Below are 56,644 nucleotides of genomic sequence, written 5' to 3' on the forward strand. Positions count from 1 at the left end.
CGCGTGATCGGCGATTGGATCGGCTTTTACAACCACCAGCGTCCTCACCAGGCGCTGGGCATGAAGACGCCCGCTGAGGCTTATGCTTTAGCGGCCTGACCTGTGCAGGTTCTGCTGGGTCAATACAGCGGCCTGTACGACCCAGACACCGGCCTGACCCGCTTTGGGGCAAGAGACTACGACGCAGAAACTGGGCGATGGACGGCCAAGGATCCCATCTTGTTTGATGGTGGGAATTCCAACCTCTATGGGTATGTTTTGCAGGATCCGGTGAACCTCAAAGATCCCAATGGCCTCATCGCACCCGCCATTGCGATAGGGATTAGAGTTGTCGGGGGCGCTGCTTTTTCCAGTGCAATCCGAAGCATGGCCCGCCAAGCACTAGGCCCGGTGGTCGGCGGCGTAGCCGCGTGTGTGCTTGCGGGCGTATGTACTTTTAATGAAGAAATTGACGTTAGTAATAATGAAATTCCAGAGCGAGGCCTCCCTCCTGAGGGTCTTTATCCACCTATTCCAGAAGGCGAACAATGCCAGCCGGGTGATGCTAGTCGAGAGTCTGAAAAAAATAAGGGCGGCAAGAGCCTTTGGGATAAAAATGGAGGAGAATGGCGATGGTTCCCTGGTGATAAATGGCATAACCCTCATTGGGACTACAATCCTCACGACAGACCAAGCTCTCCTTGGCAAAACGTTCCACACGGCGGATTGCCGCCGAGAAAATAATGATTTTTGCAGCAGTTTTTGAAAAATGGGAAAAATCCCTATTAATAGCAGCCGACAATGCTGGCCTCGATAGCTTAATTGAATTATTAAAAAAAAACAATGAAGCGGAGATTCATTCCTTGAAGGCATTTCTTCCAATGGGCAGCATCAATCTTAAAATAAAAACAAAACAACGAAAAAATATCATCCATATTTCAAGCACCGACTCCCATATATCCTTCTCCCGCAAATCCAGTGAAGATTTCATAAAACATTTGCTACTCGTCCGATATCATAGGGGTGCCTGCCATCATTTTTTTGACGTCAACTGGGACTACTCATTTGCAAGTATGCCAATACTAATTTCCAAGGATGAATATCTTTAGAATTTATTTCTATATGACCCTTCCCCGCCGAATACCAATACCAGCACGACGCCCTGGGCAACCTGCGCCAAGTGCAGCTGCCTGGCGGCCAGCGTATTGATTACGAGATCGATCCTTTGGGCCGCCGTATCGGCAAGCGCAAGGACGGGCAGGTGCAATACCGCCTGCTGTTTCTCGACAAGCTGCACCCGCTGGCCGAGTTCGACCAGCAGGGCAACATTCGCAGCCTGTTCGTGTACGCAGACCGCAGCAATGCCCCTACCCTGATGCTGCGGGGCGGCAAAACCTGGCGTTTGATCGCCGATCATCTGGGCAGCATCCGCCTGGTCATCGACGCCGAGACCGGCCAGATCGGCCAACGCATCGACTACGACGCCTGGGGCCGCGTCACCCACGACAGCCAGCCGGGCTTCCAGCCCTTTGGATTTGCGGGTGACCTGTACGGCCCAGACACCGGCCTGACCCGCTTTTGGGCAAGAGACTACGACGCAGAAACGGGCAGATGGACGGCCAAGGATCCCATTCTGTTCGATGGTGGGGATTCCAACCTCTATGGCTATGTCTTGCAGGATCCGGTGAATGGAGTGGATCCGTTAGGAACAGGTCCATGGGACAAGCTTTACGGTTTGCCAAAAGAATTTTGGCATTGGTTTCATAAATTGGATGGAGGTAAAGAGATGAAAGCGCTAAAGGATCCAAAAACAAAAATGGTTCCAGAAGAAGATGCTCGGGCATACTTTGAAGAATGGAAGCCCATAAATAACAAGCAAAATGGTTTTATTGATATGGATTTTCTTCAAGAGATGATTGAGATGTTTTTGATACCTTGGTTTCTTCAGCCTCGCTCGCTCGCTCGCGTGCTCGACAATGGACTGTCATTTCGACTGGGATCCCTGTACTAATACCTGGGTAGAAAAGAAAGGTGAGTGATATGGATTTAGAAATTTCTCTATCTTGTTTTGGCGAAAATATTGGAAAAACTATTCTTCCGAAGAGTCATGACATTTTTGTAGAAAAAAGCGATCGGCATCTCTCAATGGTTTACAAAAAGAGTCAGGATGTTGACTTGGATGAAATGATGACCGATTTCCTTGATGTGGTGTCAGGCATTGATTTTTCTGCGTTCGATAGTAAATTGTTTAGGGTTGCTTTTTTTGTCTATCCGTCCGATGGTGTTGCATTTTTTTCGACGGAAATTGGTGGACGTGTGATTTCCGTAATTGAGAAGATGGGCGCGGATTTGGAAGTGAGTTTTTATCCTTGTTCCGAATAGTTTGCGTGTGAAAGCAAGGACGGGCAGGTGCAGTACCGCCTGCTGTTTCTCGACAAGCTGCACCCGCTGGCCGAGTTCGACCAGCAGGGCAACATTCGCAGCCTGTTCGTGTACGCAGACCGCAGCAATGCCCCCACCCTGATGCTGCGGGGCGGCAAAACCTGGCGTCTGATCGCCGACCACCTGGGCAGCATCCGCCTGGTCATCGACGCCGAGACCGGCCAGATCGGCCAACGCATCGACTACGACGCCTGGGGCCGCGTCACCCACGACAGCCAGCCGGGCTTCCAGCCCTTTGGGTTTGCGGGCGGCCTGTACGACCCAGACACCGGCCTGACCCGCTTTGGGGCAAGAGACTACGACGCAGAAACGGGCAGATGGACGACCAAGGATCCCATCTTGTTCAACGGCGGCGATACCAACCTCTATGGCTATGTGTTGCAGGATCCGGTGAATTTTGTGGATCCAGAAGGAAAAGAGGTATATGTTTGCGGTCGCCCTGCCGATCTGCCTTTTATATTAGGCATTTTTGATCACGAGTGGATATTAACGGACTCCATTGAGCGAGGAATGGGAACAATCCAAGGAGTAATACCAGCACAAAATGGAGATAGCTCGCTTCCAGGAGTTCAGGTATTTGTAGTTGATCATAAAGAAGAGGCAATCCAGAAAAACTCCAGATGCATTATGCAGCCCAATGTTGACGAAGACTGCGTAAACTCTGCAATGTGGCTTGGGAAGCCCTTGGGAAGGTGGGGCCCAACAAATAATTGCCAGTCATTTGTTAATGAAATAATAAACGGATGCAGAATAAGATGATATATGTTATGTTGATAATAGCGACTGCGGCGATTTTATTTTTTGGGTTTACCGCAATTTTGTATCTAAACAGTTTTCTTGCGCATCTTTGGCTCTATAGTGGCCCACCAGGAGGTGATAAGCAATATTTTTTGAATGTAGCCTTCTTTCATCTTGGGATATTTTTTATTTGTCTTTTTGTAATTTTTATCATTATTTTAAAATCAAGGATAGTCATGAAATCAATAAAACGAAAGGAGTAAATTTGCATGGGGTAGATTGGGTTTTATGACATGAATGCGGTTCAAGAAAGAAAAGCCAACCAGAACCTCCCCGCAAGGGCAAACCCGTTAACAATACGATGCCCAGGGCAACCTGCGCCAAGTGCAGCTGCCTGGCGGCCAGCGTATTGATTACGAGATCGATCCTTTGGGCCGCCGTATCGGCAAGCGCAAGGACGGGCAGGCGCAATACCGCCTGCTGTTTCTCGACAAGCTGCACCCGCTGGCCGAGTTCGACCAGCAGGGCAACATTCGCAGCCTGTTCGTGTACGCAGACCGCAGCAATGCCCCTACCCTGATGCTGCAGGGCGGCAAAACCTGGCGTCTGATCGCCGACCACCTGGGCAGCATCCGCCTGGTCATCGACGCCGAGACCGGCCAGATCGGCCAACGCATCGACTACGACGCCTGGGGCCGCGTCACCCACGACAGCCAGCCGGGCTTCCAGCCCTTTGGATTTGCGGGTGACCTGTACGGCCCAGACACCGGCCTGACCCGCTTTTGGGCAAGAGACTACGACGCAGAAACTGGGCGATGGACGGCCAAGGATCCCATCTTGTTTGATGGTGGGGATTCCAACCTCTATGGCTATGTTTTGCAGGATCCGGTGAATTTTGTGGATCCGGAGGGGCTTTTGACCATTTATGCAGATGGGCAAATCCGTGTATCCGCCTACCCAGGGGAGCCTGCAGGGGGAAGTGAACACGCCAGGAGAGGCGAAGGGAAAAATCATCATATTCATATCTATGATAATCTAAATATGAGTATCTTTGATACTTTTAAATAAAAATCATGAAATCAAAAAATATCGAACAATCATCAATAAAACCAGACCAAAACTATTACAGTGCATCCATTTTTTTCCGTTCCTCCATCAATGGCGACTCCGATAACTCCAACATTTGGGAGGAGCAAATCGTATTGCTGCAAGCTGCCTCTGAGGAGCAGGCACTCAAGCTGGCTGAGCGCTATGCTGTGGAGCAAGAATCTTCATATAAAAATGTTGAAGGCCATACCGTTGCGTGGGCGTTTTTCACCATTGAAAGACTGATTCGCATAGATGATTTCAACTTTTCCGGGGTGACAGAGGTTTTCTCCAGATTTCTCAAGTACGGTGAAGTGCAAAGCCTGCTTCAGCCTTTTGATGACTGATGAAGACTGATACCCATCCACCTCAGCAGATTTACCCCAACCTGTCTTGGCATTTGCAGAATGCCAACCGAATGACTGGCGCAATATGCATCGAAGCATTCTCAAAATCCGCCAGTCACCAGCCTGCATGGACAGCGTGTTGCACGCCCTAGAATGCGCAGGCGTCAAACATCCCAAAACCACTTGATGGAGACATGCCTCATGAACTTCCCCGCCTTCCAACCTGCCGGCCTGAGCCAGGCGCTGAATCTGCGCGCGCACTGGATGCCTTTCAGCGCCAACCGCGCGTTCCAGAAAGACCCGCGCATCATCGTGCGCGCCGAGGGCAATTGGTTGTACGACCAAGAGGGCCGCAAGATTTACGACAGCCTCTCGAGCCTGTGGACTTGCGGCGCGGGGCATTGCCGGGCGGAAATCCAGCAGGCCGTGGCGGCGCAGTTGAGCACGCTGGATTACTCGCCCGCGTTCCAATATGCGCATCCGCTGTCCTTCCAACTGGCCGAAAAGATGACGGCCCTGCTGCCGGGCACGCTTGGCCATGTGTTCTTCACCGATTCGGGTTCGGAGTCGGCCGATACGGCGCTCAAGATGGCGCGCGCCTACTGGCGTCTCAAGGGCCAGCCCGCCAAGACCAAGCTGATTGGCCGCGCGCGCGGCTACCACGGCGTGAACGTGGGCGGCACCAGCTTGGGCGGCATCGGCGCCAACCGCAAGATGTTCGGGCAGTTGATGGATGTCGATCACCTGCCGCACACGCTGCAAGCCGATTGCGCCTTCTCGCGCGGCATGCCCGCCACGGGCGGCGTGGCGCTGGCCAATGAGCTGCTCAAGCTCATCGAGCTGCACGACGCCTCCAACATCGCCGCCGTGATCGTCGAGCCGATGGCTGGCTCTGCGGGCGTGATCGTGCCGCCCGAGGGCTATTTGCAGCGCCTGCGCGAGATTTGCGATCAGCACGGCATCTTGTTGATCTTCGATGAAGTCATCACCGGCTTTGGCCGCATGGGCAAGTACAGCGGCGCGGAGTTTTTCGGCGTGACGCCCGACATCATGACGGTGGCCAAGCAAGTGACCAACGGCGCCGTGCCGCTGGGGGCGGTGGTGGCCACCAGCGAGATTTACGACACTTTCATGAACCAGCAAGCGCCCCTGCACGCGGTGGAGTTCGGCCACGGCTATACCTACTCGGCCCACCCGGTGGCCTGCGCGGCGGGCCTGGCGGCGCTGGATGTGCTCGAGCGCGAGCAGTTGGTGCCGCGCGTGGCCGAGCTGGCGCCGCACTTCGAGCAGGCCCTGCACGCGCTGCGCGGCAGCAGCGCCCATGTGCTGGACATCCGCAATTGCGGCTTGGCGGGCGCCATCCAGCTCGCTCCGCGCGAGGGCGACGCCATCGTGCGCCCTTACGAGGCGGGCCTGGCGCTGTGGAAAAAGGGCTTTTACGTGCGCTTTGGCGGCGACACGCTGCAATTTGGCCCGCCGTTTACCACCACGCCCGCCGAGCTGGACAGCCTGTTCGACGCCGTGGGACAAACCCTGCGCGAGCTGGCCTGATCGCCAATTGCAAATCAAGAGAAAATACAAAAATGCCTTATGGCTTGATGGACGTGCCATAAGGCCTTTTGAAAATAAAGTTTGATATGGAAAACCGGCATCCTTTCAAAGGATGCCGGTTTTTTTTACGGGCTTTTCACGCAACTGCCGCCGTGCAGCGGCTTTGCACAGACTCCTACAGCCCGGCCAGCACGCGAATGTGCGACTCCACGCAACGCGCCAGCACTTCGGGGATGTAGCCGCCCTCCAGGCTGGAGACGATGCGGCCTTTGCTGTGGCGTTCGGCCACTTCCACCACTTTTTGCGTGATCCAGGCGTAATCGTTTTCGTTGAGCATCATCTGGCCCATGTCGTCGTCGCGGTGGGCGTCAAAGCCTGCGCTGATGAAGATCATTTCAGGAGCGAAGGCCTCCAGGCGCGGCATCCAGATCATGTCGATCATCTCGCGCACGTCCACGCCCTTGGTGTACGCGGGCACGGGGATGTTGAGCATGTTTTCGCCTTTGGCCGTCTCGCCGCTGTAGGGGAAGAAGGGGTGCTGGAAGAAGCTGACCATCAGCGCCTTGGGCTCTTTGTGCAGGATGTCTTCCGTGCCGTTGCCGTGGTGCACGTCGAAGTCCACCACCGCCACGCGCTGGAGCTGGTGGCGGTGCAGCGCGTACATGGCCCCCACGGCCACGTTGTTGAAAAAGCAAAACGCCATGGCTTTATCGCGCTCGGCGTGGTGGCCGGGCGGGCGCACGGCGCAAAAGGCGTTTTGCAAATCGCCCGCGATGACGCGGTCGGTCGCATCAATCACCGCCCCGGCGGCGCGCAGCGCGGCGTTCCAGGTGTGGGGGCTGAGCATGGTGTCGGGATCGATCTGGGAGTAGCCGTCGCCGCCCGCGCGCAGCTCTTCCTGCATCAGCACATCCAGGCCCAGCAGCGAGGCGATGTGAATGCGGCTGTGCGCCAGCTCCAGGTCGTACACCGAGGCTTTGGGCGCATCAAAGCGCTGGAGCATGTCCATCACGCCGCTGATGAGTAGCCGATCCTCGATGGCGTCCAGCCGCTGCGGGCATTCGGGGTGGATCGGGCCCATTTCGTGCAGCCAGCAATCTCTGTGGGTGAAATATCCTGTAGCCATGTTGTTTGCCTCTTATGGTTTACCATCAGCTCGGCTGATACGAGCGCTTACTTTTTCATACGCTGTCATACACGCAGCAGCCTCCAAGCTCTGGCCCCCCAAGGTTAAACGCAATGCGCCGCCTCGTTTGGCAACCGCCCCCCGGGGGAACCCCTACTTCCAGGCCATTTTTATTCCATGTCGCTACACACCCAGATTGATGCGGTTTTGCATCAGCTCAACCAGCTCATCGTCGGCAAATCCCCTCAAATTCTCGATTGCGTCACCTGCCTGCTCGCAGGCGGGCACTTGCTGATTGAAGACGTGCCCGGCGTGGGCAAAACCACCCTGGCGCACGGCCTGGCCCACACCTTTGGCTTGCAATTTGCGCGCGTGCAGTTCACGGCGGATTTGATGCCCAGTGATTTGACGGGCGTATCCGTGTACGACCGGGGGCAGGAGGGGTTTGTGTTCCACCCCGGGCCGGTGTTTTCGCAAATTTTGCTGGCCGACGAAATCAACCGCGCCAGCCCAAAATCGCAAAGCGCGCTGCTGGAGGCGATGGAGGAGCAGCAAGTCTCCGCCGAAGGCGTTACGCGCGCGCTGCCGCAACCGTTTTTCGTCATCGCCACGCAAAATCCGCGCGAGCAATTGGGCACTTATCCGCTGCCAGAGTCGCAGTTGGACCGTTTTTTGATGCGCGTCTCCCTGGGCTACCCCGATCGCGCGGCCGAGCGCCAATTGCTGGCCTCCAACGGCCACCGCCAGCAGGTGCCGCATTTGGCTGCGCAAATGAACGCCGACGATGTGCTGCGCGCCCAGCAGGCCGTGCTGGCCGTGCACGCCGCCCCGGCCCTGCTGGACTATGTGCTGGACTTGATCGAGGCCAGCCGCTCAGGCCAGTGGTTTGTGCAGGGCCTTAGCCCGCGCGCGGCCATTGCGCTGGTGCGCGTGGCCAAGGCGCGAGCCTTGATCCTGGGACGCGACCACATCGCTCCCGAAGACGTGCAGGACACCATTGTGCAAACCATTGCCCACCGCCTGGTGCCATTGGCGCAATCGGGCCGCAGCGCCAGCGAGCAAGTGCGCAGCATGGTGCAAGCCGTGCCGCTGCGGTGAGCGGCCCCGCCATGACAGCCCCCAACCCTGCCCTGGCCCACGCCGCCGCGCCTGCCACGGCCGGCCCCAGCGCCAATTTGCGCACCCGCCTGCACCGCTGGATCACCCAGCGCCTGCCCCGCACCAACCATTGGGTGCTGACGCAGCGCAACCTGTATGTGCTGCCCAGCGGCGCGGGCTGGATGCTCGGCGCCACCAGCGCCTTGCTGCTCATCGCCGCCATCAATTACCAGATCAACCTGGGCTTTTTGTTCGCCTTCATGCTCGCAGGCGTGACTTTTGTCAGCGTGCTCATGGCCCACGGCAACCTGCGCGGCTTGCAATGGCGCGCGCAAGAGCCTGCGCCCGTGTTCGCACACCAGGCTGCCAGCCTGCCCGTGTTCGTGCAGCACACAGGGGGAAAAAAACGCTTTGCCATCGGCTTGCGGTTTCTGGACGGGCACAGCGCCCACACTGCCCCCAGCCTGCTGCTGGACGTGCCGCCGGGCGAAGCCTCGGGCCACGCCCTCACCCTGCCCGCATTGCCACGTGGCCTGCACGCCAGCCCGCCTATTGCCATCGAAACGCGCTTCCCCATGGGCGCATTTCGCGTCTGGTCGATCTGGCGGCCTGCTGTCTCGCTGCTGGTCTATCCCGCGCCCGAAAGCAACGCGCCTGCGCTGCCGCAAAGCCAGGCCGCAGGCGCGGCGGGCCTGGCGGCCACGCGCTCGCCCTCGTTCGAGATGGAGGGCTTTCGCAGCTACCAGCGGGGCGACCCGATCAAATCCATCCTCTGGAAAAAAACCGCCACCGCCCTGGCCACCGGCTCGGGCGACTGGGTGCGGCGCGACCACACCCAACTGGGCGCTACCGAGCTGTGGCTGGACCACGCCAGTACCGGCCTGCACCACCCCGAAGCCGTGCTCTCGCGCCTGTGCGCCTGGGTCATCCAGGCCGATGCGCTGGGCCTGAGCTATGGCCTGCGCCTACCCCAAACACAGATCGAGCCGGGCCAGGGCGCTGCCCACAAACACCAATGTTTGCGGGCGCTGGCCTTGAGCTGACCCGCCACCCGAGCGCACGCCATGACTTTTTTTTCCGCCTGGGCCGCACGCCTGCCGCGCGAAACGCGCGACAGCCTGTTTCTGCTGCTCATCCTCAGCGCCCTGGCCCTGCAAATGGCGCGCGCCTTGCCGCTATGGGCGGGCGGCTTCGCGCTGGCCTTGCTGGCCTGGCGTACCACGTTGGCCTGGCGCGCCAAGCCTTTGCCCAAACGCTGGTTGCGCATCAGCTTGCTGGCCCTGTCGCTGGGCGGCGTGCTGTTTGAGCTCATCAGCCAGGCCTCCGTCTCCGGCGCGGCGCTGACATTTCTGCTCACGCTGCTAGCGCTCAAAACGCTGGAAATGCACACCCAACGCGACTCGATGGTGCTGTTTTTTCTGGCGTTTTTCTGCATCGTCACCAACTTCCTGTTCAACCAGAGCCTGCCGGTCGCCCTGCTGATGGTGCTGCTGTTCTGGGGGCTGCTGACGGCGCTGGTCAACGCCCACAAACCCGTGGGCAAGCCCCCGTTGAAAGAATCGGCCTTCACAGCCGTGAAGCTGCTGCTCATCGGCCTGCCGCTGATTGCCACGCTGTATGCCCTGTTCCCGCGCTTTCCTCCGCTGTGGGGCATCCCCAACGCGCCCGGCCAGGGCCAGACCGGCCTGTCCGATTCGATGGAAGTCGGCGCCATCAGCCAACTGGCGCAAAACCGCGACGTGGCCCTGCGGGTGGAATTCGCCCCCGGCAGCCCCATCCCCGCCCAATCGCAAATGTATTTCCGTGGCCCCGTGCTCGGCCACCTGCAAGGGCGCCACTGGCGCGCCTTCGACCCGCTGCCCGTCCAATCCGACGCCCCTGCGGGCAGCGCCTACAACCCGCAAGAGCGCCAAGGCCCCGCCGTGCGCTATACCACCGTGCTGGAGCCACACCGCCTGCGCTGGCTGCTGCCGCTGGAGCTGGGTGCAGGCGAGGGGCAAAACGACGGCATCGACCAGCCCCGCAGCATGCTCTCGCAAGAGTTGGTCTGGAGCAGCTATCGCCCGCTGCAATCGGCCACGCGCTACCAGGGCATCAGCTACCCGCAAAGCCGCCAGGGCCGCCACATGCGGGCGCAAGAGCTGGCCCGCTACCTGCGCCTGCCCGGTGGCGACAACCCCCGAACCCGCGCCTGGGCGCAAGAGCTGCGCACGCAATTTGCCCACCTGCCCAAGCCCGAGGCCGACCGTGCCCTCATCGGGTACACCCTGAAATGGCTGCGCGAGCAGGAGTTTCACTACACCTTGCGGCCGCCCCTGTACGGCGAACACACCGCCGACGAATTCTGGTTCACCCACCGGCGCGGCTTTTGCGAGCACATCGCCTCCGCCTACGCCATCCTCATGCGCGCGGCGGACATCCCCGCGCGCATCGTCACCGGCTACCAGGGCGGCGAAGCCAACCCCGTCAATGGCGTGTGGACGGTGCGCCAATCCGATGCCCACGCCTGGGTCGAACTCTGGCTGCCCGGGCACGGCTGGCAGCGCATCGACCCCACCGGCGCCATCGCCCCCGAGCGCATCGAACTCGCCCAAAGCCAAGTACCCGAAGGCAACGACGTGCGCGCCGCCGCCTTTGGCGCAGGCTGGAGCTGGATGATGCGCCTGAGCGCCCTGCAAGACGCCATCGACTACCGCTGGACGCAATGGGTCATCAACTACGACCAAAAAAGCCAACAATCGCTACTGGAAAGCCTGGGCCTGCGCCGCCTGAACTGGCAGCAAATCGCCCTCACCGCCGTCGGCCTGACCCTGGCCACCGGCCTGACCTACCTCATCTGGCCCCTGCTGCGCCAGCGTCGGCGCGACCCCTGGCTCCATCTGCTGGCGCAAACGCGCAGCAAACTCGCCGCCGCCGGGCTGGAGCTGCCCGAGCACACCCCGCCCGCCCGCATGGCCCAGGCCTGCGAACAATTTTTCGGCCCCGGCGCCACCGATCTAGCACAATGGCTGCAAGACATGCACACACTGCGCTACGCGCGCCAAGCGCCCCTGACCCTGCCCGAACTGGCCCGCCGTTGGCGCCGCCTGAGCTGGCCTCAACACCCACATTCATGACGCTCCATCTGCGGCCTGGCGCCGCCCTTCCCCCAGCCCTGCGCCCCTTGCCCCAACGCTGGCACAAACTGGCTTGCACGCGCGCCGCCGCGCTGCTCTGCGGCCTATGCGCCATCCTCACCAACCCCACGCAGGCCCAAACAACGGCCCAGGCAACACCCCCGGTAGCGGCCTCCGACCTGCCCCCCGCGCCCATCCGCAGCCAACCAGCCGCGCAACAAGACTGGAGCGCCCAAATCAACACCTTTGCCAGCGCGCTCGCCGCCGACATCCCCGCCGAATGGGCTGGCCACGTGCTCGGCCAAGCCCGCCACAACGCACGCGTGAAACGGCTGATGACCCCGGCCCAAAAGCGCAACAGCCCCACCGTGCGCGATTGGCGCGCCTACCGCCAACGCCTCATCACCGCCGCGCGCATCGAAGCTGGATTGCAATTTTGGCAACGGCACGAGCGCGCCCTGCGCGACGTACAAGCGCGCACCGGCGTGCCCGCACACGTCATCGTCGGCATCATCGGCATCGAAACCACCTACGGCCAGAACACGGGCAGCATCCGCGTGCTCGACGCCCTGGCTACCCTCGCCTTTGACTACCCCCAGCAACACCCCCGCGCGCTGGAGCGAGCGCAGTTCTTCCGCAAAGAACTGGAGCAATTCCTGCGCCTGTGCCTGGCCAACGGGCTCGATCCGCTCAACGCCACCGGCAGCTTTGCCGGCGCCCTTGGCATCCCCCAATTCATGCCATCGAGCTGGCTGCTCTACGGCGCAGACGGTGACGGCGACCAGCGCGTCAACCTCATCGACAGCCCTGAAGACGCCATCGCCTCCGTGGCCAACTACCTGTTGGCCCACGGCTGGAAAAGCCAGCAACCGGCCTACTTCGAAATCGCCCTCAACGCCAGCGCCGAGCAAATGGCCCAGCTCCTGGCGCCCGACATCCTGCCCACCTTCGACGCCGCCGCCCTGCGCGCCCTGGGCGTGCAACTGCTCCCCGAAGGCCAGCAATACTTCGGGCAAATGGCCTTGATCGAACTGCAAAACGGCAACCGCCCCGCGCACTACGTTGCGGGCACGGAAAACTTCTACGCCGTTACCCGCTACAACCAATCGAGCTACTACGCCCTGGCCGTGCTGCAACTGGGCGAAGCCGTGCTGCAACAACGCACGCAACGGCAGGGTGACGACTCAATGGTGCCCTGAGAGCCTGCTTCAAGGCTTACCTTGCAGTACACCAAAACTTCAAATCAAAAGAAAAGAAAAATGCCTATTTCGACAATGAAATAGGCATCTCAAGTTTTTATTGAATTGGAATTCAAAAAATCATAAGCCAGCCCGGCAAGCTCTGCCCGCCCAGCCAGCCTTGGGCATCACTTCTTCACATTCGCAATGCCGTCGGCAATCTCTTTGTGCGCCTCTTCAATGCCGACCCAGCCCAGCACCTTGACCCACTTGCCCTTTTCCAAATCCTTGTAATGCTCAAAGAAGTGGGAAATGGCGTTGAGCGTGCCTTCGTTCACGTCGGCAATGGTTTTCATGTGGGCGTAAGCGGGCAGGATTTTTTCCGTCGGCACGGCCAGCACCTTGGCATCCACGCCGCTTTCATCCTCCATGCGCAGCATGCCCAGCGCGCGGCAAGGCACGACCACGCCAGGCTGCAAGGCATAAGGCGTGAGCACCAGCACATCCACCGGGTCGCCATCGCCCGAAAGCGTTTGCGGCACATAGCCGTAATTGGCCGGGTAAAACATCGCCGTGTTGATGAAACGGTCCACAAAAATCGCGCCCGTTTCCTTGTCCACCTCGTACTTGATGGGATCGGCGTTTTGAGGGATCTCGATGATGACGTTAAACACCTCTGGCGCTTTGCTGCCAGGAGAAACATTGCTCAGGGACATACGGATTCAATCGCTTGATGAACAGGAGAAAACACAAAGGCCCGCCGGGGCTTCTGCAGCTTACATTAATTTCCAAAACAAAAGAAAGCATGACATTTGAATATCATGCCGAAACAAGGCTGTTTTCATTCCTTTTGATCTAAAAATCAAACCATGCAAGGCACACCCATGCACCGGCGCGCCGGGGCTGCATTCTAGAGCGTGTTATGTCCGTCACTTGGCCTCTGCCAGGCCTGACCCCTTTTTGCCTTTGGGCGCATGCTCTGCAAATCGTGTCTTCCAGCCGCTTCCCGCCCAATCGCACACAACGCGCAAAAAAGCCATATGCCATATAAAAAAAAGCAGCGCATTCAAAGCGCTGCTTTTTCATCTAAAACCTGTAGCGACGCTATTTGAAAATTCAAATCCAACAGCCACCACAAGCCGATTTTTTAAAAATCGTCAAAGCTCACTGAGCTTGGCAAGAGGTTTCCACCATATTGCCATAAGGGTCTGCAAAGTTCAGCATGCCCATTTTGCCTTTTTGATGCCATTCAGCGCCGCGACCAAATAAACCCGTCTTGCCCACATAGCGCTCACCCGAACCGGAAACAGCAGCGGTCAGCATCGCTTTCTTGTCGTCGAGCTTCAGCTCCACTTGATCGGGATTGAGGTAACGAATCTGTACTGTCAAACCATTCTGGCAAGAAAAGCGCATTTCCTGTGCCATTTGGGCAGGCGCCGGAGCAACATGTTGTTGGCTGGTTGCAGCAGGGGCTACCGTTGCGGAGCGCGCCTGGCTGGGGGGCGTGGGGTTGCTCATGCATGCGCTCAAACCAACGGCCAAAGCAACGGGCAGCATCAATTTGGAAAATGTCATTTTTAACTCCTTTTCAAAAAGCCACCCAATAAGTCCGGGTGTTGGACTGCATTCTAGACGCAGCAATCGGCTTTTTACTTTGGTTTTTTAATTCCCATATGCGCATAGCCCATAACCAATGATTGCAAAAGAGCCAATTTGTAACTTTGCATTTTTTCAAAAATCCCCAATCCCGTATTAACGCATGCCGCATAGCGCAGGTTTTAGAGCCTGCTTAGAGCGTGGTTTCAGCGCGGCCTTGCACGTCGAAGCGGAACAGGCGGCAATCAATGGGGCCGTTGTGCATGGGTACGCGGCGCGTTTCCTTCAGGCGCAGCTTGCCGGGCAGTTTCATGTCGGGGGTGAGCAGCCAGGCCACCCAGCCCGCGTAGTGGCTTTTCCAGTGCGCGGCCAGTTGCTGGAAGAAGGCCGCGCCGTCGTCGCCATCGGCAAACTCGCGGGCGCTGCGGGCGGAAAAGCCTGCGCTGTGGCGCTGCTGCCAGTTGCGCCCGGCTTGCCCGGCCGCGCCAATGCGCGTGCCGTAGGGCGGGTTGAGCAGCATCACGCCCGGGCGGGGGCAAGGGGGCATGCGCTGCAAGGCGTCGCCGCCGCGCAGTTGCAGGGCGTGGGCCACGCCTGCGCGCGCGGCGTTGCGCTGGGCAAAATCGACCATGCGGTGGGCAATATCGCTGCCGAAAACGGGGGCGCTGGGCGGGTGCTCTTGCGCTTTTGCCTGCTCTTTCAGGCGCTGCCAGGCGGCGGGCTGGAAGGGCTGGAGTTTTTCAAACGCAAAGCGCCGCTGTCCGCCAGGGGCGATGCCGCAGGCGATTTGGGCGGCTTCGATGACGATGGTGCCGCTGCCGCAGCAGGGGTCGTACAGCGGCACGCCCTCGGCGGGATTCCAACCACAGGCGGCGAGCATGGTGGCGGCCAGCGTTTCCTTGAGCGGGGCGTCGCCTTTGTCTTCACGCCAGCCGCGTTTGAACAGCGCCTGGCCGCTGGTGTCCAGCGCCAGGCTGGCGTGGGTGGCGTCCAGATGCAGGTGCAGGCGCACGTCGGGGCGCTGGGTGTCCACGCTGGGGCGCTGGCCGCATTGGGCGCGGAAGCGATCGGCTACGGCGTCTTTCACGCGCAAGGCAGCGAAGTTCAGGCTTTTCAGCGGGCTTTTGTGCGCGGTGGCTTCGACTTTGATGGTCTGCGCGGGGGAGAACCATTGCTCCCACGGCACGGCTTGCGCCAGCGCATAGAGATCGTCCTCATGGCGGTAAGGGGCGCTGGCCAGGGTCAGCAGCACGCGCTGGGCCAGGCGGCTGTGCAGGTTCAGGCGCATCACGCCGTCCATCCAGACGCCGAGGTCGGCGCCCTGCCCCGGCCATTGCACCCGCACGCCGCCGCGCTGGGCCTCGATGACGGGCTGGGCGGCGGCATCCACGCCCAGCGTGGCGGCCCAGATGCGCTGCACTTCGTCAGCCAACCACGGCTCGGCTTGCGCAGCGCAGGGCAAAAAGAGGGAGAGGGGCTGGGCAGCGGGCATGGCGCAAAGATTTTTTACAAATCAAGAGAAAGAAAACACGCCTGTTTCGGCATGGTATGCATTACATTCAATTAACTATTGATTGAAAACATGAAGAAGGGCAGGCAGCGCTCAAAACGGCATTTTGGGAAAGCCACCGCCGCCGCCCAACAGCGATTTGGCGCCTGCGAGCTTGCGCATCATCTTCATCATGCCGCTGCCTTTCATCTTTTTCATCACGCCTTGCATTTGGTCGAATTCCTTGAGCAGGCGGTTGACTTCCTGCACTTGCACGCCCGCGCCTGCGGCGATGCGTTTTTTGCGCTGGGCTTTGATGAGCTCGGGGCGGCGGCGCTCCTGGGGCGTCATGCTGCAAATGATGCCTTCCTTGCGGCGCACGTCGCGCTCGACGCGATCCATATCGACTTGGCCGGCTTTTTCCGCCAGCTCGCCGGGCAGCTTTTCCATCAGGGACGAGAGGCCGCCCATTTGCTTCATCTGGCGCAGTTGCATCAGAAAGTCGTTGAGGTCAAAGCTCTCGCCGCTTTTGACTTTTTCCGCCAGCTTTTGCGCCGCCTGCATGTCCACGCCAGCGGAGACTTGCTCCACCAGCGCCACGATGTCGCCCATGCCGAGGATGCGCCCGGCGTGGCGCTCGGCGTCGAAGACTTCGATGCCGTCGATCTTCTCACTCACGCCCGCGAACTTGATGGGCGCGCCGGTGATGTGCTTGACCGACAGCGCCGCACCACCGCGCGAGTCGCCATCGAGCTTGGTCAGCACGATGCCCGTCAGCGGCAGCGCTTCGCTAAAGGCTTTGGCGGTGTTGATGGCGTCCTGGCCCTGCATGGCGTCCACCACGAACAGGGTTTCGGCCGGGTCGAGCGCGGCGTGCAGGCTTTTGATTTCTTCCATTAGCACTTCGTCGATGGCCAGACGCCCGGCGGTATCGACGATGAGCACATCGAAGTAATGCTTTTTCGCGTAATCGAGCGCGGCGCGGGCAATCTCCAGCGGCTTTTGCTCGGGCGTGCTGGGAAACCACTCCGCCCCGGCCTGGGCGGTGACGGTTTTGAGCTGCTCAATGGCCGCCGGGCGATAGACGTCGCCCGAGACGGTGAGCACCTTTTTCTTGAACTTCTCGCGCAGCAGGCGGGCAATCTTGGCGGTGGTGGTGGTTTTGCCCGCGCCCTGCAAGCCCGCCATGAGGATGATGGCCGGCGGCTGCACATTCAGGCGCAGCTGCGCCTGCCCTTCGCCCATGGTGGCGGCCAGCTCTTTGTTGACGATGCCCACCAGCGCCTGGCCGGGCTTGAGCGAGCCGACAACTTCCTGCCCCAGGGCTTTTTCCTTGACGCGGGCGATGAAGTCGCGCACCACGGGCAAGGCCACGTCCGCTTCGAGCAAGGCCATGCGCACCTCGCGCAGCATGTCCTGCACATTGGCCTCGGTAATGCGGGCCTGGCCGCGCATTTCCTTGACCAGCCGCGAAAGTTTGTCGCTCAGTGTGGATGCCATGATGGGATAACGGTAAGTGGGGGGTGGTTGAAAAAAGCGCCGCGCCAACGGGCGCGGCAGGCAAGGGCAGTTTCCGGGCGTTGGCGCAGGCAGGCTCAGGCTTTGCAGACTCTGAACAGGCTCTCAGCGCGCCCACAGGCGTTGAAGCTCGGCCAATTCAACGTCGAATTGTTCATCGATGCGTTTTTCCTCTCCCCTCTTGCCGGCGATGAAGCGCTCTTGCTCCTCGATGTTTTGCTGGTTGGCCTGTATGTTGCGCCGCAGCATGGGCGGCGCTTTACTGATGTCGTTCTGGTAAAACTCCAGCTCGTTTGCCAGGCGGACTTTGTCTTCTTGCAATTGCTCCAACTGCAATTGCGCGCCAGCAATCACCGCGCGCACGTTTTCCTTGGCCTTTTCGCGGGCCACACCGTGCGCCTTCTCGTCGGGATAACGCATCAGCAAAATGCGCTCGCGCTGCTGAGCGTCGCGCAGGCGCTTCAGCTCAGCTTGGCGCTGCTGCTCTTTTTGCGCCATCTCGCGCCGTTCCTCCGCCGTATAGCTGGGCGCACGCGTGCCACTTTGGTGGCCGGTGACGCCATCCAGAATGCGCTGCTCGCGGTCGTTGCAGGCGGGGATGGGGCGATCGGAGGTCAGCGTGCGGCCATGCGCATCCACGCAGGTGTAAATGCGGGCGCGCTGGTCAGAGGCCTGGGCCGTCTGCACCACTGTTTGAGCTGCCGTCAAAGCCAGGCAGCAAGCCCAGGCCGCCATAGGCAGGGCGCCAGCGCCACAGCGGCGCGCGCGTTCGGGAGACTTTGTCATTGGCAACCTTTCGAATACACACCGTAGCGCTGGCGATACGCCTGCACCTTGCCGTAATACGCCTGCAAATCCTGGGCCGCAGGCATGGCCGCCGCAGCGTCGCTGCCCAAAAACGCCAGGATATCCTCCAACGTGGCCACGGCGCATACCTGCAAGCCCAACTGATTTTGCACGTGTTGCACGGCGCTGTAGGGCACATCCTGGCCGTTTTCGGTGGCCATCTCCTGGCGATCCAGCGCAATGGCCAGCGCGTGCACCTTGGCGCCCGTGCCTTCGATGATGCGCATGGCCTCGCGCACGGCAGTGCCGGCGGAGATCACATCGTCAACGATCAGCACGCGGCCTTGCAGCGGCGCGCCCACCAGCGTGCCGCCTTCGCCGTGGTCTTTGGCCTCTTTGCGGTTGTAGGCGTAGGGCACGTTGCGGCCCAGGCGCGCCAGCTCCATCGCCACGGCGGCGGCGAGCACGATGCCCTTGTAGGCCGGGCCAAACACCATGTCGAACTCGATGCCGCTGCGCACAATGGCGTTTGCATAAAATTGCGCCAGCCGCAACAGCCGCCGCCCATCGTTGAACAACCCCGCGTTGAAAAAATAAGGGCTTGACCGCCCCGCCTTGGTGGTGAACTCGCCAAAGCGCAGCACCCCGCTCTCGATGGCAAAACGCACAAAGTCCTGCGCTTGTGCGCCCGTTTCGCCGCCCTGCTGCGCGGCCGCGCTGGCTGTTTGCAAATTGCCCATTCCCACACTTTCCTTCATGACCCAAAAACGCTTTCAGCTTGTGAGTTTCAACGCCAACGGCATTCGTTCCGCCGTCAACAAGGGGCTGCTGCCCTGGCTGGAAAAAACCCAGCCCGATTGTATGTGCGTGCAGGAGCTCAAGGCCCAGCAAGCCGAGCTGGACAAGGCCGAGCTGACCCAACTGGCCGGGTTGCAAGGCTATTTTCATTTGGCGCAAAAAAAGGGCTACTCCGGCGTGGCCGTCTATACCCGCCACACGCCCAGCGATGTGGTGTACGGCTGGGATGGCGGCGAGTTCGATGCCGAAGGCCGTTGCGTGGAGCTGCGCTTTGACACGCCCGCGCGGCGGCTGTCCATCATCAGCGCGTACTTTCCCAGCGGCTCCTCGGGCGAGGATCGCCAGGCGGCCAAATACCGCTTTCTGGACGGCATTTACCCCTATCTCAACGCCTTGCAGCAGCAGCGTGAATTCATCCTTTGCGGCGATATCAACATCGCCCACCAGGCCATCGACCTGAAAAACTGGCGCAGCAACCAGAAAAACAGCGGCTTTTTGCCCGAAGAGCGCGCCTGGATGACCAAGCTGCTCAGCGACGCCAGCGAAGGCCGCCGCCCGCTGGTGGACGTGTACCGCCGCTTGCGCCCCGACGCCACCGACGCCTGCTACACCTGGTGGAGCAACCGCGGCCAGGCCCGCGCCAACAACGTGGGCTGGCGGCTCGATTACCACCTGGCCACGCCCGCCCTGGCCGAGCTGGCGCGCACCGAGCACATCTACACGGCCGAGCGCTTCTCCGACCACGCACCCTTGACCATTGGCTACGACTTGGCGCTGGCCTGAACGCCTGATGTGCGCCTGCTGCGCGCCTGATGAGCGCCCGAGCAACGCCAAACAAGCCTCTGCGCCAGCGACATCGCGCATGCACCACACTTTATTTCCAATTCAAAGAAATAAAAATAACCCCATTTCGGCAGCATGCCATTCAAATCATTTTTTCAATGATATGAAAAAAGGCGCAAACCGCCACATCCCCGCAAGCGGCCCCTGCGCCGCACGTTCTACGCTCTAGAATCGCCCGCCTTCGAGTTCTTTTTTTGCCGCTTTTTCGCGCACACCCTCCATGTCCAACACCATCTTGCAATCCATTCCTGCCGGCCAAAAGGTCGGCATTGCTTTTTCCGGCGGCCTCGACACCAGCGCCGCGCTACTGTGGATGAAGCAAAAAGGCGCCTTCCCCTACGCCTACACCGCCAACCTGGGCCAGCCCGATGAATCCGACTACGAGGCCATCCCCAAAAAGGCCATGCAGTACGGCGCCGAAAAAGCGCGCCTGATCGACTGCCGCAAGCAGCTCGTGCACGAGGGCATCGCCGCCATCCAGACCGGGGCCTTCCACATCAGCACCGGCGGCATCACCTACTTCAACACCACGCCACTGGGCCGCGCCGTCACCGGCACCATGCTGGTGGCCGCGATGCAGGAGGACGACGTCAACATCTGGGGCGATGGCTCGACCTTCAAAGGCAACGACATCGAGCGCTTTTACCGCTACGGCCTGCTGACCAACCCGCGCCTGAAGATCTACAAGCCCTGGCTGGATCAGCGCTTCATCGACGAGCTGGGCGGGCGCAAGGAGATGAGCGAATTCCTCATCGCCAATGGCTTCGACTACAAGATGTCCACCGAGAAGGCCTACAGCACCGACTCCAACCTGCTGGGCGCCACGCACGAGGCCAAGGATCTGGAGTTCCTCAACACCGGCATCCGCATCGTGCAGCCCATCATGGGCGTGGCCTTCTGGCGCCCGGAGGTGGAGGTCAAGGCCGAAGAAGTCAGCATCCGCTTCGAGGAAGGCGTGCCCGTGGCGCTGAACGGCAAGACCTTCGAGAACAGCGTGGAGCTGATGCTCGAAGCCAACCGCATCGGCGGTCGCCACGGCCTGGGCATGAGCGACCAGATCGAAAACCGCATCATCGAAGCCAAGAGCCGCGGCATCTACGAAGCCCCCGGCATGGCGCTGCTGCACATCGCCTATGAGCGTCTGGTCACCGGCATCCACAACGAGGACACCATCGAGCAATACCGCATCAACGGCCTGCGCCTGGGCCGCCTGCTCTACCAGGGCCGCTGGTTCGATCCGCAAGCCATCATGCTGCGCGAAACCGCCGAGCGCTGGGTAGCGCGCGCCGTCACCGGCGAGGTCACGCTGGAGCTGCGCCGTGGCAACGACTACTCCATCCTCAACACCGAAAGCCCCAACCTGACCTACGCGCCCGAGCGCCTGTCGATGGAAAAGGTCGAGGACGCGCCCTTCAGCCCCGCCGATCGCATCGGCCAGCTCACCATGCGCAATCTGGACATCGTGGACACCCGCGCCAAACTGGGCATTTACTCCAAAACCGGCCTGCTCTCGCACAGCCAGGACGCCGTGCCGCTGCTGGAACGCAGCGCCAAGGCTGACAAGTAAGCCCCAAGCAAGCCCCAAACCAGCCACGCCACGGCGGCGCAACCCGCGCCGCCGTGGCGTGGCAAGAAATAATCAATCAAAGGCAAATAAACTTGCATGTTTCGGCATGATGAGCAATAAACTCAATTTCCTTTGATTTGCAAACCATGCAGCATTGCGCGACACCATGCCGCGCCCCTGCCCCATGTTTGAAATCGTCCTCGTCCACCCGGAAATCCCGCCCAACACCGGCAACATCATCCGGCTCACCGCCAACACCGGTTGCCGCCTGCACCTGATCGAGCCGCTGGGCTTTTCCATGGACGACCGCCACATGCGCCGCGCCGGGCTGGACTACCACGAATACGCCCCCGTACAGCGCCACGCCAGTTGGGAAGCCTTCCTGCACAGCCAACGCCCCGACACCGCACGCATGTTCGCCCTCACCACCCGCGGCAGCCGCAACCTGTTCGAGCTGCGCTTTCAGCCCGGCGACTGGCTCGTCTTCGGCAGCGAAACCAGCGGCCTGCCCGCCGCGCTGCGCGAAACCTTCCCCCCCGCCCAGCGCCTGCGCCTGCCCATGCGCGCCGGCCAGCGCAGCCTCAACCTCTCCAACGCCGTGGCCGTCACCGTCTTCGAAGGCTGGCGGCAAAACGGTTTTGCGGGCACGTCGTAAACCCATGTCCGCCACAGGAAATGCCGCTGCCAGCCACACCGCCACTGATACTGGCGCACGACCGCTGCTCATCCTGCTGCATGGCACACGCCTGAACGGCGCACAGTGGCATGCCTACGGCCCGCTCTTGCACGACATCGCCGAGGTGCTGGCGCCCGACCTGCCCGGCCACGGCCTGCGCGCAGCCGACACCTTCTCTCTGGCACTCGCCACACAACAAATAGACGAGCTGATCACTCAGGCCGGCCCGCGCCCTGTGCTGCTGGGTGGCCATTCGCTGGGCGGCTATGTCGCCATGAGCTACGCCCAGCAACACCCGCAACGTCTGGCCGGCCTGGCACTAATGGGCTGTGCGGCCGAGCCACGCGGCGCAGGCGCCTGGATGTACCGGCAGCTGGCGCGCCTGTGGGAAGCTGCCGGCCCCACTGGCATGGCGCGCCTGGATGCGCTGTGGCTGGGCCGCGTGGCCCACGCGCCCACCTGGGCTGCAGTGCGCGCCCGCGGCGGCAGCTTCGAGCAAATCCGCACAGCCTGGGGCGAAGTCATGCGCCACTGCGGCGCACACCAACTGCGGCAAGTGGCCTGCCCTATCCTGCTGCTGGGCGGCAGCTGGGATCAGTTGCACATTCACGCCAGGCGCTTTGCCACCGCCGCGCCACAAGCTCACATCGTGACCAAACCGCATCGCAACCATTTATGGCCGCTGACGCACCCACAGGAGGTTGCCGCCGAGCTGCGCCACTGGTTGCAGTACGCCCTGACCTGAGGCCATACACCAACGAGGCACGGCTGAGCTTGCTCATGAGTCACTTGCAGCCAGCGCAAGCCCTGCTCTTGCGCGTATAATCCGCCGTTTCGCCTTGGCTTAGCTGGGGCGGAAAACACAAGCGCATGCAGGCCCAACGATCGAAAGGGCCGATGTTTTGCCTCTAGGCAAAGCCCGGCACGCCTGGCAAGCGCAATCTCAAACAGTCACAGGACATCAACCATGCCCAAAATGAAGACCAAGAGCAGCGCGAAAAAGCGTTTTCGCGTTCGCCCAGGTGGCACCGTCAAACGCGGCCAAGCGTTCAAGCGCCACATCCTCACCAAAAAGAGCACCAAGAACAAACGCCAACTGCGCGGCGTCGCCAACGTGCATGAAACCAACCTCGGCCACATGGCGCAAATGCTGCCATTTGCGGGTCTGTAATCAGAAGGAGTCACGCACATGCCTCGCGTCAAACGTGGTGTCACGGCACATGCTCGTCACAAGAAAATCCTGAAACTGGCCAAAGGCTTCCGCGGCCGCCGCGGCAACGTCTTCCGCGTTGCCAAGCAAGCGGTGATGAAGGCAGGCCAATACGCCTACCGCGATCGCCGCACCAAAAAGCGCGTATTCCGCCAACTGTGGATTGCGCGTATCAACGCCGCTTCGCGCGAATTGGGCCTGACCTACAGCCAGTTCACCAACGGCTTGAAAAAGGCCCAGATCGAAATCGATCGCAAGATGCTTGCCGATCTGGCCGTGCATGACAAAGCCGCTTTTGGCAGCCTGGTTGCCCAGGCGAAAGCAAAGCTGGCGTAATTCGGAAAACGGGCGGCGCGCATGCCGCCCCTGAACTTGCACCGCAAGGCTGGGCTTCGCGAATCTGCATGCAGATTCCTGGGCGCCAGCCTTTTTTCATGGCGCACGCCATGCGTGTCCGTATCTGAAACGCAACACCCAAAGCGGCATATCCGCATGATGAGGATGAACCCATGAGCACTGCAATGAGCGCCGACTTGCAAGCCCTGGTCGAGCAGGCCCAGGCTCAGTTTGCGCAGAGCGACACCCCCGCTGCCCTGGAAGACGCCAAAGCGCGTTTCCTGGGCAAAAGCGGCCAGATCACCGCGCTGATGAAAGGCCTGAGCCAGCTCAGCGTGGAGGAGAAAAAAACCCAGGGCGCAGCCATCAACCAGGCCAAGCAGGCCATCGAAGCGGCGCTGAACGCGCGCCGCCAGGCCCTGGCCGATGCCGAGTTGCAGCGCCAGTTGCAGGCCGAGCGCCTGGATGTGAGCCTGCCCGGCCGCCGCCGCGAAGCAGGCGGCCTGCACCCCGTGACCCTGGCCTGGGAGCGCATCGAGCAAATCTTCGGCTCCATGGGCTTTGACGTGGCCGATGGCCCGGAAATCGAAAACGACTGGTTCAACTTCACCGCGCTGGGCAACCCGCCCAACCACCCGGCGCGCTCCATGCAGGACACCTTCTACGTGGACATGCAGGGCGAGGACGGCCAGCCCTACTGCCTGCGCACCCACACCAGCCCGATGCAAATCCGCTACGCCACGGCCCATGCGCGCAAGCATGCGGCCGCCCTGGCGCGCGGCGAGGTGCAGGAAGTGCGCGTCATCGCCCCCGGGCGTACCTACCGCGTGGACAACGACGCCACGCACTCGCCCATGTTCCACCAGGTCGAGGGCCTGTGGCTGGGCGAGAACGTCAGCTTCAAGGACTTGAAGGCTACCTACCTGAACTTCTGCCGCGCCTTCTTCGAGGCCGATGACCTGGTGCTGCGCTTTCGCCCCAGCTACTTCCCCTTCACCGAGCCCAGCGCCGAGATCGACATCCAGTTCCAAAGCGGCCCGTTGGCGGGCAAGTGGCTGGAAGTCTCCGGCTCCGGCCAGGTGCACCCGCAAGTGGTGCGCAACATGGGGCTGGATCCGGAGCGCTTCATCGGCTTTGCCTTCGGCTCGGGCATCGACCGCCTGGCCATGTTGCGCTACGGTGTGAACGACTTGCGGCTGTTCTTTGACGGCGATGTGCGCTTTTTGCAGCAGTTCCGCTGACCCCATCTGCCGGATCGACCGCATGAAACGCCCTGCCCTGTTCACTGCCACCCTGGCTTTGACAATGGCGCTTGCAGGTGCAACAGCCAGCGCCGCCGCGCCCGGCTACGACACCGTGCGCCTGAGCGACATCGATTTCAGCTACAACGCGCCCGCCGAAGGCAAAGCCTGCTGCGGCACGCTGACTGTGCTGGGCAAGGCCACCAACACCAGTGATCAAGCGCTGGAAGATCCCACGTTCGAGGTGCAATTCTTCGATGCCCAGGGCAAGCTCATTGATGCTTTCAGCGAGTCCACCTACGGACTCAACCTGCCGCCCGGCCAAGACATGATGGTGCGCCTGAGCGACCGCGCCCGTCACGAAGCCGGGCGCTACGCCAGCGCCCAAATCCGCCTGATTTCGGGTGCATTCACCGAAGCCGGCAGCGGCCCGCAAGCTCCGGCGTTTGCGCAAACCATCTGGATGCGGCTGCTGCTCAATTGGGGCCCCATGCTGCTGCTCATCGGCGTCTGGCTGTGGCTGATGCGGCGCTCCAACAGCTTGTGCTATTCCAGAGATCTGCTGGCCTCGGTGCAAGAACAAAACCAATTGCTGGCGCGCCAAGTGGCCGCCCTCGAACGCCTTGCCGACCATGCGCCCGCGCGCGATGCGCGCAGCGCCCAAACCTAAAGCACACACCATGCAATTCCCAGAATCCTGGCTGCGCGCCTTCTGCAACCCGCCTTTGAACACCGAGCAACTGGCCGAGACCCTGACCATGGGCGGCTTCGAGGTGGAGGAGATCCGCCCGGCCGCGCCGCCGTTTGGCGGCATCGTCATCGGCGAGATCAAGGAGGCCGTGCAACACCCCGATGCCGATCGCCTGCGCGTCTGCCAGGTAGACGTGGGCGCGGCGGGCGATGGCGCGCTGCTGAACATCGTCTGCGGCGCGCCCAATGCGCGCGTGGGCATCAAGGTGCCCTGCGCCATGGTCGGCGCCGAGCTGCCGCCGGGCGAGGATGGCAAGCCCTTCAAGATCAAGGTCGGCAAGCTGCGCGGCGTGCAAAGCTTTGGCATGCTGTGCTCGGCGCGCGAGCTGGGCATTTCCGACGAGCACGGCGGCCTGCTGGAGCTGCCCGCCGATGCCCCCGTGGGCCAGAACGTGCGCGAGTACCTGCGCCTGGACGATGCGCTGCTGACCATCAAGCTCACGCCCAATCTGGCGCACGGCCTGAGCGTGTACGGCATCGCGCGCGAGCTGGCCGCGTTGACCGGCGCGCCGCTGCACACACCAGCCATCCCCGCCGTGCCCGCCACCATGAGCGAAACCCTGCCCGTGCAGGTGCAGGCTGCCGATCTGTGCGGGCGCTTCTCCGGCCGCATCGTCAAGGGCGTCAACCCCCAGGCCACCACCCCGGCGTGGATGGTCGAGCAACTCGCGCGCTGCGGCCAGCGCAGCGTCTCGCCGCTGGTGGACATTTCCAACTACGTCATGTTCGAGTACGGCCAGCCCAGCCACATCTTCGATCTGGACAAGATCGAGGGCGGCCTGCACGTGCGCTGGGCCCGCGCGGGCGAAAGCCTGGAGCTGCTCAACGGCAACACCGTCGCGCTGGATGAGCAGGTGGGCGTCATCGCCGATGAGCGCCAGGTCGAATCGCTGGCGGGCATCATGGGCGGCAACGCCACCGCCGTGGGCGATGCCACGCGCAACATCTACATCGAAGCGGCCTTCTGGCATCCCGAGGCCATCCAGGGCCGCTCGCGGCGCTTGAACTTCGCCACCGATGCCGGCCACCGCTTCGAGCGCGGCGTGGACCCCAGCCGCACGGTAGAAATCATCGAGCGCATCACCGCCCTGGTACTGGAGATCTGCGGCACGCCGCACACCCAGGTAGGCCCCATCGACGACCAGCGCCTGCGCCTGCCCGAGGCGCGCCCCATCGAGCTGCGCGTGGCGCGCGCCGCCAAGGTCATCGGCATGGCCATCAGCGCCCAGCAGTGCGAGGAGGTCTTTGCCCGCCTGGGCCTGCCCTGCGAGCGCGTGGCCCATGCCGAAGGCGAAGTGCTGCGCGTCACCGCCCCGCCCTACCGCTTTGACCTGGCCATCGAGGCCGATCTGATCGAGGAAGTCGCCCGCATCATCGGCTTCAACCAATTGCCCGATACCGCGCCGCTGGCGCCCATCGTCGCGCAAGCCCCCAGCGAAACCCAGCGCGGCCAATTCGCCGTGCGCCGCCTGCTGGCGGGCCTGGGTTATCAGGAAACCATCAACTTCAGCTTCGTGCAAGAGAGCTGGGAGCGCGACCTGGCTGGCAACGCCAACCCCATCCGCCTGCTCAACCCCATCGCCGCGCCCATGAGCGTGATGCGCTCCAGCCTGCTGGGCTCGCTGCTGAGCGTGCTCAAGTTCAACCTGGACCGCAAAGCCAGCCGCGTGCGCCTGTTTGAAGTCGGCCGCGTCTTTGCGCGCGATGCCAGCGTGACCACCAGCGAGGCCAGCGTACAAGGCGTGCACCAGCCCCTGCGCGTGGCCGGCATCGCCTATGGCGACGCCGCTGGCCGCCAATGGGGCCAGACCGAGCGCCGCGTGGATTTCTACGACCTCAAGGGCGACGTGCAAGCCCTGCTGGCACCTGCTCAGGCCGAATTCATCCCCTGCGAACACCCTGCGCTGCACCCCGGCCGCAGCGCCCAGGTGCTGCTGGACGGCCAGCCCATTGGCGTGCTGGGCGAACTGCATCCCCAATGGCGTCAGCAATGGGAGCTGCCGCACGCGCCCATGCTGTTCGAGCTGGATTGGCAGGCCGTGCTGGCGCGCCAGTTGCCCAAGGCCCGGCCCGTGCCCAAGCACCAGCCCATTGAGCGCGACATCGCCATCGTCGTGGCCGAGGGCATCGGCTTCGCGCAGGTACAAGAAGCCATTGGCGGCGCGAGCGCCCAAGCGACTGCCCAAACGGCTGCCCAGCTCTCTGACGTGCTGCTGTTCGACGTCTATCGCCCCGCCCCCGGCCAAGCCAGCGCCGCTGGCACAGGCGGCGTAGCCCAGGGCGAGAAAAGCCTGGCGATACGCCTGCGCTTTGACAGCCACGGCGCTGCGCTGACCGATACCGATATCGATGCCGCCATCGACGCCATCGTGCAAAAGCTGCAAGCCAGCACCGGCGCGCGCCTGCGCGGCTAACTGCACGACGAACGCCTGGCAAGCGTGGCTGCCACACGCACCACACGCGGCAAGCGTGTCGCCCGGCAGGCTGTGGCGCTTATCATTCGCCCGCCTGCCATCCCACCCTTTTCGGCCCTTTCCGGCCTTTAGCCCCTCAGCCGAGCGCCCCATGACCGAACTCGCCATCGACATCGATCGCTTCGAGCCAGCCTCGTTGACCAAAGCCCAGCTTGCCGACCTGCTCTACGAGCGCATTGGCCTTTCCAAGCGGGAATCCAAAGACATCGTGGATGCGTTTTTCGATCTGATCGCCCGTCGCCTGATTGAAGGTGAAAGCGTGCGCATCTCCGGCTTTGGCAACTTCCAGGTCCGCTCCAAAGCCCCCCGCCCCGGGCGCAACCCCCGCACCGGCGAAGCCATCCCCATCGAAGCACGCCGCGTCGTCACCTTTCACGCCAGCAACAAGCTCAAGGACAAGGTGCAACAGGTTTGAGGGCCTGCAAGGCGTAAAGCGCACCAAATAATTACCAATCAAAAGAACAAAAATACCATGCTTTCGGCATGGTGGCAAACAAGTCGATTTTCTTTTGATTTGAAAACCTTGTTGAGCGCAAAACCTCCCGCGCCCCTCTGGCCCACATGCATGCTGCTGCGCCCAAGCGCCTGCGCATCGCCCCAGCCAACCCCGCCCAGCGCCGCGCCAAGTCGCCATTCTTGCCAATCAAGGCCCCTGGCATCCTTGGCTTGAAAAACAAATGCCCATCGGGCCAAAGAGCAGCCGAAACTTCAGGCACCGCCGGAGAGCGCCCGCGACGCGCATATGCGTTCCGCTGCCCGGCTGATGCCTAGGAGACTCCACACCATGTTCAGCAAAATCCTGATCGCCAACCGCGGCGAAATCGCCTGCCGCGTCGCCGCCACCGCCCATCGTCTGGGCGTCAAAACCGTGGCCGTGTATTCCGACGCCGACGCCAAGGCCAAGCACGTGCAAGTGTGCGACGAGGCCGTACATCTGGGCGGCAACACACCCAAAGAGAGCTACCTGCAATGGCAGCGCATCATCGATGCCGCCAAGGCCACGGGCGCACAAGCCATCCACCCCGGCTACGGCTTTTTGAGCGAGAACGAGGAATTCGCCCAGGCTTGCGCCGATAACAGCCTGGTCTTTATCGGCCCGCCCGCCAGCGCCATCTCCGCCATGGGCCTGAAAGCCGAATCCAAACGCCTGATGGAAAAAGCGGGCGTGCCCTTGGTGCCCGGCTACCACGGCGCCGACCAGGATGAAGCCCTGCTCCAGCACGAGGCCGATCGCATCGGCTACCCCGTGCTCATCAAGGCCAGCGCCGGCGGCGGCGGCAAGGGTATGCGCATCGTGGAAAAAGCCGAGGACTTCGCCGCCGCGCTGCAATCGTGCAAGCGCGAGGCCATCAATAGCTTTGGCGATGACAACGTGCTGGTCGAAAAATACGTGCAGCGCCCGCGCCACATTGAAATCCAGGTCTTTGCCGACACGCAAGGCAACGTGGTGTACCTGTTCGAGCGCGACTGCTCCGTGCAGCGCCGCCACCAGAAGGTGCTGGAAGAAGCGCCCGCCCCCGGCATGACCGACACCCTGCGCCAGCAAATGGGGCTGGCCGCCGTCAACGCCGCGCGCGCCGTGGGCTACGTGGGCGCGGGCACGGTGGAATTCATCGTCGAGCAGCCCGGCGGCTACGACAAGCCCGAGGACATGAAGTTCTACTTCATGGAGATGAACACCCGCCTGCAAGTCGAGCACCCCGTCACCGAGGCCATCACCGGCCTGGATCTGGTCGAATGGCAACTGCGCGTGGCCGCAGGCGAAGCGCTGCCGAAAAAGCAGCAGGAGCTGCACCTCAACGGCCACGCCATTGAGGCGCGCATCAACGCCGAAAACCCCGACAACGACTTCCTGCCCGCCACCGGCACGCTGCACTTCTACCGCAAGCCCGCCTCCAGCAGCTTTGCCGTCAGCGAAGTGCGCGTGGACGACGGCGTGCGCGAGGGCGACGCCATCAGCCCGTTCTACGACTCCATGATCGCCAAGCTCATCGTGCACGGCGAAACGCGCGAGCAAGCCCTGGCGCGGCTCGATGAAGCCCTCTCGCAGCTGCACATCGTCGGCTTGCCCAACAACGTGCAATTCCTGCGCCGCGCCATCAAGACCGAATCCTTCGCCCAGGCCAAGCTCGACACCGCCCTGATCCAGCGCGAGGCCGCCCAACTCTTTGGCCAAAGCGCCTGGCCCGTGGAATACACCGTGGCCGCCGCCGTGGCCGACATGCTGCACAAAGAAGAAGCCAGCCCCGAGCGCGACCCCTTCGCCCAGCGCGACGGCTGGCGCGGCTGGGGCGTGGCCAAGCGCTTCTTCCTCTTTGCCAAGGGCGAAGCCAAGCTGGACGCCACCATCAGCTACCTCAACGACGGCAGCCTGCACCTGAGCATCCGCCCGCACGGCGACTACAAAGCCGCGCCGCTGCGCGAAGGCCTTGTGGAATTTGCCCCCGTACCCGACAGCGATGCGCTGGAAGTGCAGTTCGCCCAGCGCAGCGCGCGCCTGTCCATCTACCGCAACGGCGGCGCCGTGGAAGTGTTCTCCGCGCGCGGGCACGACAGCATCACCTGGATCGACCCGCTGGCCCAGGGCGAAGACCAAGGCGCTGACGGCGCCCTCACCGCGCCCATGCCCGGCAAAGTCGTTTCTTTTGCCGTGCAAGTGGGCGACGTGGTGAAAAAAGGCCAGCCGCTGGCCGTGATGGAAGCCATGAAAATGGAACACACCATCGCCGCCCCGCGCGACGGCAAAGTGGCCGAGCTGCTGTTCGCCCCTGGCGATCAGGTCATGGACGGCGCCGAACTGCTGCGCCTGGAAGCCAGCGCTTGAGCCACCCCAAAACAACCAATCAATAAGAAAACAAACCCATTACCCAACATGCCAAAAAGGCATATTTTTGTTTCTTTTTGAATTGAAAAATTCCACCTTGATGAGAGCCTGTTGAGCGCCTGGAAAGCCAAACAGGCTCTCGGAAACAAGAAACAACCCCTTCGCGGCAGGGCTTCACGCCCTGCCGTTTTTTTTTGGGCAGCTTGCCCCTCCACTGCCTCCAACCCGCTTCACAATCGGTGCTTATGACTGCGCGCACACGACTTCCCCTCCGCTTTCTCAAGCACCCCGCCCATGCCATCGCCCTGGGCATGGGCAGCGGGCTTAGCCGCTTTGCCCCCGGCACCGTCGGCACGCTGTGGGCCTGGCTGCTCTACAAGCTCGTCCTGGAGCGCTTGAGCGATCCGGCCATGGCGCTGTGGCTCATCCTCGCCTGCGTGGTGGGTTGGTGGGCCTGCAAGCGCACGATGGAGAGCCTGCAAAGCGCCGACCCCGGCTGCATCGTCTGGGACGAAATGCTGGCCTTTTGGCTGGTGCTCTGGCTGCTCGCCCCCGCCAGTTGGGGGCTGGAGTTGCTGGCCTTTGCGCTGTTTCGCTTTTTCGATGCGGCCAAACCCCAGCCCGTGCGCTGGGCCGATCAATATTTCAAAAGCATGGGCTGGCGCGGCGCCTGGGGCGTGTTGTGGGACGACCTCATCGCCGCCGCCTGCACTTTGCTGGTGCTGGCCTGTTGGCTGCGCCTGTTTGACTGAAGCGCAAACGCCTCAAATATCCGCATCGGCTGCTTTGTGCGGCGTAAACCGCGCCTTGGCTGGCATGCGCTCGGCGATGCGCGCGCGGTTAAGCGCCAGCGCTTGCGCGGTCGGCTCGTAGTCCTGCCACAGGCTTTGCGTCGTCGGCAAGTTGTCGGGCCAGATGTGGCTGACGTTGAAGCCGCGCCGCAGGCATTCCTGGTGCAGCGCCTCGTAGCGCCTGTGCAAAAACGCCAGCTTGTCAAAGAAAAAGCGCACGTGACCCTCGCCCAGCTTGTAATCGGCGGGCTGGCCAGCCAGGCTAAAACGGCCTTTGGCAACGGCGTTGGGGATGCGGGTGAGTTCGCGGTGCTCGGCCAGCAAATGCTGGTCGCACAGCTCGGCGGGGGGAACGAGGTTGATACGGGTCATCTACGCCTGCGCGCGGAAAAGGGTCAAAAGAGTCTTGTGCAATGCATGCTCATTGGGGGGCCGGTGTAGCTCTCTCAGTCTTTGCGCACAGGCAGCGCAGGCACGCTTTGAGCCGCTGGCTCTGCCCGCCCCAACCAGCCGCGCAGGCGCTGCCACGCCACCCGCAGAAAGCGCCACAGCAGCCACGTCATCGCCCACATCAGCAACACGGCCATCACCAGCACGATCGTGAATGTGAAGGGATCGACCAGCGCCAGCCAGACGGCCCCCAGGCTCAGGCCGTCTTCGGCCAGGCTGGCGCCAAGATTGGAAAACGGCTCGGGCGAGGTGTTAATGGCCGCGCGCGAGGTCGTCTTGGCCGCCTGGCTGGTGGCTGCCAGCGTGCCGCCCATCAGCGCCGCCACCATGGCCATGGAGGCGTTGTCCGCCCCGAATACCGCCGCCGCCAGCGCCGCCCCCGCAGGCACGCGGACGACGCTTTGCAGCAAATCCCACAGCGAATCCAGGCCGGGAATCTTGTCGGCAAAAAACTCCATGAACAACAAAATGCCGCTGAAAAACAGCACCACCGGGCTTTGCAGCACGCCCAGCGCCCCCGGCAGTGCCAGCCAATCCATCGCGCCCGCCAAGCCCAGCGCAAACACCACGGCGTACAGGCGCAAGCCGCTGGCCCAGCCCAGCGCGGCGGCCAGGGCCAGCAAATGGCTCATGTCCATGCCGCCCAGCGCCTGACCGACCTGCTCAATCTGCTGCCCGACCTGGGCTGTGGCGTCCTGCAACGCCTGGCCATCAATGTGAATACCCGCGCCGTGCAAGCCATCGACGATGCGCTGGGCGACCGTGGCATCGGCAGCGGGGGGAGGGTTGGCAGCGGCGGTGGTGCTCATGGATTCACTCCATTTCCAAAATGTCCAAAATCAAACGGCGCAATATTGCTGCCCGCCATTGTGCCGGTGGAGCGCAGCTGTGCAGGGGACAAAGCGCTGCGTGCTGCTATTGCTCGCTGGGGTTGCGTGGCGGTGTTAAGTGCCGGACGCTGGACGGCAAAAAGCCGCTGGGGATTGCTCCCAAGCGGCTTTGCCTTGCAAACAGCGCACCCGGTTCAAACGGCGGGCCTTGCTACGGCGTATGGCGGTAGGGCTGGCCCGTGCTGAGGGGTTGTAACGAAAAAGGGATGAGTCAAGCGCTCAAAAACTGCGATCAAGCAGCGGCTTTCACCAAAGCATTGATCTTGGCGCACAGGCGGCTCTTGTCGCGTGCGGCTTTGTTCTTGTGGAAGATGCCTTTGTCGGCCACGCTGTCGATCACGCTCTGGGCCTTGGCGAAGGCTTCGGTGGCCTTGTCTTTGTCGCCAGCGGCTACGGCTTTCTCAACGTTCTTGACAAAGGTGCGGTATTTGGAACGCAGCGAGGTGTTGGCAGCGTTCAGGGCCACGTTCTGGCGGGCGCGTTTGCGGCCAGAGGCCAGACGGGGGTTTTTCTTGGCGGGTTTGGTTGCCATGGTGGAGGTTTCCTAAAAGTCTGTGGATGTTGTTTGCAAAGCCGGGCATTATAGCGCGCCAGAAACACCTTGTTTTACAAATCAAAGGAAAATAAATAATGCCATTTCGGCAATATTTGCAATACTCCAATTTTCCCTTGATTGAAGTGAAGGCATTTCAGGCGTCAACCCGCGTCGGCGTACTGCTGGGCCAGTTGCTGGAACACGGCCGCGTCCACACTGTGGCCGAGTTCTTCGCCCATGATCTGGGCCACGCGCGGCGCCAGCGCGGCGGCGGCTTTGGCGTCGAGAAACAGCAGGCGGCTGCGGCGCGCCAGCACATCTTCCACGCTGCGCGCGTATTCGTGGCGCACGGCGTAGCGCACCATGGCTTCGCTCAACTGGTGGGCGGGCGATAGCTCGACGTCGCTGCCTTGCAGTGTGCGCACGTAATCGGCTTCGCTGCCATAGACGGCCAGGCCCGGCACGCTGTGCAGGCTGCTTTGCGGCATGGCGGCCGCTTGCATTGCGCCTTCGCGCGGTTGCGGGCTGCCCACCAGGGGCAAATGGCGTGTTTGGCTGGGCGGCAGCTTGGCCGGCAGCACGCCTGCCAGTTGGGCGTGGCGGATCACGTCTTCCGCCATGGCGCGGTAAGTCGTCCATTTGCCGCCTGTGACGGTCACCATGCCGGAGGCGGAGGTGTGGATGGTGTGCTCGCGGCTGAGCGTTTTGGTGCTGCTGCCGTCAGCGGCCACGGGGCGCACCAGCGGGCGCATGCCCGCCCAACTGCTGCGCACGTCTTCCAGCTTGGGCGGCTGGGCCAGGTAGCGCGCGGCCTCCTGGAGGATGAAGCCGATTTCCTCGGCTTGCGGGCGCGGCTCCAGCGGCAAATCGCTGCGGGCGCGGTCGGTTGTGCCCAGAATCACGCTGCCCAGCCAGGGCACGGCAAACAACACGCGGCCATCGCGCGTCTTGGGTACCAGCAGCGCGTGTTCGCCAGGCCAGAACTGCCGATCCACCACGATGTGCGTGCCCTGGCTGGGGCTGACCATCGGGGGCACGGCGGCGCTGCCTTGGCGGCCGGCTTCGTCGAGCTGGCGCAGTGCATCCACCCACACCCCGGTGGCGTTGATGACGCACGTGGCCTGGATGGCAAAACGGGCATGGGTTTCCTGATCCACCACTTCCGCGCCGCACACGCGGCCATCGCTGGCGTGCAAAAGCTGCTCCACGCGCAAATAGTTCAGCACCTGCGCGCCGTGCTGGGCGGCGGTGCGCGCCAGCGCCAGCGCCAGGCGCGCGTCGTCAAACTGACCATCCCAATACAGCACGCCGCCGCGCAAGCCCTGCGCCAGGACGTTGGGCGCCAGCGCCTGCACCCGCTCGCGCGACAGGCATTGCGTCGCCCCCAGGCCGTCGCGCCCGGCCAGGGCGTCGTACATGCGCAGGCCGGTGCCGTAAAACGGGGTTTCCCACAGTTTGTAGGAGGGCATGATGAACGGCAGCCGCTGGGCCAAATGCGGCGCGTTTTCCAGCAAAGCGGCGCGCTCGTGCAGCGCTTCGCGCACCAGGGCCACATTGCCTTGCGCCAGGTAGCGCACACCGCCATGCACCAGCTTGGTGGCGCGCGAGGAGGTGCCTTTGGCGAAGTCGTGCGCCTCCACCAGCGCCACCGACAGCCCGCGCGTGACGGCATCCAGCGCCACGCCCAGGCCGGTTGCCCCGCCGCCAATCACCAGCACGTCAAAGGCGGGCGTATCGGCCAAACGCCGCAGCAATTGCGGCCTTTGGGTGGGCAAAGGGGCTTGGGAGGCAAGGGTCATGACAGAGGTGAAAAGTGAAAAAAATCCATCGGCAATTGTGCCCGACTTGGCCTGGCCGAATGCGCTCGCAGATCAGGCTTTTGCGCATCGAAAATTGCCCCGGAAAATTGTAACTTTGATAACGATATATCGATCAAGGCGTATACTCGCGCCCTTTTCCCCATTGGCACAACCTGTGGGCACACCTTGTGCACACCACGAAAGGAATCACACCATGCAAACCTCTGCTGTCTGGAAATGGAGCGCGCTGGCTCTGGCTTGTTCGGCCATCTTGGCTGGCTGTGGCGGCGGCAGCAGCGATGTGGACGACGATCACGACCACTCCCACATCCATATCGACACCAAAGGCCGCCTGGTCGTGCTGGAGGCAGGCAGCCCGCAGGTGCATGTGGTCGATCTGGATCGCAAAAGCGTGATGCAAAGCTACACGGCCGATCACGTCCCCTCCGCGGTGTACGCCAGCCCCGGCCAGCGTTACGCCTTGCTGATGCAACGCGCGCAAAACCAGGTGCAAGTCGTCGATGGCGGCATCTGGCAGGAGGACCACGGCAACCACATGCACGATTACATGCAGCCGCCAGCGCTGCTGGCCACGCGGCTGACGGGCGTGCGCCCCACCCATTACGAATCGCACGCGGGCCAGGCCGCAATCTTCTTTGACGGCAACCAGGAGACAGGCGACAAAGCCGCAGTGGCCGTCATCAGCGATGCCAGCCTGGGCAAAGGCCAGGCGGGCGCGACCCTGGCGCGCCAGGGGCTGGATGCGCCCATGCACGGCACGGCTGAGCCGCGCGGCGACTATCTGCTGACCACCTGGCGCGCCGCCGATGCCCAGTCCACACTGCCCAGCCAGGTCGAGCTGTACCACCGCCACGACGACCACTATCACGTGGAAAAACGCTTTGACGCGCAATGCCCCGGCCTGCACGGCAGCTATTCCAACGCCCAGTACAGCGCCTTTGGTTGCAGCGATGGCGTGCTGGTCGTGCAGCAAAACGGCGATCAGTTCACGGCCAAGAAGATCGCCAACCCCGCCGACATGGGCGAGAAAACCCGCATCGGCGCCTTGCTCGGCCACGCCCATTACGGCAAGTTCGTGGGCATTGCCGGGGCCGAGAATTTCTTTGAAGTCGATCCCGCTGCGGGCACCATCACACGCATTCAGTGGGCCGAAGGCCGCAAGCGCCGCGCGCACGCCATTGATGCCGAAGGCAAAAACCTGCTGATTCTTGACGACCAGGGCACGCTGCACATCCTCAGCGTGGGAAGCTGGCGCAAGCGCGCCCAGATCCCCGGCGTGATTGCCAACATGCCCACCAAGGCGCCCTACCCGGCTTTTGCCATCAGCGCAGCCGACGACGATGCCTGGCTGAGCGACCCGCAGGGCAAGCGCCTGCTGTCCATCGACATCGACGACGCCAAGATTGAAGGCAGCATCCCCGTGAACTTCACCCCCACAGGCATGACCTGGCTGGGGCTGCGCAAGCACACGCACTAACCCCTCAGCGCCTGTTCACGGCCTCGTCGCAAGCCAAGCGGCGCCCCGCCTTGTGCGGCGGCGCCGTTTTTACGCCTTCAAACCCTTTTATTACAAATCAATAAGAAACAAAATACCCTTGTTTAGGCATGATAGAAAATGCCATCAATTTACACTGATTTGTAACATAACCAAAACCCAACACCCACGCCCCCATGTCCCGCCGCTACACAACCTCCCCTCGCTCCGCCTCCCCTGCCCTGCATGCCCTGGCCTGGGCTTGCCTGGCCTGCTGCGCCCCGCAGGCGCTGGCCCAGGCCCAGACGCCCGCCACGCTCGATGAAGTGCGCGTCAGCGCCAGCGCGCTGGATATTCCCGTGAGCGAATCGGCCACGCCCGTTGAACTGCTCGATGCCGATGCCCTGCTGCACCGCCGCGCAGCCACCCTGGGCGACACGCTCGAAGGCTTGCCCGGCGTGCGCAACAACCACTACGGCGCGGGCGCGGGCCGGCCCGTCATCCGTGGCGCGGATTCGGCCCGCGTGCGCATCCTCTCCGACGGCAGCGAAGTGCAAGACGCCTCCACCTCCAGCCCCGACCACGCCGTGGGCCTGGAGCCCATGCTCGCCAGCGAAGTGGAAATCCTGCGCGGCCCTTCCACCTTGCTTTACGGCGGCGGCATCACCGGCGGCGTCGTCAACGTGCGCGACCAGCGCGTCCCCCAGGCTCTGCCCGCTGGCGGGCACGAAGGCCGCATTGAGCTGCGCAAAGCCAGCAACGGGCGCGAAGGCACGGGCCTGTTCGCCCTCACCGGCGGCGCAGGCCCCATCGCCTTGCACGTCGAGGGGCTGAAACGCTCGGCAGACGCCTACCGCCCCGGCAGCGGCTGGAGCCAGCGTGTGGTGGAAGGCTCGGACAACCGCACCTGGCATGGCAGCCTGGGGGCCTCCTTCATCCACGAGCGGGGCTTTATCGGCCTGGCCTACAGCCGCCTGCGCAGCCAGTACGGCCTGCCCGGCCACAGCCACGACTATGAGGACTGCCACCCCCACGGCAACCATTTGCACTGCGGCAGCCACGGCGAGGCCGACCACGGGCACGGCAGCCACCCGCACGAGTCCACCCCGCCCGGCTGCCACTGGCATGGCGACCACCTGCACTGCCCCGGCGGCGGGCACGGTGAAGAAGGGCACATCGCCCTGGTCGATATGGACACCGCCCGCTGGGATTTGCGCGGCCAATGGCGCGATCCGCTGCCCGGCTTTACCAGCGCCCGCCTGCGCGCGGGCCTGACCGACTACCGCCACGACGAAATCGATCACGGCGTCATCGGCACCACCTTCAACAACCAGGCCCATGACGCCCGCCTGGAGCTGGAGCACCAAAGCCTGGCCATCGGCGCGGGGCAACTGCGCGGCCTCATCGGCATGCAGCACGGACGGCGCGAGTTCAGCGCCGTCGGGCAGGAAGCCTACGTCGAGCCGACCGACACCCGCACCCGCGCCCTTTTCGGCTTGCAGGAATACCGCCTGGGCGACTGGCGGCTGCAGTGGAGCGGCCGCTACGAATGGCAAACCGCCCGCCTGCAAGGCCAGCGCCGCCACGGCACCGTCCGCCACCACATGGGCTCGCTCTCGGCCGGGCTGAGCTGGGGCTTTGCGCCCGGGCATGTGCTGGCGCTCTCGGCCTCGCGCTCCGAACGTGCGCCCACGGCGGAAGAACTCTTTGCCAGCGGCATCCACCTGGCCTCCAACACCTGGGAGCGGGGCAACCCGCGCCTGCGCGCCGAGCGCTCGCACAACCTCGATCTGGCCGTGCGCAAAACCAGCGGCGCGCTGCGCTACGAAGTCAGCGGCTTTTACAACCGCATTCACGACTACATCTACGCGCGCACCACCGACCGGCATGAAAACTTCCGCCTCATCGACTACCGCCAGCGCAACGCCATCTTCCGCGGGCTGGAGGCGCGCCTGAGCTGGCAAGCCCACGCCCAATGGCGACTGGGCATTTCGGGCGACGTGGTGCGCGCACGCTTTGTGCGCGGCGGCGCCGTGCCGCGCGTGCCCTCGCACCGCCTGGGGCTGGATGCGCACTGGAGCGCCGGCCCCTGGAGCGCCAGCGCCCAGTGGTACCGCAACTTCGCCCAAACCCGCATCGCCGCCCACGAAACACCCACGCGCGCCTACAACATGCTCAACCTGCGCCTGGCCTGGCAGCAACGCCTGGGCGCCCACGCCAGCTACCAGCTCTACGCCAGCGTGGACAACGCGCTGAACCAACTGGCCTTCAACCACCCCTCGTTCGTGAAAGAAGCCTCCCCCCTGCGCGGACGGCAGTTCACCGCCGGGCTGCGGGTGGCGTTTTAAGAGCGCTTCAAGCACACTCCCAAAGCCTGTGGCCGCAGCGCGCCCTTTGCCCGCTGCGGCCACGAACCATCCAGAAATTACAAATCAATGGGATAAAAAATCACCCAGTTTCGGCATGTTTGGCAACAAACAATTTTTACATTGAATTGCAAATCAAGCAAACAGATAGCGACAAATGGCCACCGAAGCCGCCACCGCCACCGCATCGGCCAGCAGCGCCGCGATCAACGTGTGGCGGATGCGGCGCACCTGCACCGCGCCAAAGTACACGGCCAGCACGTAAAACGTGGTTTCGGACGAACCCATCAAGGTCGACACCAGATAGCCCGTGTAGCTATCGGGCCCAATGGCCGGATCGGTGAGGATGGAGGACATCACCCCATACGAGCCTGAACCCGACAGCGGCCGCAGCAGCGCCATAGGCAGAGCCTCGGCGGGCAAGCCCAGCGGGGCGGTGACGATGGCCAGCGTGCCCACGATGGCTTCCAGCGCGCCGCTGCTGCGCAGCATGGCCACCGCCACCAGAATCGCCACCAGGTAGGGCATGATGCGCAAGGCCACCTCAAAACCCTCCTTGGCCCCATCCACAAATGCCTCGTACACCCTCACGCGCCGCGCCGCGCCATAGAGCAAAAAGCCCAGCATCATCCCCGGCACGATCCACGGCGCAATGGCCTTGCCCCAGACGATGCTGGCAGGAATCGCCAGCGCAACCCCCAGCAAAGCCAGCAGGCTGACCCACAGGGGATACGCGCCCACATCGTCCGCATCTCGCCTTGCTCCCTCCGTCGCAAACTGCGCCACCCACGGGCGGGGCATGGCCTGCTCCTGCGCCAGCTCTTGCGCGCTGGGCGCGCCCACCGGGAAAAGGCGCTGAAACCACAAGGCCGCCGCAATCGCCGCCAGCGTGGAAGCCACGGTGGCAAACAGCGTGGTGGGCAAAATCCCGGCCGGATCCATCGACCCCGCCGACGCCCGAATGGCGATGACCTTGGCGGGCAGCAAAGTCAGCCCCGAGGTGTTGATGGCCAGAAACAAGGCCATGGCGTTGGTGGCCGTGCCCGGCCGGGGGTTGAGCGCGTCCAGCGCCTGCATGGCGCGAATGCCAAAGGGCGTGGCCGCATTGCCCAGGCCCAGGGCGTTGGCGGACATGTTCAAAATCATCGCCCCCATGGCCGGGTGACTGGGCGGCACCTGCGGAAACAACCGCACCATCAGCGGGCGGATGAGCTTGGCGATCACGATCAACAGCCCGCCTTGCTCGGCCACCTTCATCAGGCCCAGAAACAAGGCCATCACCCCCACCAGCCCAATGGCCAATTCAATGGCGCTGCCAGCGGCGGCGATCATGGACGAAGAGAGCTGCTCCATCGGGCCACTTGCAGTCTGTGCTGCTTGTGCGGCCTGCGCTGCCTGCGCGGCATTGCCAGCGTCACCAGCGGGCGCAACCCAGTGCCACTGCCGCCAGGCCGCAGTGGCAAAAGCGATGAAGACAATGAGCAGAAAAACGCTGTTCATGGCGAGCAGGAAAAGAAAAAGCCAGCGAAAGAAAAAAGGCAGCGCCCCGCAGGTGAGGGACGGCTGCCTTAGCAGGCTGCTGACAAACCCCTTCCCCTGATCCAAAGCACAAGACAATACGGCATGCGCAGAGCCGACACTTACACCGAGAGCCTGTTCAGCATCAAAAAGTTTGGGCAGCCTGCGGCGCCCGCGAAGCCTCGCCATAGCCTGAGGCGACTGTCATGGCTGTGTTTTGCGCCTTGCCGCCCATCCCAGCCCACTACTTGCCCCCTGCTTGCCCACTCGCGCCGAGATTTTGAACAGGTCCTCAAGCAGCCTCACAATCTGAGCCCTTCCAATTTCGCCAAACTCGCAGACAAAGTCGCGCCAGCAGATCTACAAGGACATCACCGCCCGCAAACTGCCGGCGCTGAAAGTGGGCCGGCCCGCAACCCATTGGCAAGCTCCATCGTGCGGCAGCCATACACCTCATCAAGCGATGTGAACGGCGCGGCCAGCCCCTTGATGCAAAATGCAAGTCATTTGCAATACGGCATTCCGCAGGCCCGCCCTGCCGGGTTGCCTCACTGCCGGGACACCCCGGATTGGAGCCTTGCCGCATGTCGTCCGCCCCTGATGCCTTGTCTGCCTCCGCTGCTGCGGCCACGGCCAGCGGCGGCGAGCCTTTGCTGCCGTTTGACTGCATGCAGCGCAATCTGGGGCGCTGGCTGCCGGTCAGCAACGTGGCCGGCGGGCGGCGCGAGGCGCGCAGCGTGTTCGCCGAGAGCGCCATGCGCGGCTGCGCGGGCCTGGCGGAAATGCCCGGCGGCCTGGCGTTGTGCAGCTTTCACATGCAGACGCCCAAAGGGGTTTGTTTCAAGCCCGCAGAGCAGCCCGATGCCTGCGCCCTCACCCTGTTCTACCCGATTGCTGGCGGCATGAGCTGGCGCGACAGCAGCGGGCAGCGCGAGCACATGGATGGCGAGGGCGCGATGTACTGGGGCTGCGGCGTGGCCGATTGCCAGAGGGGTCAGCTTGTTCACCCCGGCACGGTGCGTTACGTGGCATTGGCCTTGCCGCATACCGCCTTGCTGCACTGGCTGGCCCAGCCCGAAGGGCACTTGGCCGAGCAGCGCCTGCTGCATTGCCTGCGGCACCGCAATGATTTGCAGCCCATCAACGCCCTGCCCATGAACGCGGCCATGCGGCGCGACGCCGCCCGCCTGCTGGCCCTGCACATGGCCTGGCAGGGCAGCAGCGGGCCAGGCAGCGCGCCGGGCATGACCCTGGCGCACAGCCTGCAGCTCGAAGGGCTGGCCCTGGGCCTGCTGGGGCAGTGGCTGGCCCTGCCCGATGCGCACGCGCACAGCCCCTTGCACGCGCGCCAGCGCCGCGCCGTGGATGAGGCGCTGGACATCATCCACGCCGAATACGCCCAGCCCCTTTCCATCCACACGCTGGCGCGACGCATCGGCACCAATGAGTGCTATCTGAAGCGCGACTTCAAGGCCCGCACCGGCCTGGGCGTGGCCGCTTACCTGCGCCAGTTGCGCATGCAGCAGGCCGCGGCCTTGCTGGAAGAAGGGCGCTTGAGTGTGCAGGAGGTGGCCCGCCACGTGGGCTATGCCAGCGCCAGCCGCTTTGCCCGCGCCTTTGCGCAGGCGCACGGCCACCTGCCCTCCAGCCTGCGCGAGCGCACATCCTGACGCCTGATTAATTTCCCGTCCGGGCCAGCCGTTTCCCGTTTTGGCGATGGCAAGTCAACAAAAATGACTTGCATTCAAACATTGCACCCGCCTTCTTCGTGAAGGGACAAGGAGACTGCCGTGCCCCCTCTTCAGCCCTGGCCCCCGGGCCGTGTTTGCCCTTCTCTGGCCGCCGCCCTGCTGGCCTGCGCCGCACTGCCTGCCGCGGGGCAGGCGCCGGCCGCCCCTGCCGGTGCGGAGGACGCCACCACCCTGCCCGCCGTGACCGTGCAGGCCCGCCGCAGCGCCGAGCAGGCGCGCGACCTGCCTTTGACGGTGCAGGCCGTGGATGAGGTTGAGCTGGAGGAGCGCCGCCTCAACCATCTGGAGGATCTGCTGCGCGGCACGCCGGGCGTGGAGGTCAACACCTGGGGCGGCGCCAGCAACGCCAACGTGCGCATACGCGGCATCGGCTCGCTTTACCAGTCAGGGCCGGACGACACGTCCGTGGTCGTCGATGTGGATGGCGTTCCCACCAGCGCGGGCAACGCAGCGCTGGGCTTGCTCGATGTGGAACAGGTCGAAGTGCTCAAAGGCCCGCAAAACGCCCTGTTTGGCCGCAGCAGCAGCGCGGGCGCGATCAACATCCACACCCGCCGCCCCGTGCTGGGCCACACCGGCGGCCACGCCCGCGCCGAAGCGGGCAGCGGCCACCAGCATCTGGCCGAAGGCGCGTTCAATCTGCCGCTGGGCCAGCGCGCCGCCGCCCGTCTGGCCCTGCGCCACAACGCGCAGGACTACGACTACGTGAACCTGAACACGGGCAAGCCCGTCTCGCGTCCGCGCGACTTGAGCTGGCGCGCCAGCTTGCTGTGGCAGCCGCAGGCCGCTACCGAGGTCGTGCTGCGCGCCAGCGGCCACGACGCCCGGCGCTATCAGGGATCCATGCTGCTGCGCCCTTATGGCGATCCGCCGGGCCAGAGCCTGAGCCGCGACGGGCTGATCGACGACAACCGCCGCCAGATCGGCCAATACGCCGTGCAATTGCAGCACGATCTGCCCTGGGCGCGGCTGACGGCGGCCAGCAGCCATGAGCGCACGGACAGCGATGTCATCAACATGACCGGCAGCGAAGTCGTCCTGCCCATGCTCGGCGTGAACATGGAGTTGCCCCAGCGGGTGCTGGAAGACGGCACGAACTGGAACCACGACCTGCGCCTTGCCTCGCTGCCGGGCAGCCGCACCTTCTGGGTCGCGGGCCTGAACCACTATCGGAGCGGCCGCCGCTACATGCAAAGCCACCCTGGCGGCCTGTTCGACCACGACATGGACACCCGCGCCAGCGCCATTTATGGCGAAGCCACCTGGCCGCTGGGCCGGCAGCTCAAGCTCACCACCGGCCTGCGCCACACGCGCGAGCGCAAAAACTACGGCGCTCTCTACAGCCCGCGGGGCTTTGCCACCACATCCGACAGCCGCAGCCTGAGCGATGGCCTGACCACCGGCCGCCTGGGCCTGGGCTGGGCCGCCAGTGCGCAAACCAACGTCTACCTGACCTATGCGCGCGGCGCCAAGGCCGGCGGCTTCAACGAATACGCCACGCAGGCAGCCGACGGCGTGCCCTACCTCAGCAGCAAGGTGGACACGCTGGAGCTGGGCGTCAAAAACGAGCTGGCAGGCGGCCTCCTGCACCTGAACGCGGCGCTGTTTGCCAGCCGCGTCAAGAACGACCACCTGATCGCCTTCAACCCCAGCACCCTGGCCAACCAGTACATCAACGCCGATGCCCGCAGCCAGGGGCTGGAGCTGGATGCGCAGTGGCGCGCTGGAGGCGGGCTGACTTTCAGCGGTGCGCTGAGCTGGATCAATGGCGATATCCGCCGCGACGTGGTCACCAACACCCCGGCGGGCGACGTGCGCGCGGGCAACCGCCTGCCTGACGTGCCGCGCCTGTCGGCCTTGCTGGGCGTGCAGTGGCAGCGCGCGCTGCCTGCCTTCTGGAGCCTGCGCTCGCCCGTGCTCAACGCGCGCCTGACGCTGCGCCACGTGGGCAAACGCGCCGCCGATGTGCAAAACAGCTTTGACCTGGACAGCTACAACAAAGTGGACCTGCGCCTGGGCCTGGTCAGCGGCAACACCGAGCTGTACCTGTGGGGCGACAACCTGCTGGACGAGCGTTACGACCTTTTCGGCTATCAGATCAGGCCCGGCCTGCAAGCGGGCATGCCCGCGCGCGGGCGCAGCTTCGGCGTCGGGCTGACGCACCACTTCTGATCTCATCAAGCTTCATCAAGCCAGACTGGATTTGACCCAGCAGCCCAGGTGCGCAAGCAGATGGGCTTGTGATCGCAACAAACCTCTTGCCCGCCCATGAGCCAAGCGCCTGAGTCCGCCGTACCTGCCGCGTCCGCCGCTTCTGAGCAGCCGCCCGCCACGGACAGCCCCTGGCGCATCATGGCCCCGGTGCGCGTCCGCGTGGGGCTGGCCGTGGCGCTGGCTTGCGCCTCGGCGGTGCTGGGCGTGGGGGCGCTGGCCTGCCTGGCGCTGGCGCTGCGCGCGCTGCTGCTGGCGCCAGGGCAGTGGCCCTGGGCGCCCATGCTGGCGCTGGCGCTGTGCACGGTGGCGGCTTTCGTGCTGCGGCTGCTGGCCTTTGACGTGTCGCACCACGCGGCCTTCCGGCTGGAGGTGCTGCTGCGCACGCGTCTGGCGGCGCACATGGCGCGGCTGCCGCTGGGGCGGGCGCAGGCGCTGGGGGCGGGGCCTGTGGCCAAGGTGATACACGACGACGTGCAGGCGCTGCATGTGTTCGTGGCCGATTCAACGCCGCTGCTCGCGCGGGCCTGCGCCGCGCCGCTGGCGGCGCTGGCGGCCCTGCTGTGGCTGGACTGGCGGCTGGCGCTGGCGGCGCTGGCCGTGCCCGCGCTGGGCTTTGCGCTGATGGCGCTCGTCGTCGGCGGCAGCCGCGAGGTGAGCGCGCGCTACAACGCCGCGCGCGAGCAGGTGGCCGAGGCCATCGTCGAGTTCGTGCAGGCCATGCCGGTGGTGCGCACCTTTGACACGGGCAGCGCCAGCTTCGGGCGCTACCAGGCGGCGCTGGCGGCCTACCGGCAGGTGCTGCGGGATTGGTACGCCAGCGTGCGCTTCGTGGCGCGCTTTTCGATCGCCATTCTCTCCATGCTGCCCACGCTGGCGGTGCTGCTGGGGCTGGGCGCCTGGCTGCTGGCGGGCGGCAAGCTGACATTCGATGTGTGGGTGGCGGCGCTGCTGCTGGGCGCGGGGCTGGCCGAATCACTGATGCCGCTGATGAGCCTGCACCACTTGATCGAAAAGGCCAAGCTCAGCGTGGGCCGCATCCAGCGCCTGCTGGCCGAGCCGCCCCTGCCCGAAGTGGCCGCGCCAGGCGCGCAGCCGCAGGACACCAGCGTGGTGTTTGACAACGTGCATTTCAGCTACGAAGCAGGCGGCGCGCCCGCGCTGCAAGGGGTGAGCTTCACGGCCCCGGCGGGCCGCGTGACGGCGCTGGTGGGCCCATCGGGCGCGGGCAAAAGCACGGTGGCGCGGCTGATTCCGCGCTTTTGGGACGTGAGCGCGGGCCGCGTGCTGGTGGGCGGCGCCAACGTGCGCGAGATGCGGGCCGACACGCTGATGCAGCAAGTGGCCTTCGTGTTTCAGGACACCTTTCTCTTTGCCGGCAGCATCGCCGACAACATCCGCCTGGGCTGCCCCGAGGCCAGCATGGACGCGGTGATGGCCGCCGCCCGCGCGGCGCAGGCGCACGACTTCATCATGGCGCTGCCACAGGGCTACGACAGCCCGGCGGGCGAGCGCGGCGTGCAGCTCTCGGGCGGCCAGCGCCAGCGCATCACCATCGCCCGCGCCATCTTGCAGGGCCGCCCCATCCTGGTGCTGGACGAGGCCACTGCCTTTGCCGATCCCGAGAACGAGGCCGCGCTGGTGCAGGCGCTCGCAGCCCTGATGCGGGGCAAGACCGTGCTGCTGGTGGCGCACCGCCTGGCCACCGTGCAGGACGCCGACCAGATCCTGGTGTTTGACCAGGGCCGATTGCTGGAGCAGGGGCGGCACGCGGCGCTGCTGGCGCGCGGCGGGCGCTACGCCCGCCTGTGGCACAGCTGGGAGCAGGCGCAGGGCTGGCGCCTGCCAGGGGGGCAGGTATGAATGCCCCTGCACGCGCCCCCACCCGCTCCCGGTCTTGGCGCGCCACCTGGCGGCTGCTCATCGACAGCGCCGCGCCCCATGCGCACGCGCTGCGGCGCAGCCTCTTGATGCTGGCCGCCGCCGCCGTGCTGCAAGGGCTGGCGCTGGCGCTGATGCTGCCCATCTTCAGCGCGCTGCTGCCTGCGGCGCAGGGCCGCGCAGCGGGCGCGCAGGCGCTGGCGGCGGCGCTGCCCTGGCTGCTGGGCTTTGGGGCGCTGGCGCTGGCCGCGCTGGCGCTGCGCTGGCGGGCGCAGTGGTTCGACTACGGCGGCCAGCAGGCCGACGCCGTGCACCGCCTGCGCAGCCTGGCGGGCGAGCAGCTGCGCCGCATGCCGCTGCTGCAACTGCAGCAAAAACGCGCGGGCGAAATGGGCGCGGCCCTGCTGGGCAACGTGGACGAGGGGCTGAACTACACCATCACCATCGCCACGCTCATCACCCAGTCGGCGCTGACGCCGCTGGCCGCCGCGCTGGGCGTGCTGGCCTGGGACTGGCGGCTGGGCCTGGCCCTGCTGCTGGTGTTTCCGGCGCTGATACCGCTGTACCGCTGGCGGCGGCCCGCTTTCGGGCGCGGCATGCGCGCGCTGGCCGAGGCCAACGCGCAGTGCAGCGGCGACGTGCTGGAATACGCCCAGGGCCTGGCCGTGCTGCGCGCGGCGCGCTGCACCGGCGCGCGCGCCGCGCGCCTGCAAGAGAGCTTCGAGCGGCTGGAGCGCATGCAGGCGCTGGGGCAGAAAAAAGGGCTGCGCCCCAACCTCATCATCAGCAGCGTGGTGGAGCTGTCGCTGCTGCTGGTCATGGCCGCAGGGGTGAGCTGGGCCGTGCGCGGGCAGATGGACGTGGCCGTGCTGGCCGCCGTGGCCGTGATGCTGGCGCGCTTTGGCGAGCCGCTCTCGACCGTGGTGTCGATGACCGCCATCGTGGAACTCATCGAAACCGGGCTGGAGCGCATCCACGCCCTGCTGGCCGTGCCGCCGCTGCCGCAGGCCGCGCCCGCGCAGGCGCCCACGGCCTTCGACATTGCCTTTGAGAACGTGGACTTCGCCTACGCCGACGGCGCCCCGCCCGTGCTGCAAAGGTTTTGCGCCCGCCTGCCCGCGCGCGGCATGACGGCGCTGGTCGGCCCCTCAGGCGGGGGCAAGACCACCATCACCCGCCTGCTCATGCGCCACGCCGACCCGCAGGCCGGCCAGGTGCGCATCGGCGGGGTGGACGTGCGCCACATCCCGCCCGAGACGCTGGGGCGGCTGGTTTCCGTCGTCTTTCAAGACGTGTACCTGTTCAACGACAGCGTGCTGGTCAACATCCGCATGGCCCGCCCCGAAGCCAGCGAGGACGAAGTGCACCAGGCCGCCCGCGCCGCGCAGTGCCTGGACTTCATCGAGCGCCTGCCCCAGGGCTGGCACACCCGCATCGGCGAAATGGGCGCCAGCCTCTCGGGCGGCGAGCGCCAGCGCATCAGCATCGCCCGCGCCCTGCTCAAAAACGCGCCCATCGTCGTGCTGGACGAGCCCACCGCCGCGCTGGACACCGAAAGCGAGCTGGCCGTGCAGCGCGCCATCGAGGCGCTGGTGCGCGAGCGCACCGTGATCGTCATCGCCCACCGCCTCTCCACCATCGCCGGGGCCGGGCAAATCATCGTCATCGACCAGGGCCGCGCCCTGGAGGCAGGCACGCACGCCGAACTGCTGGCCAAAGATGGCCGCTACGCCGCCCTCTGGCGCGCCCAGCAAGGCGCCAGGCAGTGGCGGGCCTGAGAGCCTGTTCAAAGTGGCGGGCAAGCAAGCGGATTTGGGCGGTCTGCGGCGTTGCAAAGCCTCGCCGGGCCACGCGGCCCGTCTGCGTTTTGCGCCTTGCAGCCCATCCCAAACCGCTTCTTGCCCACTCGCGCCGAGACTTTGAACAGGCTCTGAAAAAGCCGCTCCGTCCATTGCCTTGGCACCTGTTGAGCGGGCGACTGCACGATGCAGCCATAGGCGGGGGCTCTGACAGTCAGGCATGGGATTCAGACGAGTCAAAATTGACAAACGCGACAAAGGAGAATAACTTCCTCGCCATCACAAACCCAGTTCAGAGACCGGTATGCCCAAAGCCATCGAATTCATGAGCGAACATCTGCCAGCTGTGACGGTGCGCGATGTGCAGCGCTTTGCAAACAGCATCGAAATCCGCGATGCCAAGACCTTTGCGGCTCAATTGCAGGCCTTTTTCCAGGAGCGCCTTGCCGCAGCAAAGCTGTCTATGCCCAATCCTGCGGTGGACGCGGCCTCCTCGCAACCGTTTGTCAGCAAGGCGGCCGCGCTGCATGCGGATACGCGCTGGACGCCCAGTGAAACCGACATTCAACGAGGCCGCGCCATGCTGCTGCAGGCTTTCAAGCAGCCGCACAACCTCAGCCCTGCGGATTTCGCCCAACTGGCAGACAAGTCGCGCCAGCAAATCTACAAGGACATCGCTGCCCGCAAACTGCTGGCGCTGAAAGTGGGCCCGCAGCGCCAAAGACTGCCTGACTGGCAGCTTGATCCGGTCAAGCAGCAATTGACACAGGCCGCGCTTGAGCAGCTCCCAGGCATTGATCACTGGAGCCTCTACCGCGCTTTGTCCGAACCGCTGGAAGGTCTGGGGGGGCGCTCGCCGGTGGCAGCGGTGACGCCTGAGACGCTCCAATCCGTACTCGAAGCCGTGTGCAACGCCCTGGGCGTTCAGGCACGCTGATGCGGCGCGCCCATGCATGACTGGCCGTCATTTCAGATCCAGGCCGGTGAACTCTTGCAGCATGTAAGCCGCACCGCCTATCGGCACACGCCCCTGCACTTTGGCCGAAATGCAGCCAACCGCTACGACGATCCGGCACGAGGCTATGGCGTGCTCTATCTGGGCTTTGAGCTGGCCACTGCGCTGATGGAGTCGGTGTTTCACAAACACCTGTGGCTTGAGGCTCCAAGCCGCGCCATCACGCTGCAGGAGGTTCGGCAGCGGATGGTGCGCGTCATCGAGGTGATGGCCAACATCCACCTGGCCGATGTCACGGCACCGGGCTTCATGGCCGCTGGCCTGGGCATGAATCTGGCGCAGCTGGCCTGCCGGGACTACGCACACACACACAGCGCTTGTCGGCCCAGGTGCATGCCCTGCAAGGGTGCAACGGCCAGCCATTGTTCGACGGCGTGCTTTATCCATCGCGCAACAACTACCCGGCCAAAAGCATCGCGCTGTTCGATCGTGCGGCCGCCAAACTGCGCGTCGATGACGACATCGACCTGGATCTGCACCGGGATTGGCCAGATTTCGTCAAGGCTTACCGCATTGGCATACAAGACATCTAAAAAGCCGCACGCGCTCCAGCGCAAGTGAGCAAGAGATCAGCAATAGGCGCTCACAGCGAGTAATACATCTCGAATTCCAGCGGGTGCACGGCCTGGCGAAAGCGCGTGACTTCGCCCATCTTCAGCTCGATGTAGGCGTCCAGCATGGCGTCGGTGAACACGCCGCCTTTGGTGAGGAAGGCCCGGTCGGCGTCCAGTGCTTCGAGCGCCTGGTCCAGGCTGTGGCAGACGGTGGGAATCAGCGCATCCTCCTCGGGCGGCAGGTGGTACAGGTCCTTGGTGGCCGCCTCGCCGGGGTGGATTTTGTTTTCCACCCCGTCCAGCCCGGCCATGAGCAGCGCGGCAAAGCCCAGGTAGGGGTTCATCAGCGGATCGGGAAAGCGCGCCTCCACGCGGCGCGCCTTGGGGTTGGTGACGAAGGGCACGCGGATGGAGGCCGAGCGGTTCTTGGCCGAGTAGGCCAGCTTGACCGGCGCTTCAAAGCCGGGCACCAGGCGCTTGTAGCTGTTGGTGCCGGGGTTGGTGATGGCGTTGAGCGCGCGCGCGTGTTTGATGAGGCCGCCGATGTAGTACAGCGCAAAGTCCGACAGCCCCGCATAGCCGTCGCCGGCAAACAGGTTCTTGCCATCCTTCCAGACCGATTGGTGCACGTGCATGCCCGAGCCGTTGTCGCCCACGATGGGCTTGGGCATGAAGGTGGCCGTCTTGCCGTAGAGGTTGGCGACGTTGTGGATGACGTACTTTTGCAGCTGCGTCCAGTCTGCGCGTTTGACCAAGGTGCTGAACTGGGTGCCGATTTCGTTTTGCCCGGCCGCGCCCACTTCGTGGTGAAAGACTTCGACGGGGATGCCCAGCGATTCGAGCACCAGCGACATCTCGGCGCGCATGTCCTGCGTGCTGTCCACCGGCGGCATCGGCACATAGCCGCCCTTGGGGCCGGGGCGGTGGCCGCGGTTGCCGCCTTCGAGCTTGACGCCGCTGTTCCAGGGCGCTTCGTATTCTTCGATTTCAAAGCTGACCTTTCCGGGGGAGTTCTCCCAGCGCACTCCGTCGAACAGAAAGAACTCCGGCTCGGGGCCGAAGTAGGCCGTATCGCCCAGGCCAGAGGCTTTCAGATAGGCCTCGGCGCGCTTGGCAATGCTGCGCGGGTCGCGCTCGTAGGGCGTGCCGTCGGCCGGATCGACCACATCGCAGGTCAGAAACAGCGTGGGCTCCTGGAAGAAGGGGTCGATGTTGGCGGTGTCGGGGTCGGGCATGAGCAGCATGTCCGAAGCCTCAACGCCTTTCCAGCCCGCCATGGAGGAGCCGTCAAACGCATGGCCGCTTTGGAATTTGTCTTCATCGAAATGGGAGATCGGCACCGTAACGTGTTGCTCTTTGCCACGGGTATCGGTGAAGCGGAAATCAACGAATTTGATCTCGTTGTCCCGGATCATGTCCATGACGTCATCGACGGTTTTTGCCATTGGGGCTCCTGAGTGTGGGTGGAATGCAATTAGAAAAGGGGATGCCGTGTGTCAGCGGGTGCGCGATCATAAGACAAGCCAAGGACGCGCAAAGCCACGCCAGGCCAGGCTTTGCGCACGTTTTGCAGCGCCGCCAGGTCAACGCCACAGCGCTGCTTGCGTTGCCTGCTGGCACGGCTGAGCGGCCCCATTCACAAACCTGCTCACCTGTTCAAAAAACCTCTTTTTGCACCATGCAACACTTTTTTTCCTTATCCCCAAACTGGCCGCACACGCTCCGACGCAGGCTATCGGCCCTGCTGGCATGCGGCGCGGCGCTGACCGTGGCCGGTTGCGCCACGCACACGGCTTACGAGCAGCCCTGGCAAGCCGATGGCGGCCCCGGTTATGGTCACGGCTACGGCCACTACCACCGCCATCACCCCGACTACCGCCACTACGGCGCTGGCCCCTGGTACGAACCCGGCCCCTGGCCCCGCCACCGCTACTACGGCCATGACGATGGCTACTGGCCCCGCCACCCTCCCCTGCCCGGCTATGCGCCACCGGGCTATTACAGGCCCGATGCGCCGCCGCCGCGCGCGCGCATCCAAGACAACGAGGCGCAAGCGCGCAAGCGCGAACGCATGCGGCAACTGCTGGAGCAGCCCTTCCACGAGCGCGACGAGCGCACCGCCCCTGCCCCCCGTCGGCTGGAGCCGGACTTTCCCTGAAGCGGGTTTTCCCCCAAGCGAGTGATGCCACGCCCTGCCCCCTTCTACGCCGCCCTCCATGCCGCGCTCATCGCCGCCGGCCTTGGGTGGGCCAGCGGCGGCTTTGCCCAGGTGCTGCGCTGCACCGCCGCCGATGGCAAGGTGACTTACACCAACAGCCCTTGCCCTGCTCACACCCAGGCGCTGGAAATCGAAGCGGCCAAAACCCCCGAGGAACTCGCCGCCCAGCGCCAGCGCGATGCCCAGGCCCAAGCCCTGCGGCAGCAACGCCAGCAAGAGCGGCTGCACGCCCTGCAAGAGCGCCGCGCCAAGGCGGAAATCGAAGCGCTGCAAGCCATCAGCCAATCCACCCGCCACACCGAGCCGGACTACACCGCCAGCGCCGCCTGCCGCGCGGCGCAACGCCGCGTGCAAGAGGCCATGCCGCGCGATGGCCGCTACAGCCAGGAAGACCGCCAGGCGCTGGAGCAAGCGCAGGACGTCGCCGATCGCGCCTGCTTAGGCCCCGAGGGCTACGCCCAAGTGCAGCGCCAGCGCGCCATCGCCCGCCACACCCGGCCCGCCGTGCCGCCCAGCCCGTCGATCGTGCTGCTGCCCGTGCCGCCCTCCTGGCCGCTACCGCCCTGGCACCCCGATCCGTGGCCCCACCCGCCGCCGTCCTACGGTTTGCCGCCCGCCATGCCGCCTCAAGTGCAGCCTCATGCGCCGCTGCTTGCGCCCCCCATTGCGCCACCCACCGGCTTATCCCCCAAGCCGCCACGGCAAACACCCCGCCCTGCGGACGCGGGCCTGGCCCCCATCCTGCCGCCCCCTCGCCCGCCCGCGCTGCACCCGGCCTCACCAGCCTCCAGCCAAGCGCCCGAGCTTGAGGAAGGCTTTCCCAAAGAACGGAAAGCCCCTTGAATTACCAATCAAAAAGAAACAAAAACACCTTTTTTTGGCATGATGATAAATATATTATTTTTATCTTGATTTGTAATTCAAAGACATGTTGCAAGGCTGCACCAGGGCGCCCTAACCCGCGTCCGCTGGCGCCACCGAGGCCCCCTCGATCCCATGCCGCGCCAAGGCTTGCGCCACCGTGCCGTCGGCCTTGGCCTGTTCGATGAAATCGGCCAGCGCTTGCGCCGCCGCCTCGCCCCTGCTGCGCAGCAGGCCCAGCGCCTGGCGGATCAGCATGAAATGCCCGGGCAGCAAGCGCAGGCCACCCACGCGCGCGGCCTCGGCCTCGATTTGCTGGCGCACACCGGCGGCCACCTCATGGTCTTGGGCCAGAAAATGCGCCACCACAGCGGGCGAGCTGGGCGCGCGCTCAATCGTGGCGTGCGCCAGCGTGCGCGAGAGGTACAAGTCGTAAGCGCTGCCCTGCCCCACCGTCACGCGGTGGCCGGGGCGGTCCACCTCCTCATTGCGTTGCAGCGGCGAATCCTGTTTGACCAGATAGCTGCCCTCAATCAGCACATACGGCGGCGTGAAGGCGATGTGCTCGGCGCGCTTGGGGTCAATGGCGAAAAAGCCGAAATCGGCCTGCCCGGCTTCGACGGCCTTGACGGAATCGGCCGCGGTCTCCCACACCACCAAATCCAGCTCCAGCCCCAGCTTGTGGGCCAAGGCGCGCGCCAAGTCGATGGACACCCCCGCTGGCGCGCCGCTGGCATCGCGCCCGGCCAAAATGGGATTGCCCACGTTGATGGAGGCGCGCAAACGCCCCGTCGGGGCCAAAAGCTGCTGCAGGGAAGGGGTTGGCATAGGGGAAGTCTCCTGTGGGTTGGTTGGATGTGAGGGGCCTGTTTCAGAACCTGCTCCAGGCGAGCGAACCAAAGGCGGAGTCTAGAGCGTGTTATGCACTTTCCGCCCCCCGCGAGAGCGCCCCGGCGGGTGCAGTGCAAGGCGCAGTCCCCGCCGCAGCCTGGCTGCGCTGCAAGGGGACGGCAACGCCGCAATGCACATGCCGGGGCGCTTCTCCCTTCGGGCTGGCCCCAAAACCATGCACTCGCTGCGTTGCCACGCTTGCCAAGGCAACCAGCCTTGGCCGCGCGTGACGCCTTGCGATTACACGGTTTTGGGGCCAGCGCGGGGGAGCGCAAAGTGCATCACACGCTCTAGGCCAGCCATACCGCGCCGAATCCGGCTGGCAGGCGTCATTTCAGGCCCGCCTCTACAATGCCACCCCATGACATTTACCGCCCTTCGCGCCCCCTCTGCCGCGCCTGCCCAGGCCACATCCGCCGCCTCTGCCGCCTTGCCATCCGCCTGCGGCCACGGCCAGGCCGACGCCCCAACGCTGCAAGCCACCCAAAACAGCCTCGACATCGCCCAGCGCATGCTGCTGGAGCCGTTTGGCTTGCAGGAAAGCCATTTGCAACAGACCTTGCAGCACATCCGCCAGCGCCAGGTGGACGATGCCGATCTGTACTTCCAATACACCCGCCATGAGGGCTGGAGCCTGGAAGAAGGCATCGTCAAAACCGGCTCCTACAGCATCGACCAAGGCTTTGGCGTGCGCGCCGTGGCGGGCGAGAAAACGGCGTTTGCGTATTCGGACGACATTTCCGCCGCCTCGCTGCTCGATGCTGCCGCCACCGTGCGTGCCATCGGCGCAGGCCGCGCCAGCGGGGCCAAGGCCAAGGTGGGCGCACGCAGCCTGGCGAGCAGCCGCGCGCTCTACGCCGGACTCGATCCGATCGACACCCTGGGCAGCCAGGAAAAAATCGATTTGCTGGGCAAGGTCGATCGGCTGGCGCGCAGCCGCGATCCGCGCGTGACGCAAGTCATGGCCAGCCTGGCCAGCGAATGGGACGTGGTGCTGGTGGCGCGCGCCAACGGCACGCTGGCCGCCGATGTGCGCCCGCTGGTGCGCCTGTCGGTCACCGTCATCGCCCAGCAGGGCCAGCGCCGCGAAGTCGGCTCCGCTGGCGGCGGCGGGCGCTTTGGCCTGGCCTATTTCGACGATGCGCTGGTGCAGCAATACGTGGCCCAGGCGGTGGATGCAGCGCTGGTCAACCTGGATTCGCGCCCCGCGCCCGCCGGCGAGATGACGGTGGTGCTCGGCCCGGGCTGGCCCGGCGTGCTGCTGCACGAAGCCGTGGGCCACGGGCTGGAGGGGGATTTCAACCGCAAAGGCTCCAGCGCCTTCAGCGGCCGCATCGGCCAGCGCGTGGCGGCCAAGGGTGTAACAGTGCTCGACGACGGCACCCTGGCCGGGCGGCGCGGCTCGCTCAATGTGGACGACGAAGGCCACCCCAGCCAGCGCAATGTGCTGATTGAGGACGGCATCCTGGTGGGCTACATGCAAGACGCCATGAACGCCCGCCTGATGAAAACCGCCCCTACCGGCAACGGCCGCCGCGAGAGCTACGCCCACATCCCCATGCCGCGCATGACCAACACCTACATGCTCGGCGGCGACATGGACCCGCAGGAAATCGTCGCCAGCATCGAGCGCGGCCTGTACGCCACCAACTTCGGCGGCGGCCAGGTGGACATCACCTCGGGCAAATTCGTCTTCAGCGCCAGCCAGGCCTGGTGGGTGGAAAAAGGCAAGCTGCTCTACCCCGTCAAAGGCGCCACGCTGGTGGGCAACGGCCCGGAGGCGCTCAAGCAAGTGAGCCTGATTGGCAACGACATGCAAATCGACACCGGCGTGGGCGTGTGCGGCAAGGAGGGGCAAAGCGTGCCCGTCGGCGTGGGCCAGCCGACCTTCCGCATCGAGGGGCTGACGGTGGGCGGCACGGTGTAACGCGCCGGGGCTGCCGCCGTTTTGCAATTCCAATTCATGGCAAATTAGAATTCAATACTATCATGCCGAAATTGGTTGATTTTATTTCGGATTGATTGGTAAATTCAATTCGAAAAACGCCCTTTTCCTTTTCAAGTGCGCGCCATCACCCCAGCTGCTGCGCCCGCATGGCCGCTTCCTGCGCAGCAGCCACCGTCGGCCCGACCCAGACGCCTGCGCGCGCCAGGCGGCGGCGCAGTTTGAGTACGGCCTTGTCCTTGGAGATCAACACCGCCTGGTGGGCCACGGCCAGGTCGATGAACTTTTGATCATCGCCGTCTTTGCAACGAATGGGCGTGGGCGCGGCCACGGGCACTTGCTGCACCGCCGCGTCAAAACGCGCCAGGATGGCCAGGGGCGTGTGGCCATAAAACGCCAGCCGGGGCTGCAAGTGCGTGTAGGCCAGCACATGGGCCAGCTCATCGCGCATGGGGGCGGTGGCAATCCAGCGCCAGCGCTGGGCGTCGGCAACCGCCGTTTGCAATTGCCTTTGCAGCTCGGCCATGGCGGCATCGCCAAACAGCAGCAAGTCCAGCACGATGTTGGTGTCCAGAATCAGAGGCTGCGGGGCAGGGGTTGATTTATTTTCCATATCAAATCAATTTTTCAAATTGAATTTTTCAATACCATCATGCCGAAATCAATTTCCAGTTTTTCTCATTGATTGGTAAAAATTCACACTTTTGCAGGCACGAAAAAGCCCGTGCCACAAGCTTGCGGCACGGGCGATGGGCAGTTTCGCAAAAAAAACGGTTAAACGAAGCGCTTAAACGTGCAGAGCCTGCCCCAGCGCGCGCAGCGCGGCTTCCTGCACCGCCTCGCCCAAACTGGGGTGGGCGTGGATGGTGTGGGCCACGTCCTCCAGATGCGCGCCCATTTCGATG

53 protein-coding genes and 1 pseudogene (1 of these 54 cut by a window edge) are annotated in these 56,644 nt (G+C 63.9%); 37 read left to right on the top strand and 17 right to left on the bottom strand.

The annotated features are described in order from the left end of the window. Positions 1-3: 3 nt before the first annotated feature. The 9 genes from EBQ26_RS07210 (at position 4) to EBQ26_RS07245 (ending at position 6,143) form a co-directional block, all read left to right on the top strand. Positions 4-99 carry an integrase core domain-containing protein gene (locus tag EBQ26_RS07210; RefSeq protein ID WP_238944160.1) on the top strand — a complete coding sequence of 32 codons (96 nt, stop codon included), beginning with the start codon at positions 4-6 and terminating at the stop codon, positions 97-99. Positions 100-102: 3 nt separating this feature from the next. Beyond that, positions 103-723, top strand: a complete 621-nt coding sequence (locus EBQ26_RS12950; protein WP_238944223.1) for an RHS repeat-associated core domain-containing protein — start codon at positions 103-105, stop codon at positions 721-723. Then, positions 681-1,088: a hypothetical protein gene (locus EBQ26_RS12675; RefSeq protein WP_147474021.1), complete on the top strand. Its 408-nt coding sequence runs from the start codon at positions 681-683 to the stop codon at positions 1,086-1,088. Before EBQ26_RS12950 ends, EBQ26_RS12675 begins: the two co-directional genes overlap by 43 nt. Before the next feature lie 71 nt (positions 1,089-1,159). Then, complete coding sequence (locus EBQ26_RS07220) at positions 1,160-1,990, top strand: RHS repeat domain-containing protein (protein ID WP_147474022.1); 831 nt, start codon at positions 1,160-1,162, stop codon at positions 1,988-1,990. Positions 1,991-2,019: 29 nt separating this feature from the next. Further along, a complete protein-coding gene (locus tag EBQ26_RS07225) occupies positions 2,020-2,361 on the top strand; it encodes a hypothetical protein (protein WP_147474023.1) in 342 nt (113 codons plus the stop codon). Between the two features lie 27 nt (positions 2,362-2,388). Next, positions 2,389-3,180, top strand: a complete 792-nt coding sequence (locus EBQ26_RS07230) for an RHS repeat domain-containing protein (protein ID WP_122238350.1) — start codon at positions 2,389-2,391, stop codon at positions 3,178-3,180. Positions 3,181-3,543: 363 nt separating this feature from the next. Next, the gene (locus EBQ26_RS07235; RefSeq protein ID WP_122238351.1) at positions 3,544-4,227 is read left to right on the top strand and encodes an RHS repeat-associated core domain-containing protein; all 684 of its coding nucleotides are present in this window, start codon (positions 3,544-3,546) and stop codon (positions 4,225-4,227) included. 5 nt (positions 4,228-4,232) lie between these two features. Further along, positions 4,233-4,592, top strand: a complete 360-nt coding sequence (locus tag EBQ26_RS07240) for a DUF4288 domain-containing protein (RefSeq protein WP_122238352.1) — start codon at positions 4,233-4,235, stop codon at positions 4,590-4,592. A gap of 201 nt (positions 4,593-4,793) precedes the next feature. Then, positions 4,794-6,143 (top strand): aspartate aminotransferase family protein, encoded by a 1,350-nt coding sequence (locus EBQ26_RS07245; RefSeq protein ID WP_122238353.1) that lies wholly within the window; start codon positions 4,794-4,796, stop codon positions 6,141-6,143. 175 nt (positions 6,144-6,318) lie between these two features. On the opposite strand, the gene EBQ26_RS07250 is transcribed toward EBQ26_RS07245, so the two are convergent. Beyond that, positions 6,319-7,269 (bottom strand): histone deacetylase family protein, encoded by a 951-nt coding sequence (locus EBQ26_RS07250; RefSeq protein ID WP_122238354.1) that lies wholly within the window; start codon positions 7,267-7,269, stop codon positions 6,319-6,321. A 177-nt stretch (positions 7,270-7,446) separates the two neighbouring features. On the opposite strand from EBQ26_RS07250, the gene EBQ26_RS07255 reads away from it, so the two are divergent. From EBQ26_RS07255 to mltB, 4 genes are read left to right on the top strand one after another with little or no spacing between them, the layout of a single operon-like run. Next, positions 7,447-8,367: an AAA family ATPase gene (locus EBQ26_RS07255; RefSeq protein WP_122238355.1), complete on the top strand. Its 921-nt coding sequence runs from the start codon at positions 7,447-7,449 to the stop codon at positions 8,365-8,367. A gap of 11 nt (positions 8,368-8,378) precedes the next feature. Next, on the top strand, positions 8,379-9,410 hold the full coding sequence (locus tag EBQ26_RS07260) for a DUF58 domain-containing protein (protein WP_124779711.1): 1,032 nt from the start codon (positions 8,379-8,381) through the stop codon (positions 9,408-9,410). Positions 9,411-9,431: 21 nt separating this feature from the next. After that, positions 9,432-11,483 (top strand): transglutaminase family protein, encoded by a 2,052-nt coding sequence (locus EBQ26_RS07265; protein ID WP_122238357.1) that lies wholly within the window; start codon positions 9,432-9,434, stop codon positions 11,481-11,483. Further along, on the top strand, positions 11,480-12,682 hold the full coding sequence (mltB, locus tag EBQ26_RS07270; RefSeq protein WP_122238358.1) for a lytic murein transglycosylase B: 1,203 nt from the start codon (positions 11,480-11,482) through the stop codon (positions 12,680-12,682). The genes EBQ26_RS07265 and mltB overlap by 4 nt, the downstream gene beginning before the upstream one ends. Positions 12,683-12,849: 167 nt before the next feature. Here mltB and ppa read toward each other — a convergent pair whose 3' ends face one another. The 6 genes from ppa to pyrE form a co-directional block, all read right to left on the bottom strand. Beyond that, positions 12,850-13,377, bottom strand: a complete 528-nt coding sequence (gene ppa / locus EBQ26_RS07275; RefSeq protein ID WP_122238359.1) for an inorganic diphosphatase — start codon at positions 13,375-13,377, stop codon at positions 12,850-12,852. 448 nt (positions 13,378-13,825) lie between these two features. Next, complete coding sequence (locus EBQ26_RS07280) at positions 13,826-14,236, bottom strand: MliC family protein (RefSeq protein WP_122238360.1); 411 nt, start codon at positions 14,234-14,236, stop codon at positions 13,826-13,828. A gap of 214 nt (positions 14,237-14,450) precedes the next feature. Further along, entirely contained in the window at positions 14,451-15,749 is a 1,299-nt protein-coding gene (locus EBQ26_RS07285) for a THUMP domain-containing class I SAM-dependent RNA methyltransferase (protein ID WP_122238361.1), read from the bottom strand. 111 nt (positions 15,750-15,860) lie between these two features. Further along, positions 15,861-17,246, bottom strand: a complete 1,386-nt coding sequence (gene ffh, locus EBQ26_RS07290; protein ID WP_122238362.1) for a signal recognition particle protein — start codon at positions 17,244-17,246, stop codon at positions 15,861-15,863. A gap of 123 nt (positions 17,247-17,369) precedes the next feature. Further along, positions 17,370-18,050, bottom strand: coding sequence for a DUF4124 domain-containing protein (locus EBQ26_RS07295; protein WP_122238363.1), 681 nt, complete (start codon positions 18,048-18,050; stop codon positions 17,370-17,372). After that, positions 18,047-18,790 (bottom strand): orotate phosphoribosyltransferase, encoded by a 744-nt coding sequence (gene pyrE / locus EBQ26_RS07300; protein ID WP_122238364.1) that lies wholly within the window; start codon positions 18,788-18,790, stop codon positions 18,047-18,049. Before pyrE ends, EBQ26_RS07295 begins: the two co-directional genes overlap by 4 nt. Positions 18,791-18,806: 16 nt before the next feature. Between pyrE and EBQ26_RS07305 the strand changes: the two genes are divergently transcribed. The 10 genes from EBQ26_RS07305 to EBQ26_RS07350 all read left to right on the top strand — a co-directional run bounded on the left by EBQ26_RS07305 (position 18,807) and on the right by EBQ26_RS07350 (position 28,360). Further along, the gene (locus EBQ26_RS07305) at positions 18,807-19,631 is read left to right on the top strand and encodes an exodeoxyribonuclease III (protein WP_122238365.1); all 825 of its coding nucleotides are present in this window, start codon (positions 18,807-18,809) and stop codon (positions 19,629-19,631) included. A 280-nt stretch (positions 19,632-19,911) separates the two neighbouring features. Continuing rightward, positions 19,912-21,258 carry an argininosuccinate synthase gene (argG, locus tag EBQ26_RS07310; RefSeq protein ID WP_122238366.1) on the top strand — a complete coding sequence of 449 codons (1,347 nt, stop codon included), beginning with the start codon at positions 19,912-19,914 and terminating at the stop codon, positions 21,256-21,258. A gap of 184 nt (positions 21,259-21,442) precedes the next feature. Beyond that, complete coding sequence (trmL, locus tag EBQ26_RS07315) at positions 21,443-21,913, top strand: tRNA (uridine(34)/cytosine(34)/5-carboxymethylaminomethyluridine(34)-2'-O)-methyltransferase TrmL (RefSeq protein ID WP_122238468.1); 471 nt, start codon at positions 21,443-21,445, stop codon at positions 21,911-21,913. Between the two features lie 4 nt (positions 21,914-21,917). Then, positions 21,918-22,679, top strand: a complete 762-nt coding sequence (locus EBQ26_RS07320; RefSeq protein ID WP_122238367.1) for an alpha/beta fold hydrolase — start codon at positions 21,918-21,920, stop codon at positions 22,677-22,679. Positions 22,680-22,901: 222 nt separating this feature from the next. Beyond that, positions 22,902-23,105, top strand: coding sequence for a 50S ribosomal protein L35 (rpmI, locus tag EBQ26_RS07325; protein WP_122238368.1), 204 nt, complete (start codon positions 22,902-22,904; stop codon positions 23,103-23,105). Positions 23,106-23,123: 18 nt separating this feature from the next. Next, the gene (rplT, locus tag EBQ26_RS07330) at positions 23,124-23,480 is read left to right on the top strand and encodes a 50S ribosomal protein L20 (protein ID WP_122238369.1); all 357 of its coding nucleotides are present in this window, start codon (positions 23,124-23,126) and stop codon (positions 23,478-23,480) included. A 185-nt stretch (positions 23,481-23,665) separates the two neighbouring features. Continuing rightward, positions 23,666-24,721: a phenylalanine--tRNA ligase subunit alpha gene (gene pheS, locus EBQ26_RS07335; protein ID WP_122238370.1), complete on the top strand. Its 1,056-nt coding sequence runs from the start codon at positions 23,666-23,668 to the stop codon at positions 24,719-24,721. A gap of 22 nt (positions 24,722-24,743) precedes the next feature. Beyond that, positions 24,744-25,391 carry an FxLYD domain-containing protein gene (locus tag EBQ26_RS07340; protein WP_147474024.1) on the top strand — a complete coding sequence of 216 codons (648 nt, stop codon included), beginning with the start codon at positions 24,744-24,746 and terminating at the stop codon, positions 25,389-25,391. Between the two features lie 10 nt (positions 25,392-25,401). Continuing rightward, a complete protein-coding gene (gene pheT / locus EBQ26_RS07345; protein ID WP_122238469.1) occupies positions 25,402-27,885 on the top strand; it encodes a phenylalanine--tRNA ligase subunit beta in 2,484 nt (827 codons plus the stop codon). A gap of 151 nt (positions 27,886-28,036) precedes the next feature. Further along, positions 28,037-28,360: an integration host factor subunit alpha gene (locus EBQ26_RS07350; RefSeq protein ID WP_122238372.1), complete on the top strand. Its 324-nt coding sequence runs from the start codon at positions 28,037-28,039 to the stop codon at positions 28,358-28,360. Positions 28,361-28,398: 38 nt separating this feature from the next. On the opposite strand, the gene EBQ26_RS12680 is transcribed toward EBQ26_RS07350, so the two are convergent. Then, positions 28,399-28,638, bottom strand: a complete 240-nt coding sequence (locus EBQ26_RS12680) for a hypothetical protein (RefSeq protein WP_147474025.1) — start codon at positions 28,636-28,638, stop codon at positions 28,399-28,401. A 91-nt stretch (positions 28,639-28,729) separates the two neighbouring features. On the opposite strand from EBQ26_RS12680, the gene EBQ26_RS07360 reads away from it, so the two are divergent. Further along, complete coding sequence (locus tag EBQ26_RS07360) at positions 28,730-30,769, top strand: acetyl-CoA carboxylase biotin carboxylase subunit (protein ID WP_122238374.1); 2,040 nt, start codon at positions 28,730-28,732, stop codon at positions 30,767-30,769. 245 nt (positions 30,770-31,014) lie between these two features. Continuing rightward, positions 31,015-31,521 carry a phosphatidylglycerophosphatase A family protein gene (locus EBQ26_RS07365; protein ID WP_122238375.1) on the top strand — a complete coding sequence of 169 codons (507 nt, stop codon included), beginning with the start codon at positions 31,015-31,017 and terminating at the stop codon, positions 31,519-31,521. 12 nt (positions 31,522-31,533) lie between these two features. On the opposite strand, the gene EBQ26_RS07370 is transcribed toward EBQ26_RS07365, so the two are convergent. From EBQ26_RS07370 to EBQ26_RS07385, 4 genes are all read right to left on the bottom strand, one after another. After that, positions 31,534-31,932, bottom strand: a complete 399-nt coding sequence (locus EBQ26_RS07370; RefSeq protein ID WP_122238376.1) for a pyrimidine dimer DNA glycosylase/endonuclease V — start codon at positions 31,930-31,932, stop codon at positions 31,534-31,536. A 74-nt stretch (positions 31,933-32,006) separates the two neighbouring features. Next, positions 32,007-32,819, bottom strand: coding sequence for a DUF4126 domain-containing protein (locus EBQ26_RS07375; RefSeq protein ID WP_122238377.1), 813 nt, complete (start codon positions 32,817-32,819; stop codon positions 32,007-32,009). Between the two features lie 313 nt (positions 32,820-33,132). After that, positions 33,133-33,432 carry a 30S ribosomal protein S20 gene (rpsT, locus tag EBQ26_RS07380; protein ID WP_122238378.1) on the bottom strand — a complete coding sequence of 100 codons (300 nt, stop codon included), beginning with the start codon at positions 33,430-33,432 and terminating at the stop codon, positions 33,133-33,135. A gap of 164 nt (positions 33,433-33,596) precedes the next feature. Then, positions 33,597-35,234, bottom strand: a complete 1,638-nt coding sequence (locus EBQ26_RS07385) for a glycerol-3-phosphate dehydrogenase/oxidase (protein ID WP_122238379.1) — start codon at positions 35,232-35,234, stop codon at positions 33,597-33,599. A gap of 214 nt (positions 35,235-35,448) precedes the next feature. On the opposite strand from EBQ26_RS07385, the gene EBQ26_RS07390 reads away from it, so the two are divergent. Next, complete coding sequence (locus EBQ26_RS07390; protein ID WP_238944224.1) at positions 35,449-36,732, top strand: hypothetical protein; 1,284 nt, start codon at positions 35,449-35,451, stop codon at positions 36,730-36,732. Between the two features lie 194 nt (positions 36,733-36,926). Further along, the gene (locus tag EBQ26_RS07395) at positions 36,927-39,077 is read left to right on the top strand and encodes a TonB-dependent receptor domain-containing protein (RefSeq protein ID WP_122238380.1); all 2,151 of its coding nucleotides are present in this window, start codon (positions 36,927-36,929) and stop codon (positions 39,075-39,077) included. Positions 39,078-39,230: 153 nt separating this feature from the next. On the opposite strand, the gene EBQ26_RS07400 is transcribed toward EBQ26_RS07395, so the two are convergent. Continuing rightward, positions 39,231-40,595 carry a nucleoside recognition domain-containing protein gene (locus EBQ26_RS07400; RefSeq protein ID WP_122238381.1) on the bottom strand — a complete coding sequence of 455 codons (1,365 nt, stop codon included), beginning with the start codon at positions 40,593-40,595 and terminating at the stop codon, positions 39,231-39,233. Positions 40,596-41,197: 602 nt separating this feature from the next. On the opposite strand from EBQ26_RS07400, the gene EBQ26_RS07405 reads away from it, so the two are divergent. The 7 genes and pseudogenes from EBQ26_RS07405 to EBQ26_RS13215 all read left to right on the top strand — a co-directional run bounded on the left by EBQ26_RS07405 (position 41,198) and on the right by EBQ26_RS13215 (position 49,803). Further along, a complete protein-coding gene (locus EBQ26_RS07405; RefSeq protein ID WP_122238382.1) occupies positions 41,198-42,283 on the top strand; it encodes a helix-turn-helix transcriptional regulator in 1,086 nt (361 codons plus the stop codon). Positions 42,284-42,403: 120 nt separating this feature from the next. After that, a complete protein-coding gene (locus EBQ26_RS07410; protein ID WP_122238383.1) occupies positions 42,404-44,536 on the top strand; it encodes a TonB-dependent receptor in 2,133 nt (710 codons plus the stop codon). 180 nt (positions 44,537-44,716) lie between these two features. After that, the gene (locus EBQ26_RS07415) at positions 44,717-46,438 is read left to right on the top strand and encodes an ABC transporter ATP-binding protein (RefSeq protein WP_238944233.1); all 1,722 of its coding nucleotides are present in this window, start codon (positions 44,717-44,719) and stop codon (positions 46,436-46,438) included. Beyond that, on the top strand, positions 46,435-48,234 hold the full coding sequence (locus tag EBQ26_RS07420; RefSeq protein ID WP_122238385.1) for an ABC transporter ATP-binding protein: 1,800 nt from the start codon (positions 46,435-46,437) through the stop codon (positions 48,232-48,234). The genes EBQ26_RS07415 and EBQ26_RS07420 overlap by 4 nt, the downstream gene beginning before the upstream one ends. Before the next feature lie 325 nt (positions 48,235-48,559). Beyond that, positions 48,560-49,192 carry an integrase gene (locus EBQ26_RS07425; protein ID WP_122238386.1) on the top strand — a complete coding sequence of 211 codons (633 nt, stop codon included), beginning with the start codon at positions 48,560-48,562 and terminating at the stop codon, positions 49,190-49,192. A gap of 12 nt (positions 49,193-49,204) precedes the next feature. Continuing rightward, positions 49,205-49,510: pseudogene (locus EBQ26_RS13210) on the top strand (RES domain-containing protein); the annotation flags it as partial. A gap of 77 nt (positions 49,511-49,587) precedes the next feature. Further along, positions 49,588-49,803 carry a hypothetical protein gene (locus EBQ26_RS13215; protein ID WP_449224044.1) on the top strand — a complete coding sequence of 72 codons (216 nt, stop codon included), beginning with the start codon at positions 49,588-49,590 and terminating at the stop codon, positions 49,801-49,803. A 50-nt stretch (positions 49,804-49,853) separates the two neighbouring features. Here EBQ26_RS13215 and glnA read toward each other — a convergent pair whose 3' ends face one another. After that, a complete protein-coding gene (gene glnA / locus EBQ26_RS07435) occupies positions 49,854-51,269 on the bottom strand; it encodes a type I glutamate--ammonia ligase (protein ID WP_122238387.1) in 1,416 nt (471 codons plus the stop codon). A gap of 233 nt (positions 51,270-51,502) precedes the next feature. On the opposite strand from glnA, the gene EBQ26_RS07440 reads away from it, so the two are divergent. Both EBQ26_RS07440 and EBQ26_RS07445 read left to right on the top strand, forming a co-directional pair. Continuing rightward, on the top strand, positions 51,503-51,982 hold the full coding sequence (locus EBQ26_RS07440) for a hypothetical protein (protein WP_122238388.1): 480 nt from the start codon (positions 51,503-51,505) through the stop codon (positions 51,980-51,982). A gap of 24 nt (positions 51,983-52,006) precedes the next feature. Beyond that, positions 52,007-52,885 (top strand): DUF4124 domain-containing protein, encoded by an 879-nt coding sequence (locus EBQ26_RS07445; protein WP_122238389.1) that lies wholly within the window; start codon positions 52,007-52,009, stop codon positions 52,883-52,885. 111 nt (positions 52,886-52,996) lie between these two features. Here EBQ26_RS07445 and EBQ26_RS07450 read toward each other — a convergent pair whose 3' ends face one another. Beyond that, a complete protein-coding gene (locus EBQ26_RS07450; protein ID WP_122238390.1) occupies positions 52,997-53,731 on the bottom strand; it encodes an ABC transporter substrate-binding protein in 735 nt (244 codons plus the stop codon). 424 nt (positions 53,732-54,155) lie between these two features. Between EBQ26_RS07450 and tldD the strand changes: the two genes are divergently transcribed. Then, positions 54,156-55,721, top strand: coding sequence for a metalloprotease TldD (gene tldD / locus EBQ26_RS07455; protein ID WP_122238391.1), 1,566 nt, complete (start codon positions 54,156-54,158; stop codon positions 55,719-55,721). 145 nt (positions 55,722-55,866) lie between these two features. On the opposite strand, the gene EBQ26_RS07460 is transcribed toward tldD, so the two are convergent. After that, entirely contained in the window at positions 55,867-56,352 is a 486-nt protein-coding gene (locus EBQ26_RS07460; RefSeq protein ID WP_122238392.1) for a putative toxin-antitoxin system toxin component, PIN family, read from the bottom strand. Positions 56,353-56,526: 174 nt separating this feature from the next. Beyond that, on the bottom strand, positions 56,527-56,644 hold the 3' portion of the coding sequence (gene lpdA, locus EBQ26_RS07465; RefSeq protein WP_122238393.1) for a dihydrolipoyl dehydrogenase. The gene runs 1,313 nt beyond the window's last position; 118 of the gene's 1,431 nt are visible here — the last part of the coding sequence; its start codon lies off the right edge, out of view — the gene reads right to left on this strand; it ends in the stop codon at positions 56,527-56,529.

Origin of the sequence: Allofranklinella schreckenbergeri, assembly GCF_003703475.1 — a bacterium.
GTDB classification, from domain to species: domain Bacteria; phylum Pseudomonadota; class Gammaproteobacteria; order Burkholderiales; family Burkholderiaceae_C; genus Lampropedia; species Lampropedia schreckenbergeri.

What these genes read in the sequence shown, in the direction of transcription:
- EBQ26_RS07225 (WP_147474023.1), top strand. Translation starts at nt 2,020, where the DNA reads ATGGATTTAGAAATTTCTCTATCTTGTTTTGGCGAAAATATTGGAAAA.
- EBQ26_RS07395 (WP_122238380.1), top strand. Translation starts at nt 36,927, where the DNA reads ATGTCCCGCCGCTACACAACCTCCCCTCGCTCCGCCTCCCCTGCCCTG.
- EBQ26_RS07305 (WP_122238365.1), top strand. Translation starts at nt 18,807, where the DNA reads ATGACCCAAAAACGCTTTCAGCTTGTGAGTTTCAACGCCAACGGCATT.
- glnA (WP_122238387.1), bottom strand. Translation starts at nt 51,269, where the DNA reads ATGGCAAAAACCGTCGATGACGTCATGGACATGATCCGGGACAACGAG.
- EBQ26_RS07245 (WP_122238353.1), top strand. Translation starts at nt 4,794, where the DNA reads ATGAACTTCCCCGCCTTCCAACCTGCCGGCCTGAGCCAGGCGCTGAAT.
- EBQ26_RS07360 (WP_122238374.1), top strand. Translation starts at nt 28,730, where the DNA reads ATGTTCAGCAAAATCCTGATCGCCAACCGCGGCGAAATCGCCTGCCGC.
- pheT (WP_122238469.1), top strand. Translation starts at nt 25,402, where the DNA reads ATGCAATTCCCAGAATCCTGGCTGCGCGCCTTCTGCAACCCGCCTTTG.
- EBQ26_RS07295 (WP_122238363.1), bottom strand. Translation starts at nt 18,050, where the DNA reads ATGACAAAGTCTCCCGAACGCGCGCGCCGCTGTGGCGCTGGCGCCCTG.
- EBQ26_RS07240 (WP_122238352.1), top strand. Translation starts at nt 4,233, where the DNA reads ATGAAATCAAAAAATATCGAACAATCATCAATAAAACCAGACCAAAAC.
- EBQ26_RS07440 (WP_122238388.1), top strand. Translation starts at nt 51,503, where the DNA reads ATGCAACACTTTTTTTCCTTATCCCCAAACTGGCCGCACACGCTCCGA.
- EBQ26_RS07450 (WP_122238390.1), bottom strand. Translation starts at nt 53,731, where the DNA reads ATGCCAACCCCTTCCCTGCAGCAGCTTTTGGCCCCGACGGGGCGTTTG.
- EBQ26_RS07350 (WP_122238372.1), top strand. Translation starts at nt 28,037, where the DNA reads ATGACCGAACTCGCCATCGACATCGATCGCTTCGAGCCAGCCTCGTTG.
- tldD (WP_122238391.1), top strand. Translation starts at nt 54,156, where the DNA reads ATGACATTTACCGCCCTTCGCGCCCCCTCTGCCGCGCCTGCCCAGGCC.
- trmL (WP_122238468.1), top strand. Translation starts at nt 21,443, where the DNA reads ATGTTTGAAATCGTCCTCGTCCACCCGGAAATCCCGCCCAACACCGGC.
- pyrE (WP_122238364.1), bottom strand. Translation starts at nt 18,790, where the DNA reads ATGGGCAATTTGCAAACAGCCAGCGCGGCCGCGCAGCAGGGCGGCGAA.
- EBQ26_RS07385 (WP_122238379.1), bottom strand. Translation starts at nt 35,234, where the DNA reads ATGACCCTTGCCTCCCAAGCCCCTTTGCCCACCCAAAGGCCGCAATTG.
- EBQ26_RS07400 (WP_122238381.1), bottom strand. Translation starts at nt 40,595, where the DNA reads ATGAACAGCGTTTTTCTGCTCATTGTCTTCATCGCTTTTGCCACTGCG.
- EBQ26_RS07405 (WP_122238382.1), top strand. Translation starts at nt 41,198, where the DNA reads ATGTCGTCCGCCCCTGATGCCTTGTCTGCCTCCGCTGCTGCGGCCACG.
- rplT (WP_122238369.1), top strand. Translation starts at nt 23,124, where the DNA reads ATGCCTCGCGTCAAACGTGGTGTCACGGCACATGCTCGTCACAAGAAA.
- EBQ26_RS07425 (WP_122238386.1), top strand. Translation starts at nt 48,560, where the DNA reads ATGCCCAAAGCCATCGAATTCATGAGCGAACATCTGCCAGCTGTGACG.
- EBQ26_RS07460 (WP_122238392.1), bottom strand. Translation starts at nt 56,352, where the DNA reads ATGGAAAATAAATCAACCCCTGCCCCGCAGCCTCTGATTCTGGACACC.
- EBQ26_RS07370 (WP_122238376.1), bottom strand. Translation starts at nt 31,932, where the DNA reads ATGACCCGTATCAACCTCGTTCCCCCCGCCGAGCTGTGCGACCAGCAT.
- rpsT (WP_122238378.1), bottom strand. Translation starts at nt 33,432, where the DNA reads ATGGCAACCAAACCCGCCAAGAAAAACCCCCGTCTGGCCTCTGGCCGC.
- ppa (WP_122238359.1), bottom strand. Translation starts at nt 13,377, where the DNA reads ATGTCCCTGAGCAATGTTTCTCCTGGCAGCAAAGCGCCAGAGGTGTTT.
- EBQ26_RS07260 (WP_124779711.1), top strand. Translation starts at nt 8,379, where the DNA reads ATGACAGCCCCCAACCCTGCCCTGGCCCACGCCGCCGCGCCTGCCACG.
- EBQ26_RS07445 (WP_122238389.1), top strand. Translation starts at nt 52,007, where the DNA reads ATGCCACGCCCTGCCCCCTTCTACGCCGCCCTCCATGCCGCGCTCATC.
- EBQ26_RS07420 (WP_122238385.1), top strand. Translation starts at nt 46,435, where the DNA reads ATGAATGCCCCTGCACGCGCCCCCACCCGCTCCCGGTCTTGGCGCGCC.
- EBQ26_RS07255 (WP_122238355.1), top strand. Translation starts at nt 7,447, where the DNA reads ATGTCGCTACACACCCAGATTGATGCGGTTTTGCATCAGCTCAACCAG.
- EBQ26_RS07340 (WP_147474024.1), top strand. Translation starts at nt 24,744, where the DNA reads ATGAAACGCCCTGCCCTGTTCACTGCCACCCTGGCTTTGACAATGGCG.
- EBQ26_RS07265 (WP_122238357.1), top strand. Translation starts at nt 9,432, where the DNA reads ATGACTTTTTTTTCCGCCTGGGCCGCACGCCTGCCGCGCGAAACGCGC.
- EBQ26_RS07375 (WP_122238377.1), bottom strand. Translation starts at nt 32,819, where the DNA reads ATGAGCACCACCGCCGCTGCCAACCCTCCCCCCGCTGCCGATGCCACG.
- argG (WP_122238366.1), top strand. Translation starts at nt 19,912, where the DNA reads ATGTCCAACACCATCTTGCAATCCATTCCTGCCGGCCAAAAGGTCGGC.
- EBQ26_RS07320 (WP_122238367.1), top strand. Translation starts at nt 21,918, where the DNA reads ATGTCCGCCACAGGAAATGCCGCTGCCAGCCACACCGCCACTGATACT.
- mltB (WP_122238358.1), top strand. Translation starts at nt 11,480, where the DNA reads ATGACGCTCCATCTGCGGCCTGGCGCCGCCCTTCCCCCAGCCCTGCGC.
- pheS (WP_122238370.1), top strand. Translation starts at nt 23,666, where the DNA reads ATGAGCGCCGACTTGCAAGCCCTGGTCGAGCAGGCCCAGGCTCAGTTT.
- EBQ26_RS07415 (WP_238944233.1), top strand. Translation starts at nt 44,717, where the DNA reads ATGGCCCCGGTGCGCGTCCGCGTGGGGCTGGCCGTGGCGCTGGCTTGC.
- EBQ26_RS07280 (WP_122238360.1), bottom strand. Translation starts at nt 14,236, where the DNA reads ATGACATTTTCCAAATTGATGCTGCCCGTTGCTTTGGCCGTTGGTTTG.
- rpmI (WP_122238368.1), top strand. Translation starts at nt 22,902, where the DNA reads ATGCCCAAAATGAAGACCAAGAGCAGCGCGAAAAAGCGTTTTCGCGTT.
- ffh (WP_122238362.1), bottom strand. Translation starts at nt 17,246, where the DNA reads ATGGCATCCACACTGAGCGACAAACTTTCGCGGCTGGTCAAGGAAATG.
- EBQ26_RS07390 (WP_238944224.1), top strand. Translation starts at nt 35,449, where the DNA reads ATGCAAACCTCTGCTGTCTGGAAATGGAGCGCGCTGGCTCTGGCTTGT.
- EBQ26_RS07365 (WP_122238375.1), top strand. Translation starts at nt 31,015, where the DNA reads ATGACTGCGCGCACACGACTTCCCCTCCGCTTTCTCAAGCACCCCGCC.
- EBQ26_RS07250 (WP_122238354.1), bottom strand. Translation starts at nt 7,269, where the DNA reads ATGGCTACAGGATATTTCACCCACAGAGATTGCTGGCTGCACGAAATG.
- EBQ26_RS07285 (WP_122238361.1), bottom strand. Translation starts at nt 15,749, where the DNA reads ATGCCCGCTGCCCAGCCCCTCTCCCTCTTTTTGCCCTGCGCTGCGCAA.